The 47,692-nt window shown below is 73.2% G+C and carries 47 protein-coding genes and 1 pseudogene; 31 read left to right on the plus strand and 17 right to left on the minus strand.

What is annotated here, in order from left to right:
* Positions 1-117: 117 nt before the first annotated feature.
* The 8 genes from mshD to pstB all read left to right on the plus strand — a co-directional run bounded on the left by mshD (position 118) and on the right by pstB (position 9,811).
* Entirely contained in the window at positions 118-1,113 is a 996-nt protein-coding gene (mshD, locus tag ABT238_RS33540) for a mycothiol synthase (RefSeq protein WP_350803085.1), read from the plus strand.
* Between the two features lie 336 nt (positions 1,114-1,449).
* Positions 1,450-3,627: an RNA degradosome polyphosphate kinase gene (locus ABT238_RS33545; RefSeq protein ID WP_350803238.1), complete on the plus strand. Its 2,178-nt coding sequence runs from the start codon at positions 1,450-1,452 to the stop codon at positions 3,625-3,627.
* Positions 3,628-3,867: 240 nt separating this feature from the next.
* Complete coding sequence (locus ABT238_RS33550; protein ID WP_350570089.1) at positions 3,868-4,953, plus strand: CHAD domain-containing protein; 1,086 nt, start codon at positions 3,868-3,870, stop codon at positions 4,951-4,953.
* Position 4,954: 1 nt separating this feature from the next.
* On the plus strand, positions 4,955-5,413 hold the full coding sequence (locus ABT238_RS33555) for an NUDIX hydrolase (RefSeq protein WP_350570088.1): 459 nt from the start codon (positions 4,955-4,957) through the stop codon (positions 5,411-5,413).
* A 245-nt stretch (positions 5,414-5,658) separates the two neighbouring features.
* The gene (gene pstS / locus ABT238_RS33560) at positions 5,659-6,792 is read left to right on the plus strand and encodes a phosphate ABC transporter substrate-binding protein PstS (RefSeq protein WP_350570087.1); all 1,134 of its coding nucleotides are present in this window, start codon (positions 5,659-5,661) and stop codon (positions 6,790-6,792) included.
* Between the two features lie 149 nt (positions 6,793-6,941).
* Complete coding sequence (gene pstC / locus ABT238_RS33565; protein WP_350570086.1) at positions 6,942-7,919, plus strand: phosphate ABC transporter permease subunit PstC; 978 nt, start codon at positions 6,942-6,944, stop codon at positions 7,917-7,919.
* Positions 7,916-8,989, plus strand: coding sequence for a phosphate ABC transporter permease PstA (gene pstA / locus ABT238_RS33570; protein ID WP_350570085.1), 1,074 nt, complete (start codon positions 7,916-7,918; stop codon positions 8,987-8,989). The genes pstC and pstA overlap by 4 nt, the downstream gene beginning before the upstream one ends.
* Positions 8,990-9,034: 45 nt before the next feature.
* Entirely contained in the window at positions 9,035-9,811 is a 777-nt protein-coding gene (pstB, locus tag ABT238_RS33575; protein ID WP_350570084.1) for a phosphate ABC transporter ATP-binding protein PstB, read from the plus strand.
* A 166-nt stretch (positions 9,812-9,977) separates the two neighbouring features.
* Here the strand turns inward: pstB and ABT238_RS33580 are convergent, their stop codons facing one another.
* Both ABT238_RS33580 and ABT238_RS33585 read right to left on the minus strand, forming a co-directional pair.
* A complete protein-coding gene (locus tag ABT238_RS33580; protein ID WP_350570083.1) occupies positions 9,978-10,976 on the minus strand; it encodes an inorganic phosphate transporter in 999 nt (332 codons plus the stop codon).
* A 5-nt stretch (positions 10,977-10,981) separates the two neighbouring features.
* Complete coding sequence (locus tag ABT238_RS33585; protein ID WP_350570082.1) at positions 10,982-11,602, minus strand: DUF47 domain-containing protein; 621 nt, start codon at positions 11,600-11,602, stop codon at positions 10,982-10,984.
* 346 nt (positions 11,603-11,948) lie between these two features.
* Between ABT238_RS33585 and ABT238_RS33590 the strand changes: the two genes are divergently transcribed.
* Positions 11,949-12,338 carry a metal-sensitive transcriptional regulator gene (locus ABT238_RS33590; protein ID WP_350570081.1) on the plus strand — a complete coding sequence of 130 codons (390 nt, stop codon included), beginning with the start codon at positions 11,949-11,951 and terminating at the stop codon, positions 12,336-12,338.
* Positions 12,339-12,363: 25 nt separating this feature from the next.
* Here ABT238_RS33590 and ABT238_RS33595 read toward each other — a convergent pair whose 3' ends face one another.
* Both ABT238_RS33595 and ABT238_RS33600 read right to left on the minus strand, forming a co-directional pair.
* Positions 12,364-12,603 (minus strand): hypothetical protein, encoded by a 240-nt coding sequence (locus tag ABT238_RS33595; RefSeq protein ID WP_502891487.1) that lies wholly within the window; start codon positions 12,601-12,603, stop codon positions 12,364-12,366.
* Between the two features lie 203 nt (positions 12,604-12,806).
* On the minus strand, positions 12,807-13,742 hold the full coding sequence (locus ABT238_RS33600; protein ID WP_350570080.1) for an SCO4651 family lipoprotein: 936 nt from the start codon (positions 13,740-13,742) through the stop codon (positions 12,807-12,809).
* Between the two features lie 173 nt (positions 13,743-13,915).
* Here ABT238_RS33600 and ABT238_RS33605 point away from each other — a divergent pair, with 173 nt between their 5' ends.
* Positions 13,916-14,119, plus strand: coding sequence for a hypothetical protein (locus ABT238_RS33605; protein ID WP_350803267.1), 204 nt, complete (start codon positions 13,916-13,918; stop codon positions 14,117-14,119).
* A 56-nt stretch (positions 14,120-14,175) separates the two neighbouring features.
* On the opposite strand, the gene ABT238_RS33610 is transcribed toward ABT238_RS33605, so the two are convergent.
* Entirely contained in the window at positions 14,176-14,901 is a 726-nt protein-coding gene (locus ABT238_RS33610; RefSeq protein WP_350570078.1) for a phosphatase PAP2 family protein, read from the minus strand.
* 397 nt (positions 14,902-15,298) lie between these two features.
* Positions 15,299-16,306: pseudogene (locus ABT238_RS33615) on the minus strand (C40 family peptidase); the annotation flags it as partial.
* Positions 16,307-16,554: 248 nt separating this feature from the next.
* Here ABT238_RS33615 and ABT238_RS33620 point away from each other — a divergent pair.
* Both ABT238_RS33620 and ABT238_RS33625 read left to right on the plus strand, forming a co-directional pair.
* Positions 16,555-16,905 (plus strand): DUF8827 family protein, encoded by a 351-nt coding sequence (locus tag ABT238_RS33620; RefSeq protein WP_344344345.1) that lies wholly within the window; start codon positions 16,555-16,557, stop codon positions 16,903-16,905.
* Between the two features lie 292 nt (positions 16,906-17,197).
* Positions 17,198-18,025: a DUF8175 domain-containg protein gene (locus tag ABT238_RS33625; protein ID WP_350803142.1), complete on the plus strand. Its 828-nt coding sequence runs from the start codon at positions 17,198-17,200 to the stop codon at positions 18,023-18,025.
* Between the two features lie 186 nt (positions 18,026-18,211).
* Here the strand turns inward: ABT238_RS33625 and ABT238_RS38860 are convergent, their stop codons facing one another.
* Entirely contained in the window at positions 18,212-18,376 is a 165-nt protein-coding gene (locus ABT238_RS38860) for a hypothetical protein (protein WP_502891488.1), read from the minus strand.
* Between ABT238_RS38860 and ABT238_RS33630 the strand changes: the two genes are divergently transcribed.
* The 4 genes from ABT238_RS33630 (at position 18,366) to ABT238_RS33645 (ending at position 24,307) form a co-directional block, all read left to right on the plus strand.
* Entirely contained in the window at positions 18,366-19,310 is a 945-nt protein-coding gene (locus tag ABT238_RS33630; RefSeq protein WP_502891489.1) for a hypothetical protein, read from the plus strand. The two genes, ABT238_RS38860 and ABT238_RS33630, sit on opposite strands and share 11 nt — an antisense overlap.
* 7 nt (positions 19,311-19,317) lie before the next feature.
* Positions 19,318-20,889, plus strand: a complete 1,572-nt coding sequence (locus tag ABT238_RS33635; protein WP_350570075.1) for an SCO6880 family protein — start codon at positions 19,318-19,320, stop codon at positions 20,887-20,889.
* Positions 20,890-20,926: 37 nt separating this feature from the next.
* Complete coding sequence (locus tag ABT238_RS33640) at positions 20,927-22,276, plus strand: ATP-binding protein (RefSeq protein WP_350570074.1); 1,350 nt, start codon at positions 20,927-20,929, stop codon at positions 22,274-22,276.
* Between the two features lie 237 nt (positions 22,277-22,513).
* A complete protein-coding gene (locus ABT238_RS33645) occupies positions 22,514-24,307 on the plus strand; it encodes a bifunctional metallophosphatase/5'-nucleotidase (RefSeq protein WP_350803160.1) in 1,794 nt (597 codons plus the stop codon).
* Between the two features lie 70 nt (positions 24,308-24,377).
* Here the strand turns inward: ABT238_RS33645 and ABT238_RS33650 are convergent, their stop codons facing one another.
* From ABT238_RS33650 to ABT238_RS33670, 5 genes are all read right to left on the minus strand, one after another.
* On the minus strand, positions 24,378-25,871 hold the full coding sequence (locus tag ABT238_RS33650; protein WP_502891490.1) for a sensor histidine kinase: 1,494 nt from the start codon (positions 25,869-25,871) through the stop codon (positions 24,378-24,380).
* Positions 25,868-26,644: a response regulator transcription factor gene (locus ABT238_RS33655; protein ID WP_350570069.1), complete on the minus strand. Its 777-nt coding sequence runs from the start codon at positions 26,642-26,644 to the stop codon at positions 25,868-25,870. Before ABT238_RS33655 ends, ABT238_RS33650 begins: the two co-directional genes overlap by 4 nt.
* A gap of 57 nt (positions 26,645-26,701) precedes the next feature.
* The gene (locus tag ABT238_RS33660) at positions 26,702-27,886 is read right to left on the minus strand and encodes a S1C family serine protease (protein WP_350803167.1); all 1,185 of its coding nucleotides are present in this window, start codon (positions 27,884-27,886) and stop codon (positions 26,702-26,704) included.
* 94 nt (positions 27,887-27,980) lie between these two features.
* Positions 27,981-29,027, minus strand: a complete 1,047-nt coding sequence (locus tag ABT238_RS33665) for a LacI family DNA-binding transcriptional regulator (RefSeq protein WP_350803176.1) — start codon at positions 29,025-29,027, stop codon at positions 27,981-27,983.
* 145 nt (positions 29,028-29,172) lie between these two features.
* Positions 29,173-29,916: a response regulator transcription factor gene (locus tag ABT238_RS33670; RefSeq protein ID WP_350570063.1), complete on the minus strand. Its 744-nt coding sequence runs from the start codon at positions 29,914-29,916 to the stop codon at positions 29,173-29,175.
* Between the two features lie 680 nt (positions 29,917-30,596).
* On the opposite strand from ABT238_RS33670, the gene ABT238_RS33675 reads away from it, so the two are divergent.
* The 7 genes from ABT238_RS33675 (at position 30,597) to ABT238_RS33705 (ending at position 35,436) form a co-directional block, all read left to right on the plus strand.
* The gene (locus ABT238_RS33675; RefSeq protein ID WP_350803184.1) at positions 30,597-30,896 is read left to right on the plus strand and encodes a MoaD/ThiS family protein; all 300 of its coding nucleotides are present in this window, start codon (positions 30,597-30,599) and stop codon (positions 30,894-30,896) included.
* A gap of 5 nt (positions 30,897-30,901) precedes the next feature.
* Positions 30,902-32,494: a hypothetical protein gene (locus tag ABT238_RS33680; RefSeq protein WP_350570059.1), complete on the plus strand. Its 1,593-nt coding sequence runs from the start codon at positions 30,902-30,904 to the stop codon at positions 32,492-32,494.
* Between the two features lie 166 nt (positions 32,495-32,660).
* Positions 32,661-33,377 carry an LmeA family phospholipid-binding protein gene (locus ABT238_RS33685; protein WP_350570057.1) on the plus strand — a complete coding sequence of 239 codons (717 nt, stop codon included), beginning with the start codon at positions 32,661-32,663 and terminating at the stop codon, positions 33,375-33,377.
* Between the two features lie 226 nt (positions 33,378-33,603).
* Complete coding sequence (locus ABT238_RS33690) at positions 33,604-33,684, plus strand: Ms5788A family Cys-rich leader peptide (RefSeq protein WP_350517234.1); 81 nt, start codon at positions 33,604-33,606, stop codon at positions 33,682-33,684.
* Positions 33,685-33,934: 250 nt separating this feature from the next.
* Positions 33,935-34,768 carry a sulfurtransferase gene (locus ABT238_RS33695; protein ID WP_350803195.1) on the plus strand — a complete coding sequence of 278 codons (834 nt, stop codon included), beginning with the start codon at positions 33,935-33,937 and terminating at the stop codon, positions 34,766-34,768.
* Positions 34,769-34,808: 40 nt separating this feature from the next.
* On the plus strand, positions 34,809-35,099 hold the full coding sequence (locus ABT238_RS33700) for a DUF1416 domain-containing protein (RefSeq protein WP_030397542.1): 291 nt from the start codon (positions 34,809-34,811) through the stop codon (positions 35,097-35,099).
* A 64-nt stretch (positions 35,100-35,163) separates the two neighbouring features.
* Complete coding sequence (locus ABT238_RS33705; protein ID WP_350570053.1) at positions 35,164-35,436, plus strand: DUF3099 domain-containing protein; 273 nt, start codon at positions 35,164-35,166, stop codon at positions 35,434-35,436.
* On the opposite strand, the gene ABT238_RS33710 is transcribed toward ABT238_RS33705, so the two are convergent.
* Positions 35,430-35,798, minus strand: coding sequence for a DsrE family protein (locus ABT238_RS33710; protein ID WP_350570051.1), 369 nt, complete (start codon positions 35,796-35,798; stop codon positions 35,430-35,432). The genes ABT238_RS33705 and ABT238_RS33710 overlap by 7 nt on opposite strands.
* A gap of 273 nt (positions 35,799-36,071) precedes the next feature.
* Between ABT238_RS33710 and ABT238_RS33715 the strand changes: the two genes are divergently transcribed.
* From ABT238_RS33715 to ygfZ, 3 genes are all read left to right on the plus strand, one after another.
* The gene (locus ABT238_RS33715) at positions 36,072-36,674 is read left to right on the plus strand and encodes a heme-binding beta-barrel domain-containing protein (RefSeq protein WP_350803206.1); all 603 of its coding nucleotides are present in this window, start codon (positions 36,072-36,074) and stop codon (positions 36,672-36,674) included.
* A 99-nt stretch (positions 36,675-36,773) separates the two neighbouring features.
* Positions 36,774-37,238, plus strand: a complete 465-nt coding sequence (locus tag ABT238_RS33720; protein ID WP_350570048.1) for a Fur family transcriptional regulator — start codon at positions 36,774-36,776, stop codon at positions 37,236-37,238.
* A 19-nt stretch (positions 37,239-37,257) separates the two neighbouring features.
* Positions 37,258-38,220: a CAF17-like 4Fe-4S cluster assembly/insertion protein YgfZ gene (ygfZ, locus tag ABT238_RS33725; RefSeq protein WP_350570093.1), complete on the plus strand. Its 963-nt coding sequence runs from the start codon at positions 37,258-37,260 to the stop codon at positions 38,218-38,220.
* Between the two features lie 12 nt (positions 38,221-38,232).
* Here ygfZ and dtd read toward each other — a convergent pair whose 3' ends face one another.
* Positions 38,233-38,673 (minus strand): D-aminoacyl-tRNA deacylase, encoded by a 441-nt coding sequence (gene dtd, locus ABT238_RS33730; RefSeq protein WP_350570046.1) that lies wholly within the window; start codon positions 38,671-38,673, stop codon positions 38,233-38,235.
* Positions 38,674-39,195: 522 nt separating this feature from the next.
* Between dtd and ABT238_RS33735 the strand changes: the two genes are divergently transcribed.
* The 3 genes from ABT238_RS33735 (at position 39,196) to ABT238_RS33745 (ending at position 41,187) form a co-directional block, all read left to right on the plus strand.
* Positions 39,196-39,810 (plus strand): RsiG family protein, encoded by a 615-nt coding sequence (locus ABT238_RS33735; RefSeq protein WP_350803215.1) that lies wholly within the window; start codon positions 39,196-39,198, stop codon positions 39,808-39,810.
* Between the two features lie 76 nt (positions 39,811-39,886).
* Positions 39,887-40,846, plus strand: a complete 960-nt coding sequence (locus ABT238_RS33740; protein WP_350570043.1) for an asparaginase — start codon at positions 39,887-39,889, stop codon at positions 40,844-40,846.
* A gap of 125 nt (positions 40,847-40,971) precedes the next feature.
* On the plus strand, positions 40,972-41,187 hold the full coding sequence (locus tag ABT238_RS33745; RefSeq protein WP_350570042.1) for a dodecin: 216 nt from the start codon (positions 40,972-40,974) through the stop codon (positions 41,185-41,187).
* A gap of 1 nt (position 41,188) precedes the next feature.
* On the opposite strand, the gene ABT238_RS33750 is transcribed toward ABT238_RS33745, so the two are convergent.
* From ABT238_RS33750 to ABT238_RS33760, 3 genes are read right to left on the minus strand one after another with little or no spacing between them, the layout of a single operon-like run.
* A complete protein-coding gene (locus ABT238_RS33750) occupies positions 41,189-42,016 on the minus strand; it encodes a heme ABC transporter ATP-binding protein (protein ID WP_350570040.1) in 828 nt (275 codons plus the stop codon).
* Positions 42,013-43,083 (minus strand): FecCD family ABC transporter permease, encoded by a 1,071-nt coding sequence (locus ABT238_RS33755; protein WP_502884351.1) that lies wholly within the window; start codon positions 43,081-43,083, stop codon positions 42,013-42,015. The genes ABT238_RS33750 and ABT238_RS33755 overlap by 4 nt, the downstream gene beginning before the upstream one ends.
* Positions 43,080-44,105: a heme/hemin ABC transporter substrate-binding protein gene (locus ABT238_RS33760; RefSeq protein WP_350570038.1), complete on the minus strand. Its 1,026-nt coding sequence runs from the start codon at positions 44,103-44,105 to the stop codon at positions 43,080-43,082. Before ABT238_RS33760 ends, ABT238_RS33755 begins: the two co-directional genes overlap by 4 nt.
* A 162-nt stretch (positions 44,106-44,267) precedes the next feature.
* Here ABT238_RS33760 and ABT238_RS33765 point away from each other — a divergent pair, with 162 nt between their 5' ends.
* Positions 44,268-45,791, plus strand: coding sequence for an HtaA domain-containing protein (locus ABT238_RS33765; RefSeq protein WP_350570037.1), 1,524 nt, complete (start codon positions 44,268-44,270; stop codon positions 45,789-45,791).
* Between the two features lie 45 nt (positions 45,792-45,836).
* On the plus strand, positions 45,837-47,459 hold the full coding sequence (locus ABT238_RS33770; RefSeq protein WP_350803234.1) for an HtaA domain-containing protein: 1,623 nt from the start codon (positions 45,837-45,839) through the stop codon (positions 47,457-47,459).
* Positions 47,460-47,692: the final 233 nt, after the last annotated feature.

The raw sequence follows: 47,692 nt of genomic DNA on the forward strand, positions 1-47,692 counted from the left end.
GGTACTGCAGGGGGGACCCTGTGGGAGAGTAGGACGCCGCCGAACAAATTGTGAGAGAACCCCCGCCGGTATTCCGGCGGGGGTTCTCTGCGTTCACCGTTGACGTATCGTCAGTGCATGGACGATGGAACGGCAACACCGGGCGACGCGATCACGGTCCTCGCCTCCGACGTACTGCGGCCGGCCCAGCGGGACGCGGCCCTGCGGATCCTCGCGGAGGCCCAGGGCGCGGACGGCCGGGAGGCCGTGTCCGAACAGGGGCGTCTGCGTCTTCGCTCCTCGGAGACGGCGCGGACCGGAGTGACCCACTTCCTCGAAGCGGATCCCGGCACCGCCGGGACCGTCGGCTACGGCCAATTGGAGGTCCCCGAGAACGGCAGCGCCAACCCGGCCGCCGAGCTCGTCGTGGCGCCGGCCGCCCGCGGACGGGGCTTCGGCCGGCCCCTGGTGGACGCGGTGCTCGCCCAGGCCGCCCGGGCGGGCCGCGGGTACGTGGACTTCTGGGTGCACGGCGGACACCCGGCGGCCCGGCACCTGGCCGAGCGCTACGGCGCCGAGCTGGTCCGCGAGCTGCGGCAGATGCGCCGCACCGGTCCGCAGACCGAGGCGGTCCCGCTCCCGGACGGGATCGAGCTGCGGACCTTCCGGCCCGGTGAGGACGACACCGAGTGGCTCCGCCTGAACGCCCTGGCCTTCGCCCACCACCCGGAGCAGGGCTCCTGGACCGAGCGCGACCTGGCCGACCGGCTGGCCGAGCCGTGGTTCGACCCGGCGGGCTTCTTCCTCGCCACCCGGGACGGCAAGCCGGTCGGCTTCCACTGGACGAAGGTGCACCCGGCCACCGCGACCGAACCCGCGCTCGGCGAGGTGTACGTGGTGGGCGTCGACCCGGCGGAGCAGGGCAGCGGCCTCGGCCGGGCGCTGACCGCGGCCGGCCTGCGCCACCTGACAGGCGGTGACGAGTCGGTCGGCGAGCGTGGCCTGGAGACGGTGCTGCTGTACGTCGACGCGGACAATCCGGCGGCGGTCCGGGTCTACGAAAGGCTCGGATTCACTGTCCACGAAGTCGATCTGATGTATCGGGCCGGGGTCGTGCGGCCGAATTCCCGGTGACCGCGTTCCGGTAACCGAAAGTGATCGCCGGATCCGGGCGATCCGGCCTCGCCTAGCGGAGAGAACGGGGCCGCGGCAACGGGTGTGCGCTCGTCGCCGCAGCCCCGACCGCCTCAGCTTTCCTCCTGGCCATGCGGTGTTTACCGTGGATTCAATTAATGCCGCGAAGATCACAGGATGAAGTCCGTAGTGTCTCGCTCGTGCAGCATCGGTCGGCACACGTCGACCGGTCCTGTGACGACCGCGCCGGGTGGTTGGGTGCTGGTGATGGGCGAGGGCGACGGCCCGAAAAGCATTTCGTGTCCGGACGCCGTCCTGCTGGAGGAGCTGGAGCTCATGAGCATCCCCCGCCCCGTCCCTGCCCCGCTGTCCCCACCCGCGCGGATGTCCAGCGCGCTCGGGATACCGCCGGAACTGACGGTCACCGACGAGCAGGACCTCGAGGAGCTGCCGCAGGGCCGGTTCCTGGACCGTGAGCGCAGCTGGCTCGCGTTCAACGAACGCGTGCTGGAACTGGCGGAGGATCCGGGGATCCCGTTGCTGGAGCGCACCAAGTTCCTGGCGATCTTCGCCAGCAACCTCGACGAGTTCTTCATGGTCCGGGTGGCCGGCCTCAAGCGCCGGATCGCCACCGGCGTCGCCCAGCGCAGCGCCTCCGGGCTCCAGCCGCGCGAGGTGCTGGACCTCATCTGGACCCGCTCGCGCGAGCTGATGGCCCGCCACGCCGCCGCGTTCCAGCAGGAGGTGCTGCCGGACCTCGCCGCCGAGGGGATCGAGGTGGTCCGCTGGTCCGAGCTGGCGGAGAAGGAGCAGGCGCGGCTGCACACGCTGTTCCGGCAGAAGATCTTCCCGGTGCTCACCCCGCTGGCGGTGGACCCGGCGCACCCCTTCCCCTACATATCGGGGCTCTCCCTCAACCTGGCGGTCGTCGTGCGCAACCCGGTCTCCGGGCACAAGCACTTCGCCCGGGTGAAGGTGCCGCAGTCGCTCGCCCGCTTCCTGGAGGCCTCCCCGCAGCGGTACGTGCCGCTGGAGGACGTCATGGGAGCGCACCTGGAGGAGCTCTTCCCGGGGATGGAGGTGCTCGCCCACCACGCCTTCCGGGTCACCCGCAACGAGGACCTGGAGGTGGAGGAGGACGACACCGAGAACATCCTCAAGGCCCTGGAGAAGGAGCTGATGCGGCGGCGCTTCGGCCCGCCGGTGCGGCTGGAGGTCGAGGAGTCGATCGACCCGTACATCCTGGACCTGCTGGTGCGGGAGCTGAACATCACCGAGGCGGAGGTCTTCCCGCTGCCCGGCCCGCTGGACCTGACCGGGCTGTTCGGCATCGCCGGGCTGGACCGGCCGGAGCTGAACTACCCGAAGTTCGTGGCGGGCACCGCGCGCGGCCTGACCGATGTCGAGTCGGCCTCGCAGCCGGACATCTTCGCCGCGATGCGCGAGCGGGACGTGCTGCTGCACCACCCGTACGACAGCTTCTCCACCTCGGTGCAGGCCTTCCTGGAGCAGGCCGCGGCCGACCCGGACGTGCTGGCGATCAAGCAGACGCTGTACCGGACCTCGGGCGACTCGCCGATCGTCGACGCGCTGATCGACGCGGCGGAGTCCGGCAAGCAGGTGCTGGTGCTGGTCGAGATCAAGGCGCGCTTCGACGAGCAGGCCAACATCAAGTGGGCCCGCAAGCTGGAGGAGGCCGGCTGCCACGTGGTCTACGGCCTGGTCGGGCTGAAGACGCACTGCAAGCTGTCGCTGGTGGTCCGCCAGGAGGGCGACACCCTGCGCCGGTACTCGCACGTCGGCACCGGCAACTACCACCCGAAGACCGCCCGGCTGTACGAGGACCTCGGTCTGCTGACCTCGGACCCGCAGGTCGGCGCGGACCTCTCGGACCTCTTCAACCGGCTCTCCGGCTACTCGCGCCGCGAGTCGTACCGCCGGCTGCTGACCGCCCCGCGCGGGCTGCGCGACGGTCTGGTGGCGCGGATCCACAACGAGATCGCCAACCACCGGGCCGGCCGCCCGGCGCACGTGAAGCTCAAGGTCAACTCGATCGTCGACGAGGCCCTGATCGACGCGCTGTACCGGGCCTCGCAGGCCGGGGTGCCGGTGGACGTGTGGGTGCGCGGCATCTGCGCGATCCGGCCGGGCGTGCCGGGGCTGAGCGAGAACGTCCGGGTGCGCAGCATCCTGGGGCGCTTCCTGGAGCACTCGCGGATCTTCGTCTTCGGCAACAACGGCGATCCGGAAGTGTGGATCGGCAGCGCCGACATGATGCACCGCAACCTGGACCGCCGGATCGAGGCGCTGCTGCGGATCACCGACCCGGCGCACCGGGCCGAGCTGTCCGGGCTGCTGGACCTCGGCATGTCGGACGAGACGGAGTCCTGGCACCTGGGGGCGGACGGGGCCTGGACCCGGCACGCCGACGACGGTGACGGCAAGCCGCTGCGACACGTCCAGGACCTGCTCATCGACTCGCGTCAGCGTCGCCGGGCCGCCACCACCCGATGACCGCCGGTCGCCGCCACGACCCCGCTGACGCCAGACGTGACGACGTGAGCCGCGACGCCGCGAGGCGTGGCCCGCACCGCACCGCGCGGTGCCGGCCGCGCCTGCGGGGACACGACGGCACGAGACTCGACGACGCGACCGCGCGACCCACCGACGCGAGCCGCTGAGCGGCAGGGACCCGCTGAGCGGTCGGCCACCAGCCCCGGGGACGGCCCCGGGGGAACGGGGATCTACCTAGCCATGACCGATGCGCCGATGACGGCCCAGGCGGCCTCCACCGCGACCGCCGGGGACATCCTCTCCAGCCATCTCACCGCCCTGGCGGGCGCGTTCCTGCGCGCCCTGCCGCTGGCGGTGGGCGAGGTCGGTGCGAGACCGGGTGCGTCCGTCGTCCCGTCGGAGGGCACGGCGGGCCTGCTGCGGGCGGTGCGGCGGATCAGCGGGCTGCTGACCACCTTCTCCGCGTCCTTCGAGCCGCTCTGGGCACAGGAGGCGCGCGGTGAGCTGGCGTGGCTGCTGAACCTGCTGGCGCTGGAGCCGGGCTACGTGCGGCGGTCGGCCCGGCTGCTGGGCGCGCTGGACGGGCTGAGCGGCAGCGAGGCGGAGGGGCCGGGCATGCTGGCCGGTCACGCGGGGGCGCCGAAGGCGCGGGCGCTGCTGGACCGGCAGCTGACGCTGGCCCGGACCAGGGCGCACTCCACGGTGCTGCAGGAGCTGCGCTCGGCGCGGCTGCACGCGCTGGCGGACCGGATGACGCTGCTGGTGGCGGACGCGCCGCTGGCGGAGGCGGCGAACGGCCGGGCGGCGGCGGTGCTGGTGCCGCAGGCGGCGGCGGCGTTCGGGGCCCTGGCGGCGAGCGCCCAGCAGCTGCCGTTGCAGCGGGCGGCGACGCCGTACGGCGGGGACGGGCTGCGCCGGCTGGGGTCGGTGCCGAGCGCGCGGGGCGCGCTGGACGCGGACGCGGCGCTCGCGGCGGACGACGCGCCCTGGCACCGTACGCGGGTGCTGGTGAAGCGGGCCCGGTACGCGCTGGAGGTGTGCGGGCGGCCGTCGGCGGTGCTGGACGAGCTGGACCGGGTGTTGCTGCGGCACCAGGAGGCCTCGGAGGCGGCGGTGACGGCGGCGACGGCGGCGCGCACGCCGCGGATCACCCCGGCGACGGCGTACGTGCTGGGTGTGGTCCACGCCGACCAGCGGCTGGAGGTGGAGGCGGCCCGGTACGCCTTCGGGCGGCGGTGGCCGGAGCTGCCGCCGGGCGCGGAGGCGTGGCTGGAGCTGCCTCCGGCCGAGGGCCGGGGACCGGTGGCGGAATCGCGGACGGCCTGAGGTGGCCGACGGGCCGGTGGTGCTGGCGGCGGGGGCGGTGCTCTGGCTGCCGGGCCGCCCGAAGAAGAGCGGCCGGCTCGGCCGGCCGCGGATCGCGGTGATCCACCGGCCGAAGTACGACGACTGGAGCCTGCCGAAGGGGAAGCTGCACCCGGGTGAGGGCGTGGTCGAGGCGGCGCTGCGCGAGGTGCGGGAGGAGACGGGCTTCTGCTGTCTGCTGGGGGCGGAGCTGCCGACCCAGCACTATCTGGCGCAGGGCCGGCCGAAGGAGGTCCGGTACTGGGCGGCGGTGCCGACGGCGGGGGAGTTCCGGCCGAGCCGGGAGGTGGACCGTCTGGAGTGGCTGCCGGCGGGCAAGGCGCGGGAGCGGTTGAGCCGGGAGCAGGACCGGCGGCTGGTGGACGCGCTGCTGGAGCTGCTGGGGGCCAGACCGGTCGGATCGCGGGCCCGGGAGACGTGAAGGAACAGTGGAAGTGATCTTCCCGCGCTCTCGCCGTGACGCAACCGTTACTACCTGACGTAGTTTCCTGTCATCCGTTCGAGGTTCACTCTCCGTTCACTTACGACCGGCTGACGCGTCACCTACCCGGCCTAACTTCGGTGTCACCGGAGGGCCGAACGGGCCCCGGACCTCAGCAAAACCCGCGCTCCGCCCCGTTTTCGCGGGGCCTGCGCGCCGGGCAATGCCACAGAAAGGGACACCCTGTGAAGCTCCAGCGGAACGGCCGCTCCAAGGCCCTCGCGATCGGTGCCATGGCGCTCGTCAGCTCGCTGTCGCTCGCCGCGTGCGGTTCGGACGAGAACAACACCAACGCGTCCGGTGGCGCCAGCGGCTCCGCCTCCGCCGCCGCGATCGAGTGTGGTCCGAAGCCGGCCCCGCTGGTGGCCGCGGGCTCCACCGCCCAGGGCAACGCGATCGACATCCTGAAGAACAACTTCGGTGCGGCCTGCAAGGAAGCCACCATCAACTACGGTGGCGGCGGCTCGGGTGCCGGTGTCCAGCAGTTCAACCAGGGCAAGATCCAGTTCGCCGGCTCGGACTCGGCGCTGAAGCCGGCCGAGGTCGACGCCAGCAAGGCCGTCTGCACCGGTGGCCAGGGCATCAACCTGCCGGTCGTCGCGGGCCTGATCTCGATCGTCTACAACGTCGAGGGCGTCGACAACCTCGTCCTGGACGGCCCGACCATCGCGAAGATCTTCGACTCGCAGATCACCAAGTGGAACGACCCGGCCATCGCCGCCCTGAACCCGGGCGCCAAGCTGCCGGACGCCGACATCCAGGCCTTCCACCGCACGGACGACTCCGGTACCACCGACAACCTGACCAAGTACCTGGCCAAGACCTCGGGCGGCGCCTGGGCGTACCCGCCCAGCAAGGCCTGGGCGGGCAAGGGCGGCCAGGGCGCCAAGGACTCGGCCGGTGTCTCGGCCCAGGTGAAGCAGGTCAAGAACTCGATCAGCTACGCCGAGCTGTCCTACGCCCAGACCAACAACCTGAAGAGCGCCTCCATCGCCACCGGCGCCTCCAAGCCGGTCGAGGCCAACGCCACCAACGCCGCCAACACCTTCGCCAAGGCGAAGATCGCCGGCACCGGCAGCGACCTGGCGCTGACCCTCGACTACGCGACCAAGGACGAGGGCTCCTACCCGCTGGTCCTGGTCACCTACGAGATCGTCTGCGACAAGGGCAACAAGGCCGACACGCTCGACTCCCTGAAGGCCTTCCTGACCTACGCCATCAGCGACGCGGGCCAGAAGGCGATCGGCGACGCGGGCTACGTCCCGCTGCCGAAGGAGCTGACCGGCAAGGTGGCCGAGGCCGTCAAGGGCCTCGCCTGATCCAGTAGGACCTCCGCTGGGGCGGCCCCGAGATCGAGGGGGGCCGGGGCCGCCCCAGCGGGAAGTACCGACGAGAACGCAACACGTCCGGGGCACCGCCGCCATGGTGCCGCCCCCTCGGGGCCGCACCACCAGACCGGAGTAGACCAATGACTGCAAACACCCCTGCCGCCCCGCCCGGCAGGGAACGCCGCCCGCGCGACAGCCGGGTCGGCGACAAGATCTTCATGAACCTGTCCCGCGGGTCGGGCATCCTGCTGCTGGCGGTCATGGCCGCCATCGCGGGCTTCCTGACCTGGCGCTCGGTCATCGCGCTGAGCAAGAACGAGGGCAACTTCCTCACCACCTTCGAGTGGACGCCGGACGCCCCGGAGCCGGTCTTCGGCATCGCCGTCCTGGTGTTCGGCACCATCGTCAGCGCGGCGATCGCGATGGCGATCGCCGTCCCGGTGGCCATCGGGATCGCGCTGTTCATCTCCCACTACGCGCCGCGCCGGATCGCCCAGCCGTTCGCCTACCTGGTGGACCTGCTGGCGGCCGTGCCCAGCATCATCTACGGCCTGTGGGGCGCGCTCTTCCTGGTGCCGCACCTGGAGGGCCTGACCAGCTGGATGGACCAGTACCTCGGCTGGACGTACATCTTCGACCAGTCCCGGGCGACCACCCCGCGCAACCTGTTCACCGTCGGCATCCTGCTGGCGATCATGATCCTCCCGATCATCACCGCGGTCAGCCGTGAGGTCTTCCGGCAGGTGCCCCGGATGCACGAGGAGGCCGCGCTCGCGCTCGGCGCGACCCGCTGGGAGATGATCCGCACCGCGGTGCTGCCGTTCGGCCGCCCCGGCATCATCTCGGCCTCGATGCTCGGCCTCGGCCGCGCGCTCGGCGAGACCATCGCGGTCGCCGTCGTGCTCTCCTCCAGCAACGTCCTCTCGCTGCACCTGCTCGACCCGGGCGGCGGCACCTTCGCGCAGAACATCGCGCTGAAGTTCAGTGAGGCCCAGCCCTTCGGCCGGGACGCGCTGATGGCCTCCGGACTTGTCCTGTTCGTGATCACCCTGCTGGTCAACGGTGCCGCGCGGCTGATCGTCGCCCGCCGCAAGGAGTACTCGGGGGCCAACGCATGAGTGCCGTCACCTCTGTCCCCTCGGACGCCCGCCCGGTCGGCCGGCCGCTGACCGCCAACCGGCTGCCCAAGTGGGCCCCGGCCGGCGTGGCCGCCGGTTCCGTCGTCCTCGGCTGCGGCATCGGCGTGGTCGGCGGCCTGGAGAGCAAGCTCCAGTGGGGCCTGATCTCCGCGATCCTCTTCGTCGTCATCAGCTACGTGCTCTCGGCGCAGGTCGAGGGCCGCCGTCAGGCCAAGGACCGGCTCGCCACCTCGGTGGTCTGGGTCGCCTTCATCCTGGCCGTCGTCCCGCTGCTCGCGCTGACCGTCTACACCGTCCAGCAGGGCGCCTCGGTGGTGGACGGGAACTTCCTGTCCCACTCCATGCGGGGCGTGCGGCAGTCCGGCCCCGGCGGTGGCATCTACCACGCGCTGATCGGAACCCTGCAGCAGGTCGGCCTGGCCACCCTGATGGCCGCGCCGGTCGGTCTGCTGACCGCCGTCTACCTGGTCGAGTACGGCCGGGGCAAGCTCGCCAAGGCGGTCACCTTCTTCGTCGACGTCATGACGGGTGTCCCGTCGATCGTCGCCGGTCTGTTCATCCTGTCCGTCTGGAACCTCGCCCTCGGCTTCAACTACTCCGGCTTCTCGGGCAGCCTCGCGCTGGCCATCCTGATGCTGCCGGTCGTGGTCCGCTCCACCGAGGAGATGCTCAAGCTGGTCCCGAACGAGCTGCGCGAGGCGTCGTACGCGCTCGGCGTGCCGAAGTGGAAGACGATCCTGCGGGTCGTCCTGCCCACCGCCATCGGCGGCATCACCACCGGCGTGATGCTCGCGGTCGCCCGCATCACGGGTGAGACCGCCCCGGTGATGCTGCTGGTCTTCGGCGCCGACTACATCAACAACAACCCGTTCGACGGGCCGCAGCAGTCGCTGCCGATGTACATCTGGCAGCAGTACTCCCAGGTGAACAACCAGTACGGCTACGCCCGCGCCTGGGGTGCCGCCCTCGTGCTGATCGCCTTCGTGATGGGGCTCAACCTCATCGCCCGGGGCATCGCCCGCTGGCGTTCGCCCAAGGCCGGGCACTGAGCGACCGACTGACGTACGACGAAGACTGAGAGAAGACGAACGATCATGGCCAAGCGCATCGACGTCAGCGGACTGTCCGCCTACTACGGCTCCACCAAGGCCATCGAGGACATCTCGATGGCGATCGAACCCCGCTCGGTGACGGCCTTCATCGGCCCCTCCGGCTGCGGCAAGTCCACCTTCCTGCGGACCCTCAACCGGATGCACGAGGTGATCCCCGGCGCCCGCGTCGAGGGCAAGGTGCTCCTGGACGACGAGAACCTGTACGGCGCCAGCGTCGACCCGGTCGCCGTCCGCCGCTCGGTCGGCATGGTCTTCCAGCGCCCGAACCCGTTCCCGACCATGTCGATCTACGACAACGTGGTCGCCGGGCTGAAGCTCGCGGGCGTGCGCAAGAAGTCCGTGCTGGACGGCGTGGTGGAGACGTCCCTCAAGGGCGCCAACCTGTGGAACGAGGTCAAGGACCGGCTGAACAAGCCGGGCGCCGGCCTCTCCGGCGGTCAGCAGCAGCGCCTGTGCATCGCCCGCGCCATCGCGGTCGAGCCGCAGGTCCTGCTGATGGACGAGCCCTGCTCGGCCCTCGACCCGATCTCCACCCTGGCCATCGAGGACCTGATCGGCGAGCTGAAGTCCCAGTTCACCATCGTCATCGTGACGCACAACATGCAGCAGGCGGCCCGCGTCAGCGACCGCACCGCCTTCTTCAACCTGGCCGGCGTCGGCCAGCCGGGCAAGCTGATCGAGCTGGACGACACCCAGCGGATCTTCTCCAACCCGTCCGTGCAGGCGACCGAGGACTACATCTCCGGCCGCTTCGGCTGATCGGTTCCGCCCGACCGCCCGGGCGGCGTTCCACAGGCTGCTTCGCGGTGCTGCATGGCGGTGCCGCCGCGGAGCATGAAAGGGCCCGCCCCCCGAGATGTGGGGGGCGGGCCCTGTCGCGTCCGCACATGTCCCGCCCCGGAGTGCCGGGGGGCGTCCGGCGGCGTCAGCCCCAGAACAGGTGGACGAACCAGAACATCAGCGCCGCGACGAGGGCGGCCGCCGGCATGGTGATGAACCAGCCGAGCACGATGTTCTTGGCGACGCCCCAGCGCACCGCGCGGAGCCGCTTGGTGGCCCCGGCACCCATGATCGCCGAGGTGATCACGTGGGTGGTGGAGATCGGCGCCTTGAAGACGAACGAGGTGATGTACATGACCGTCGAGGCGGTGGCCTCGGCGGCGAAGCCCTGCGGCGGGTCCAGCTCGATGATCTTCCGGCCCAGGGTCCGCATGATCCGCCAGCCGCCGGCGTAGGTGCCCAGCGAGAGCATGGTGGCGCAGGAGATCTTCACCCAGACCGGGATCGGGTCGCCCTGGTCCTGGTGGCCCGAGATGACCAGGGCCATCACCACGATGCCCATGGTCTTCTGCGCGTCCTGCAGACCGTGCGCGAGCGCCATCGCGGCGGCCGAGGCCGTCTGGGCGACCCGGAAGTTGCGCTTGGCCCGGTGCGGGTTGGCCCGCCGGAAGATCCACAGGATCGCCAGCATCACCAGGAAACCGCCGACCAGGCCGACCACGGGCGAGACGATCATCGGGATGACGATCTTGTCGATGACGCCGCTCCAGATCACCTCGGTGCCACCGGCCAGCGCCGCGCCCACCATGCCGCCGAACAGCGCGTGCGAGGAGGAGGACGGCAGGCCGAAGTACCAGGTGACCAGGTTCCAGGCGATGGCGCCGACCAGCGCGGCGAACAGGATCGCCATGCCGGTGTCGCCGGTCGGGGTCTCGATGATGCCCTGCGAGACAGTGTGCGCCACCCCGCTGCCCAGGAAGGCGCCCGCCAGGTTCATCACCGCGGCCATCGCCAGGGCCGCCCGGGGCGTCAGCGCCCGGGTGGAGACCGAGGTCGCGATCGCGTTGGCCGAGTCGTGGAAGCCGTTGGTGTAGGTGAAGAAGAACGCGACGCCGACGACGGCGATCAGTGCTGCCATGTCCACGGGGGTCAGGACTCCTTGACCGCGATGGTCTCCACCGTGTTGGCGACGTGCTCGAACGCGTCCGCGGCCTCTTCGAGGACATCCACGACCTGCTTCAGCTTGAGCACCTCGATGGCCTCGTACTGGCCGGAGAAGAGGTGGGCGAGCAGCTTGCGGTGGATCTGGTCGGCCTGGTTCTCCAGCCGGTTGACCTCGATCCAGTACTCGGTCAGGTTGGACATGCTCCGCAGGTTCGGCATCGCCTCGGCGGTCAGCTCGGCGGCGCGGGCCAGGACCTCGATCTGCTGCTCGATGCCCTTCGGCAGGGTCTGGATGTCGTAGAGGACGACCAGGTCGACGGCCTCCTCCATGAAGTCCATGATGTCGTCCAGCGACGAGGCGAGGGTGTAGATGTCCTCGCGGTCGAAGGGCGTGATGAAGGACGAGTTCAGCTGGTGGAAGATCGCATGGGTGGTGTCGTCTCCGGCGTGCTCGGCGGCGCGCATGCGCTCGACGATCTCCGCGCGGGCCGACACGTCTGATCCCAGCAGTTCCAGCAGGAGCTTCGAGCCGACGACGAGGTTCTCCGCGGCTGCGGCGAACATGTCGTAGAAGCTCGTCTCCTTCGGGGTCAGGCTAAAACGCACGGAAATCTCCGATGTGCGGGGTAGGGGACTGAACGATGCTAGGTGCAACCGAGCGCCATCACGCAAATGGGGTGCTCGAAGAGGAGTCGGAACCTCCCCTTCCGTTCGGCTGCCGCAATGGTGGACACGTCCGCACCACAGGTGCGGGCACGAGCCCCCAGTCTGACGGAACCTCGCCCGGATTGCCCCTGCCGTGCGGCGGGAAGAGCGGGGTGTTCCCCGGACGGGGGAACCGTGCCGCGGGCCCCGGCGGCGGCCGGCCGTGCCGGAGGAACACCACGACGGGCCCGGGTGTTGGACACTGGAGGCCGACGCAGCCAGCAGGCACTCAGACGAAGGCGGGCCGATGACCACCACGCAAGCGCGCACCGAGCCGGAGCAGGCGCCCGGGGCGGAACCGCACGGCGAGCACGTTGCGCTCCAGAAGACGCCGGACGCCCACGCCGCCCACGGCCCGCACGGGTACAGCGCCCAGAAGGACGCGCACCTCAAGCGGCTGCGCCGGATCGAGGGCCAGATCCGCGGTCTCCAGCGGATGGTCGACGAGGACGTCTACTGCATCGACGTGCTCACCCAGGTCTCCGCCAGCACCAAGGCCCTGCAGTCCTTCGCGCTCTCGCTGCTGGAGGAGCACCTGCGGCACTGCGTCGCGGCCGCCGCCGAGGAGGGCGGCACCGAGCTGGACGCCAAGGTCGCCGAGGCCACCGCCGCGATCGGCCGGCTGCTGCGCAGCTGACCCCGCCGCCCTCCGGCCCCGGACGCTAACCGGCCGGACGCCGGCCCTCCCGGGGGGCCCGGGCCTCCCGGCCCTGCGGGTCCCGGGCCGGCCCGGCGGCCGGACCGCCGTCGGGCCGGTCGAGCAGCACCTCGTCGATCCGCTCGGTCGGCAGCCGGTCGTCGCTGCTGGCCGTGGCGGCGATCATCAGCTCACCGGCCAGCTCGATCTCGTCGAGGGCCGCGTCGTCGTGGCCGCCGCTGCGGCCGCCCGTGGACGACATCACCTGCACCACCCCTTCAGCGCCTCGCCAGCCCGGGCGGCAGCCACCCGACGTCCAGCCTAGGCACTTCGGAGCCCGTCCACATGGCACGGACGGGCCATCTCGGCGCCGCCGAAACGGGTGGGCCCGGGGGCTTCCGGGCCCACCCGGACCGGCGGCGTCCCCGCGCGCCTGCGCCCTCGGCGCCCGCGCCGCCCCCCAGTGCGCTACTTCGGACTCTCGGTGGGCTTCATCGCGTAGATGTCCGCGGCCGGCGGCTCGGCCGCCTCGACCGGCGCGCCGAAGTCGCTCAGCGTGGTGGTCGAGACCACCTTCACCTGGTCCTTGGCCTCCTTGGAACCGGCCACCCCGGCGAAGGTGAAGACCTCGACCACCTTGTGCAGCCGGCCCTGGTCGTCGAGCCAGACGTCGTAGGGGACCTCCTTCACGGTGAAGGTCTGCGCCCCCATCCGCAGGCCGTCCCCGCCGCGCCCGCCGGTGGCGTCGGCCGCCTTGGCGAGGTCCAGGGTGCCGCGGAAGTGCTTCAGGGCCACCCCGCCCAGCGGCTCGGTGCCGACCAGCTCGGCCTTCTGGGCGCCGCGCAGCGCGCCCGCGGCGGACGACGGGTCGGTGGCGCCGCCGCTGACCAGGTTGCCGTCCGGCAGCTGGCGGACGTCCAGCTTGACCCACTTGCCCTCCGGCACCTTGGCGCCGCTGTTCTGCAGGTAGACCGTGCCGGGCAGGAGCACCTCGACGATCTTGCCGGTGGTCGCGGCGCCCGGCGGCACCTGCACTTCCAGCCGCCCGATCCGCTTCACGTAGTCGTAGCCGCCGGCGCCGGTGAAGACCGCCTTCTTCTCCGCCGACTCGGTCACCAGCTCGGTGGCGGCGTGCGCGGAGCCCGAGCGGCCGGTGATGTCGGCGGCGGCGCGGACCGCCTCCAGCGGATCGGCGGCGAGCCGGTCGGCGGAGATCCGGCCGGGGTCGCCGCTCGCCTGCTGCTCGGCGGAGGCGGCGCTCGCGCCGTCCGCACCGTCCGGCGAGCAGCCGGCCAGGGCGGACGCCCCGGCCAGCACGGCGGCGAGCAGGACGGCACCCGCCGCCGGACGCACCCGCCGCCCGGCGCGGCCGCCCGCCCGGCCGCTGTGCTGCTGGTCGGTCATCTTCATCCTCGCGACAACCCCCTCGGGCCCGACTGCCCCGCCGGCCACCACCAGCGGGTGGGCAGAGCTCTTTCCGTGCAAACGAGTTGGGACGCGAGAGGTTACGGGGCCGGGTGCGTCGGGTGTGCCGCGGGCGTCGCGCGGCGGTGGTCCGGCGCGTTACGGTGAAGCACGTGCACAGTGAGCTGTCGGCCGTTCCCGGCACCACCCGGATGCCCGAACACCGCGTCGAGATCAGCGAACGCGGTTCCTTCTGCCACGCGACCTGCAGCTGCGGCTGGTACTCCCCGGCCCGGCGCTCGCGTGACCTCACCCGGCGCGAGGCGGATGCCCACCTCTCCACCGCCGGGGCCGCCCCGGGGACGGGACCGGGGTAGGGCCGGAGCGGGCCCGGGGCCGTCGTCGGGGGGCGTCGTCCGGTCTCTCGTCCGGCTCACGCGGCCAGGTCGGACTCCCGCGACTGTTCCTCGGTGCGCAGCGCGCCCCGGGCGCCGCCGCGCCGTCCCCGCGCACCCGGACGGCCCCCGCCCCGCTCGGCGCCCCGTCCGGCGCGGATCAGCGGGGCGAGCGGCGTGCGGGCGAGCGCGTGGCAGAGCGGCACCAGCACGGCCATCGCGATCGGCGCCAGCAGCAGCACCACCGCGGCGGCGAGCGCGAAGCCGCCGATCACGTCGGTCGGGTAGTGGACGCCCATGTACATCCGGCAGAAGCCCTGCAGCAGGGCCAGGCCGCCGGCGATCCAGCCGAGCCGTCGGTTCACCAGGAAGAGCGCCACCGCGATGCCCATCGACATCGTGGAGTGGTCGCTGACGAAGGAGTGGGTGCCGGCCTTGCCGTCGACCAGCACCTCCAGACCGGAGTGGTCCACGAAGGGCCGGGGGCGGTCCACGATCGCCGAGATCGGCAGGTTGGCCAGTTCGGCGAGGGCGACCGAGAGCGGGGCCCACAGCAGCCCGGCGACCGCCACCGGGGCGTCGGGGCGCCGCCGGGCCTGCAGCCAGCCCACCAGGCCCAGCAGGGCGAGGCCGAGCAGGATGCCGTACTCGCCGATCCAGGAGACCAGGCGGTCCACGGAGGCCGGGGCGTGTCTGGCCAGGCCGTTGACGGCGTAGAGCAGGCCGAGGTCGGGGTTGGTCGTGTCGGCAAGCGGCGTCGACACGCCGCACCTCCTTCTGGGTCCGCTGCACCTGGTCCTTGCTCCGTGGCCCACGCCACCGCCCGGCTCGGGGCGGTTGACGGTGGACCAACGGACACAACGTCATCACCGGCGTACAGCGTTCCACGGAAACGCGCAGTTATGGAAACTTGACTCAGCGTCCACACCGCGCGCACACCCGGCGGGTGGGCGGGAATCAGTTCTTTGCGGGGAGTTGACCTGGACCTGCCGTTCCGCTGCCGCTGCCGCTGCCGCTGCCGGTGGCGACGGCGCCGGCGGCCCGGCCGGGCGGGGCGGCCTGGACGGCCGCCTGCGCCGCCGGGGTGGTCGGGGCGGGGGTGGGCGTGGTGGGGGCCGGGTCGCCGGGGCGGCTTGGGGCGATCACCTGGCCGTCGTCGTCGTTGCGGTTCGGCAGGGCCTGGGCGCCGTCCGAGGTGACCCGGGTGGCGCCGATGTACTCCCGGGTGTCGATCTTGTCGTAGCGGATCACCGCGCCGGTGTGCGGCGCGTCGATCATGTATCCGCCGCCCACGTAGATCCCGACGTGGTGGATGCTCCGCGGATCGGTCAGATCGGTCGCCCAGAACACCAGGTCCCCCGGGCGCAGCTGGTCGCGCGACGGGTGCGGCCCGGCGTACCACTGGTCGTTGGCGACCCGGGGGAGGATGATGCCCACGCTCTCGAACGCGGCCCTGGTGAGCCCGGAGCAGTCGAACCGTCCCTGCTGCCACGGCTTGCCGTCGCCGCCCCACAGGTACGGGGTGCCGAGCTTGGTCTGGGCGAAGTAGATCGCGCCCGCCGACTGCGCCGAGACCTCCACCGGGGCGGCCGGGTCGGCCGGGGCGGCGAAGCTGCGGGCCGTCGCCAGGATGTTCCGCACGTACCCCTGGGTCTCCCGGTACGGCGGCACGCCCCGGTACTTCGTCACCGCGCCCGGCCCGGCGTTGTAGGCGGCCAGCATGTTGGACTGGCGGTCGCCCGGGATCTTGGCCACGTCCCTGGCGAGCGCGCAGTCGAAGGTGGCCGCCGAGGCGATGGCGTCCAGCGGGTCCCAGGGGTCCCTGCGGCCGTCGTTGTTCCCGTCCGTGCCGTACGACGCCCAGGTGCCCGGCATGAACTGCGCCAGGCCCTCCGCCCCGACGCCGGAGCGGGCCCGCGGGTTGAAGCCGCTTTCCTGGTACAACTGCGCCGCGAGCAACGGGGGGGAGAGATCGGGGCAGAGCCGGCCCCACTGCTCGATCGGCCCCTGGTACGCGGCCGGAACGGTTCCCGGGGAGAGGCCCGCGGCATTGCCCTGTTGCTGTGGCGTCCCGCTCGCCGCATACGTCCCGAGCGTCACCAGGCCGACGAAGCCGGCGAGGACAACTCCCGCAGCAGCGGCGGCCGTACCGCCCTTCCGGAGTACCATCAGCACCATCCCGACGAATCGTCAGTCGAAGTGTCCCGGAAGGCGTTGCTCACCGCAATCATCAGAGATACAAAGAGTGAGCGCTATCCTTCGTACGGTGGACATCCTCGCGTACGTGTCCGATGCCTCACGACCAATCCGCGAGAAGTAGCCAAGTCGACATCAGATCTGGCCAAGAATAGGTACCGACCCTTCGCGCGGGCGGGGTCTGGGCCCTTGAATTTGCCTGATCGGGCGGTGAGATGGAAATGAACCAGAGCAGCGTGCACAGCATCGCGATCGGCCACCTGGCCGAGGACCCTCCTAAGAAGCCGAATATCGACACCATCATCGGCGGCATCGCCCCGGACTGGGGCCCGTTCGCGAGCCTCGGGTCGGAGGCCCGGGTGATGATCGAGGTCGTCATGGCCGTGGCCATCCTGGGCTGCCTCGGCATCGCCATCTGGGGTGCGGCCAAGCAGCGGATCGGTGCCACCGCGATGCGTGACAGCTTCGGTGCCGAACAGGGCAAGGGGCTGATCATCGCCGGGCTGACCGGCGTGTTCATCATTGGATCACTCGGCACTCTGTTCACCATTGTGTACGGCATGGCGATCTGACGATCAGGCAGATCTGACGGATCGGGCAGATCGGACAGTCGGGGCGGATCCGGCGGTTCGGGCGCTCCGGACTCCCCGGGCCGCCGTGACCGGGCGGTGGACGGCGCGGCCCCCGGGCCCGCCGACCGGTCCGATCGTCTGACCCTCCGACCAGTCCGACGTCACGTCCGGGTATCCGTGAATGCTCGGAGTCCCGCCGGGAATCCATCCACCACCCCTTCCCTCCGCGCCCGCCCACGGCCGGAGGGGCCCCCGGAGCCGCCAGCCGGCTCCCCGCACCAGGAGGGCCGCCGTGCCGTTGTCCGACGACCAGCCGCACACCCGGACGCGGCTGCCGGTCGGCGAACAGCCCTCCCTCCAGCCGAACGGCCGTCAGCCCAGGCCGCTGCGCACGCTGCTGACGATCGTCCTGGTCGTCGCGCTGCTCGTGCTGGCCATCTCGATCGCCAACCGGGGCAAACCCGACCCCGGCCGCGGCGGCGCCGACGCCGGCCGCTCCGCCGACCGGGCCGCCGCCACCGCGGCCCCCGGCGCGGGCCCCGGGCCCAGCGGCGAGCAGCCCGTCGGCACGACCGTCAACGGCATCGCCTCCGGCTTCCCGCACACCGACCAGGGCGCCCAGTCCGCCGCCGCCAACTACGCGGTGGCCATCGGCTCCGCCGACATGTTCCGCACCGACACCCGCCACACCATCATCACCACCATCGCCGACCCCGCGGCCGCTCCGGCCCTCCAGTCCCGTCTGGACCAGGGGTTCTCGCCCGAGACGGCGGCCAGGTTCGGGGTGGACGCGCAGGGACGCGCGCCGAAGGGGATGACCTTTGTCAGCCGGACCGTTCCGGTGGGGACGAAGAGCAGCGCTTACACGGCCGAGAGCGTGAAGGTTGAGGTCTGGTGCACGGGCCTCTACGGGATCGCGGGCGAGCGCTCGGTTCGCCCTGTCTCGGAGGAGTGGTTCACGCTCACCCTCAACCTGCGATGGGTGGGCGAGGACTGGAAACTCGCCGACTACAGCCGGGCATCGGGCCCGGCACCTGTACCGCCGGACCAGCAGGCCGCGACCGCCGAGGAGATCACAGGTGCCGTCGAGCAGTTCGGAGGCTTCCGCTATGCGCGCTGACGGCGGCCGGACGACGATTCCGCGCGTTCTGGCGAGGCTTTCCGGAGGAGCGGCCCTGGGCCTGCTGACGGTCGTTCTGACAGCGCGGCAAGCCCTTGCCGAACCCTCTCCCACGGCGACCCCGACCCCGACTCCCAGTACCCCGAACTCGAACTGCCCGGGGATCCCCCTTCCGGGCAACGACGTCTACTGCGCCCCCGGTGGTGGTGGGGCGTCGCTGCCGGGGAGCGGGACGGTCGGGACGGTGACGGATCCGCTGGGGTCGTTGGCGAAGGGGTGTGCGCAGGCGGCGGCGTGGGTGGTGCGGAAGCTGTCGGGGGCGATCGACGGGACGACGGAGGTGGACTTCACCAACGCGTCGTTCCTGCAGCAGTACGCGGTGGTGTTCGCCGCGTCGACGATCGTCACGCTGGTGCTCTGGCTGCTCGCGGTGACCAAGCGGGCGGTGCGCGGGGCGCCGTTGGCGACGGCGATCTCGGAGGCGATCGGGTTCCTGTGGCTGACGGTGGTCGCGTCGGCGTTCACGCCGTTGATCCTGTACACGGTGGTGAGCGCGACCGACGGGCTGACCAAGGCGATCGCGGTGGGGACGAAGTCGGACACCGGGACGTACCTGGGCGGGTTCGCGGACACCCTGGAGAAGGGTGACATGGGCGGCGGGCCGCTGATCCTGATCATCACCTCGCTGGTGGCCGTGCTGGCGGCGGCGGTGCTCTGGATCGAGCTGCTGATCCGGGCGGCGATGCTGTACGTGGGCGCGCTGCTGGGGACGGCGGTGTACGCGGGTCTGGTGGACAAGCAGTTGTGGAAGCACGTGCGCCGCTGGGCGGGGGTGATGGTGGCGGTGGACCTGGCGAAGCCGATCATCGTGATCATCCTCGGGCTGGCCGGGGCGGTGTCGGCCGGGGCGGGGGCGAGCGACGACTTCGCCCGGGTGCTCTCGGGGCTGGCGATCCTCTTCCTGTCGATCTTCGCGAGCGCCGCCGTGTACCGGTTCGTTCCGGGCTTCGGCGACGAGATCATGAGCATGCGCAGCGCCCGGGCGAGCGCGGTCTCGGCGGGATCGGCGATGATCAACGGGACGGCGAACTTCATGCGGCAGGGCATCAGCACGCACGGCGACCGCGGCCCGCAACCGGGCGGCGGGGGCGGCGGCGGTGCGGGCGGCGGCTCGGTCGCCCCGGGCATCGCCGCCCACGCGGCGCGCACGCCGCCGCCGCAGGCCGGGCCGCCGGCCCAGGCCTCGGCTCCGAGCCGCGACAGCAATCCAGCGAAGGGAGGGTGACGGGTAAGTGAGCGAACCACTCGGCCAGTACGGCGCCCAGTACGCCCAGCCGTATGTGCACCAGCGCCGTACCTACCTGATCGGCAAGGCCCGCCCGAACGCGCCGATCGGCCGGAACCGGGAGTCCGGCGAGATCGTGCTGATCATCTTCGGGGCCTTCCTCGGCATGGTCTGGGGCCTGATGATGCCGATCCTGCCGTTGCGCATCGCGGGCCTGGTGGGTCTGCCCGCGATGGCGATCGCGGCGGTGTACGTGCCGTACCGGCGCCGGACGTTCTACAAGTGGGTGGAGATCAACCGCACCTTCCGCCGGACGGTCCGCAGCGGCCGGGCGGTGTGGAAGTCGGACGCGATGGACGCCGGGACGCGGCTGGACGGCCGCGAGGTGGAGATCGGGCCGCCGCCGGGGGTGGGGCGGCTGCGCTGGCTGTCGGCTCCGTTCGGGCCGGACGAGGTCGGGGTGCTGATGCACCTGGAGCGGCGCACGGTGACGGCGGCGATCGAGATCGAGGGCCCGGGTGTCGGGCTGCGCGACTCGGAGGACCAGGAGGCGCTGGTCGACCGCTTCGGGACGCTGCTGAAGCACGTCGCGAACGGGGACGGCTTCGTGACCCGGCTGCAGATCCTGGCCCGCACCCTGCCGGCCGACCCGGACGCGCACGCCAAGGACGTGGAGCGGCGGGGCGACCCGGACGCGCCGCGCTGGCTGATGGACTCGTACGACCAGCTGCAGTCGATGGTGTCGACCTCCTCGGAGCAGCACCGGGCGTACCTGGTGGCGTGCATGCACTACACCCGGGACCTCGCCGCCGAGGCGCACGCGATGGGCCGTACCGCGACCGGGCGGCGGGCCCGGGACGACGAGGGCCTGGCCGCGGTGATGGCCCGTGAGCTGACCGACATCTGCGCGCGGCTGGCGGAGGCGGACATCCGGGTGCGCCAGCCGCTGGGCCAGGCCCGGCTCTCCTCGCTGCTGCACTCGATGTACGACCCGGACCACCCGATCGACCACATCCAGGCGATGTCGAAGCGCAACGCCTGGCCGGCCGAGCTGGACGCCACCCACCCGCAGTACCTGGAGGCGAAGACCCGCGAGTCGGCGACCCGGGCGCCCTGGTGCCACGCCACCGCGTGGATCAAGGAGTGGCCGCTGACCCCGGTCGGCGTCAACTTCCTGGCGCCGCTGCTGGTGCACACCCCGGACGTGATCCGGACGGTGGCGGTGACCATGGACCTGGAGCCCACCGACGTCGCCATCGAGCGGATGCTCACCGAGAAGACCAACGACGAGGCGGAGGCCAGCCGCGCCGCCAAGATGAACCGCACGGTCGACCCGCGCGACCTGGCCCACAGCGGCCGGGTGGACCAGCGCGGTGACGACCTGGCGTCCGGCGCGGCCGGCGTCAACCTGGTCGGGTACATCACGGTCTCCTCGCGCAACCCCGACGCGCTGGCCCGGGACAAGCGGACGATCCGGGCCTCGGCGGGCAAGAGCTACCTGAAGCTGGAGTGGTGCGACCGCGAGCACCACCGCGCGTTCGTCAACACCCTGCCGTTCGCCACCGGAATCCGCCGCTGAGCGGGCACCGGCCGAGCGACTGATCTGGAGGCCCCGTATGGCGATCGGCAACCTCACCGACGCGTTCACCAGCCTGATGTTCGGCAAGGTGGAGACCACCCGGCTGCCGGTGCGCACGTCCACCGGGCAGGCGCAGGCGGTGTACCTGCCGACCGCCGCGCCGGGGCTCGGCGACTCCGGGGTGATCATCGGCCGGGAGGTGTACAGCGGAAAGGGCTACGTGTACGACCCGTTCCAGCTGTACGGCCAGCAGCTGCCGGCCCCGCACTGGCTGGTGCTGGGCGAGTCCGGCAACGGCAAGTCGGCGCTGGAGAAGACCTACGTGCTGCGCCAGCTGCGGTTCCGGGACCGGCAGGTGGTGGTGCTGGACGCGCAGGGCGAGGACGGGGTCGGCGAGTGGAACCTGATCGCCAACGCGCTGGGCATAAAGTCGATCCGGCTGGACCCGATGGCGGCCCGGGACGGCGGGGTGAAGCTCAACCCGCTGGACCCGGCGATCACCCAGACCGGGCAGCTGTCGCTGCTGCGCACCATCGTCGAGGTGGCGATGGGGCGCGGTCTGGAGGAGCGGGCCGGATTCGCGCTGAAGGCCGCGCACGCGCACGTGGTGGCGACGGTCCGGGACCGTCAGCCGGTGCTGGACGACATCATCGACACCCTGCGCAACCCCGAGCTGTCGTCGGTGGAGTCGCTGGGCGTGGCGGTGGACGAGGTGCAGTCCTGGGGCCTGGACGTCGCCCTGGTGCTGGACCGGCTGGTCGACGGTGACCTGCGGGGCATGTTCGACGGGTCGACCACCGACGGCATCGACCTGGACGCGCCGCTGATCGTCTTCGACCTGTCGCACATCGACCGCAACTCGATCGCGATGCCGATCCTGATGGCCATCGTCGGGGTCTGGCTGGAGCACACCTGGATCAGGCCGGACCGCAAGAAGCGGATCTTCCTGGTCGAGGAGGCCTGGCACATCATCAACAGCCCCTTCGTGGCCCAGCTGTTCCAGCGGCTGCTGAAGTTCGGCCGCCGGCTGGGCCTGTCCTTCGTCGCCGTGGTCCACCACCTCTCCGACGTGGTGGACGGGGCGGCGGCCAAGGAGGCCTCGGCGATCCTCAAGATGGCCTCCACCCGGACCATCTACATGCAGAAGGCCGAGGAGGCGAGAGCCACCGGACGGGTGCTCGGCCTGCCGCGCTGGGCGGTGGAGATCATCCCCACACTTTCGCCCGGTATCGCGGTCTGGGACGTCAACGGCAACGTCCAGGTGGTGAAGCACATCATCACCGAGGCGGAGCGTCCACTGGTCTACACCGACCGCGCGATGACCGAGGACGCGGTGGCCGAACGGGTGCGGGCCGAGCGGCAGTTGGCGGCCGAGCCGGGGGTGTGACGACGGCTCCGGCGGCGCCCCGGCCGGGGCGTGGCGGCCGGCGGTCCGTCGCGGTGCCCGGGCGGCGCGGCGGGGAGAGTCCGATGACGATTCGTCCGCAGGTAACCCTGTCGTTACGTCGGGGGGCCTGACAGCTACGCGCGTTGACCCTAGGCTGCACTCGCGCAACGACACTCGTCTCGCGCGCCCGGGCCTGTCCACAGCTGGGCGCTCTCACAGGTGCAGGGGACCCCCTACATGCTCTCCGTCAGAACCCGACGGTCCGCGCTGGCCGTCGTCGCCGCGGCCGGCCTCGTCGGCACGGTGGCCATGCCGTCCGCGGCCCAGGCCGCGACCGCCAAGAAGCCCAAGACCGTCAACCTCCAGTTGCTGGCCATCAACGACCTGCACGGCAACCTGGAGCCCCCGGCCGGCTCGTCCGGCACCATCCGGGAGATCGACCCGGCCACCGGCCAGCCGGTCAGCACCCCGGCCGGCGGCATCGAGTACCTCGCCACCGCGCTGCGCCAGGCCCGGATCCCCGCCGACGACTCGATCACCGTCGCCGCCGGCGACCTGGTCGGCGCGTCCCCGCTGACCTCGGCGCTCTTCCACGACGAGCCCACCGTCGAGGCGCTGGACAAGCTCGGCCTGGACGTCACCTCGGTCGGCAACCACGAGTTCGACGAGGGCTCGGCCGAACTGCTGCGCCTGCAGAACGGCGGCTGCCACCCGACCGACGGCTGCTACGAGGAGGGGCGCACGTTCAAGGGCGCCAACTTCAACTACCTGTCGGCCAACGTCACCAACGAGAAGACCGGCAAGCCGCTGCTGGCCCCGTACTGGGTGACCAAGTCCCAGGGCGTCAAGGTCGGCTTCATCGGTGTCACCCTGGAGGGCACGCCGAACATCGTGACCGCCGAGGGCGTCAAGGGCCTCAAGTTCGCGGGCGAGGTCGCCACGATCAACAAGTACGCCGCCGAGCTGAAGGCCAAGGGCGTCAACTCGATCGTCGCGCTGATCCACGAGGGCGGTCTGCCGGCCAGCAGCACCTACAACTACGACTGCGGCGCGGCCGGCCAGGGCATCTCCGGCCCGATCGTCGACATCGCCAAGCAGGTCGACCCGGCCGTCGGCGCCATCGTCACCGGCCACACCCACAACGCGTACGCCTGCACCATCCCCGACCCGCAGGGCGTGCCGCGCTCGGTGACCAGCGCCGCCTCCTTCGGCCGGCTGTACACCGAGATCGACCTGAAGCTCGACAAGGCCAGCGGCACCATCGTGCGCCCGTCGGTCAAGGCCGAGAACCACATCGTGCGCCGGACGGTCGAGAAGGCCCCGGACATGACGGAGCTGATCGGCCGCTACTCCAAGCTGGCCGCGCCGATCGCCAACCGCCCGATCGGCTACATCGCCTCGGACATCAACGGCCGCGGCAACAGCGACCCGGAGAAGCCGCTGGGCGACGTCATCGCCGACGCCCAGCAGGTCGGCCTGGCGCCCGCCGACAAGGGCGGCGCGCAGGTCGCCTTCATGAACCCGGGCGGCATCCGCTCCGACCTCGTCTACAAGGCGAGCGGCGGCGAGGGTGACGGCGTGGTGACCTACGGCGAGGCGTTCACCGTCCAGCCGTTCACCAACATGATGCAGGTCAAGACGCTGACCGGGGCCCAGCTGGTCCAGCTGCTGCAGCAGCAGGTCAGCGGCTCCAACGAGGCCTCGCCGAAGATCCTCCAGCCGTCCAAGAGCCTCGGCTACACGCTGGACATGCGCAACAAGGGCGCGGACCGGATCGTCGTCGACTCGATCCGCCTCAACGGCGCGCCGATCGACCCGGCCGCCAAGTACCGGGTCGCGGCCAACGAGTTCCTGGCCGGCGGCGGCGACGGCTTCCCGGCCTTCGCGGCCGGCACCGACAAGCTCGTCGGCGCCTCCGACCTGGACGTCTTCGCCGCCTACCTCGGCGCCAACAGCTCGGCCGCCGCGCCGCTGAAGGCCCCGGCGCAGGACCGGATCAAGGTCATCGGCCCGGGCGGCACCGCCGGCTGAGCCGGTTGGTGCCGGCCGTGAGCCGGTCGGGGCGGGGCGCTGTCGGGGCGCCCCGCCCCTCTTCTCGTTCCTAGCCGGGGGCCGGACCGCCGGGCAGGCGGACGGCGGCGAGGGTGCCGGGGCCGCCGTCCCGGGCCGGGCCGAGCGAGACCTCGCCGCCGGCCTCCCGGACGCTCTGCGCGACGATCGACAACCCGAGGCCGGAGCCCGGGAGCTGGCGCGAGGACGGGGAGCGCCAGAACCGGTCGAAGACGTACGGGAGCTCGTCCGGGGGGATGCCCGGACCGTGGTCGCGGACGGTCAGCACGCCCCCGTCGAGGCGGACCTCGATAGTGCCGCCGGGCGGGCTGTACTTCACCGCGTTGTCGAGCAGGTTGATCACCGCGCGTTCCAGGGCGGCGGCGTCGGCGTGCACGTACCAGGGGGTGGTGGCGGTCTCGAAGACCAGCCCGGGGCCGCGCAGCTTGGCGCGTTCCAAGGCCCGGTCGGCGATCTCGTGCAGGGCTACCACGGCGAGCGTGCGGACCGGCTTGGGGGAGTCGGGGCGGGAGAGCTGGAGGAGGTCGCCGATCAGCACGGTGAGCTCCTGCATCTGGGCCTTCATGTTGCCGAGCAGCTTGGTGCGGGTGGCGGGCGGCAGGGGGCGGCCGGTGTCGTCGCTGCGGATCAGCAGGTCGACGTTGGTGCGCAGGGAGGTGAGCGGGGTGCGCAGCTCGTGCCCGGCGTCGGCGATCAGCCGGGTCTGCCGCTCGCGGGAGTTGGCGAGCGCGGTGCTCATGGAGTTGAAGGAGGTGGAGAGGCGGGCGATCTCGTCCTCGCCCTGGACGGGGATGGTGGTGCCGACCTCCTCGGTGCGGGCGATGTGCTCGACGGCGTCGGTGAGCTGGTCGACGGGCTTGAGCGCCGAGCGGGCGACCAGCCGCCCGGCGACGGCGGCGAGGATGACGCCGCCGAGGGCGACGCCGCCGAGGAGGAAGGCGAGCTGGCGCAGGGAGTCCTCGACGGCCTTGGTCGAGGTGGCGACCATGATCAGCGCGGGCTGGCCGGTTGATTCCAGCTGACCTCTGTCGATCCGGATCATGGCAGGCTCGCCATCGGTGTAATGCCCGTCCCGAATCAGGAACTGCTTCGGATTGAGGTTCAGAGCCCGAAGGTCTTCGGGTTCGATGACCATGGCCTTGGTGGCGGCCGGGGGCAGACAGACGAGGGACGGCTGGTTGAGGACGAACTGGGTGTCACGGGGGGCGGGCCCGCCCGGTGAGACCTGGGGGGAGTCCTGGGCGTTCTTCAGCGCCGCCTGAGGGGTCGTGGCGCAGTTCACCAGGGCCAGCGGCGGCAGGCGGCGCTGCAGGTTTTCCAGGTCGCTGCGGACCACGCCGTACATCCGTTCCTCGACGATGAACCAGCAGGCCAGCGCCGACAGCGCGATCGCCACCGCCACCGCCGCAGCCGTCAGGAACGTCAGGCGGCTGCGCAGGGAGCGGGCGCGGTACCAGGTGGTGAGGCGGCCGCGGCGGGGGATGCGGGGCGGGGCGAGCGGGGGCGGCGGGACGGTGGGGCTCACGCGCTGGTGCCGGCGGCCGGGCGGAGCGCGTAGCCGACCCCGCGGACGGTCTGGATGAGCCGGGGTAGTCCGCCCTGCTCGGTCTTGCGGCGCAGGTACATCACGTAGACGTCCAGCGAGTTGGACGAGGGTTCGAAGTCGAAGCCCCAGACCGCCTTGAGGATCTGCTCGCGGGTGAGCACCTGGCGGGGGTGGGCGAGGAACATCTCCAGCAGCATGAACTCGGTGCGGGTCAGCTCCACCGGCAGGCCGGCCCGGGTGACCTCGCGGGTGGCGGTGTTCATCCGCAGGTCGGCGAAGGCGAGGACGTCGGTCTCCTCCTCGACGGCGGCCGCCCGGGCGGCGGCCTCGGCGGCGAGCGCGTTGCGCCGCAGCAGGGCCCGCACCCGGGCGAGCAGCTCGTCGAGTTCGAAGGGCTTGGCGAGGTAGTCGTCGGCGCCGACGTCGAGGCCGGTGACCCGGTCGCCGACGGCGTCCCGGGCGGTGAGCATCAGCACCGGGACGGTGTCGCCGCGCGAGCGCATCCGGCGCACGGCGGTCAGGCCGTCCATCCGGGGCATCATGATGTCGAGCAGGACGAGGTCAGGCCGGTCGCGTTCGACGGACTCAAGGGCCTCGTAGCCGTCGGTGGCGGTGGCGACCTCGTAGCCCTCGAAGGCGAGGCTGCTCTCCAGGGCGTCCCGGAGGGCGGGTTCGTCGTCGACCACGAGGAGCCGGGCGGTGGTCTGCTGCCCGGGCTCGGCGGCAGTGCGGTCGTCGGCGGACGGGGTCATCGGCGGTTGCCCTTTCTGGTGGCGGGAGGGCCTGCTCGGGTCAATTGTCGGACGTGGTCAGACGTTCTGGCCGGACTGCAGCTTCGGCAGCACCTGCTTGATGTCGTCGATCGGGATGGCGAAGCCGAGGCCGACGCTGCCGGCCCCGCTGCCGCCGGCCGTGGCGCTGGAGCCGCTCGGCGAGTACATGGCCGAGTTGATGGCGATGACCTGCCCCTCGGCATTGATGAGCGGGCCGCCGGAGTTGCCGGGGTTGAGCGCGGCGTCGGTCTGGAAGGCCTGGTAGGTGGCGGTCTCGCCGCCGCTCTGCGGGGTGGTGCCGCGAAGTCCGGGCAGCTGGGGGAAGCCGAAGCCGCCGTTGCCGCTGGTGGTGCCCTCGTCGAGCTGGACGGTGACCTCGCGGTGCTCGGCGCTGATGATGCCGGAGGTGACGGTGCCGGTGAGGCCCTCGGGGTTGCCGATGGCGACGACGGGGTCGCCGACCTCGACGGCCGAGGAGTCGCCGAGGACGGCGGGGGCGAGGTCCTTGGCGCCGCTCGCGGTGATCACGGCGGCGTCCAGGGCCTTGTCGGTGCCGGTGAGGGAGGCCTTGGCGGTGGAGCCGTCGTGGAAGGTGACGGTGATCCGGCCGCCGCCGGCCGCACCGGAGACCACGTGGTAGTTGGTGAGGATCTGGCCGTTCTCGCCGAGCACCACGCCGGTGCCGGTGGCGGTGCCGTTCGCGGTCTGCACGGTGATCTGGACGACGCTGGGCGAGACGGCGGCCGCCACGGCGGCGACGTCGGCGCTGCCGTCGGAGCGGGCGGCGATCGGGCCGGCGAGGGTGCGGCCGCGGGCCTCGGAGTCGTGTCCCTGGGCGGCGACCACGCCGCCGGTGACCCCGCCGAGGACGGCGGCGATCGCCGCGACGGCGGTGACCAGGGCCAGCCGGCCGCGCAGCACGGTGCGCCGGGCGCGGTGGCCGGGGCCACCGGAGCCGCCGGGGGCGGCCGACCGGCCCGCCTCGGGCGGGAACGGCGGGGCCGGGGGAGGGGGCGGGGTGCCGGCGGCGGGGTGGGCGGCGCTGCCGTACCCGGTGCCGTCGTACCCTGTGCCGTCGTACCCGGCGCCGTCCTGCGCCGTGCCGTCGAACGTGGCGCTGTCGAGGACGGTGCCCGGGATGACCCGGGGCCGCGGGTGCCCGTACGGGCCGTCGTACTGCTCGCCGCCGGTGCGCTGCTGCCACTGCTGGTGATCGCTCATGGCGACCAACGTCCGCCCGGCGGATGAGAATCCGGTGAGAGATCGCTCAGAAGGCCCCGAGAAGCCCGTTGACTTCTCATAAAGCCTGGTCAGGCTATGACCGGGCGCCGTCCGGCGAGCATCCGCAGGAACGCCGCACGACCAGGCGCGACGGGAAGGTGCGGACCCGTTCGGTGTCCGAGCCGGGCACCATCAGCGAGTCGTCCAGCACCAGGTCCACCGCGGCCCGGGCCATCGCGTCGCGGTCGGAGGCGACGGTGGTCAGCGGCGGGTCGGCGAGCGCGGCCTCCGGCACGTCGTCGAAGCCGGCCACCGCGAGGTCCTCCGGGATCCGCAGGCCCAGCTCGCGGGCGGCCCGCAGCACGCCGATGGCCTGGTCGTCGGTGGAGCAGAAGATCGCCGGCGGGCGGTCCTCGGAGCCCAGCACGCGCAGCGCGACGTCGTAGGCGCCGTAGCGGTGGAAGGGCGCGTCGATGAGGTGCGGCTGGGTGGGCAGGCCGTGCGCGTCCATGGCGCGCTGCCAGCCCTCGACGTGGTCGATGACCGGGTCGCCGGGCGCGGGGGACTCGACCGGGCCGCCGAAGCACGCCACGTACGGGTGCCCGTGCACCTCCAGCAGGTGGCGCACGATCGTCTCGGCGCCGGCCACGTCGTCGGTGACCACCGCGACGTCGTCGATCGCCTCGGGGCGGCGGTGCAGCAGCACCACCTTGGCGCCCTCCATCGCGGCGAACTCCTCGGCGGCCCGCTGCGAGGGGCCCTGGCTGACCAGGATCAGGCCGGAGACCCGCATGCCGAGGAAGGCGCGGACGTAGTGGACCTCGCGGTCGTCGACGTAGTCGGAGTTGCCGATCAGCACGAGCTTGCCGCGCTCGGAGGCGGCCCGTTCCACGGCGTGCGCCATCTCGGCGAAGAACGGCTGGCGGGCGTCCGGGACGACCATGCCGATCAGGTTGGTGCGGCGGGAGGCCATCGCCTGCGCGACGCTGTTCGGCCGGTAGCCGAGCTGCTCGATCGCGGCGAGCACCTTCTCGCGGGTGGCGGGCGCGACCGGGCGCGGCCCGTTGTTGATCACGTAGCTGACGACCGCGGTCGAGGTACCAGCCAGTCGGGCTACGTCGTCGCGCGTCACTTTGGCCACGGGAGGAGTCTACGCGTGTGGCATGGGGCCGGGCAGTGGGGGACCCGCCCCGGGCGGGCGCAGCGCGCGGCGGCCCGGGGCAGGGTGGGGCGAATCCGGACAGGCCGGGCGGGGCGCCGGGGCGCGGGCCCGCCCGGCCGGCCGGTCAGGCGTCCAGGGCGGCCGGGGAGCGCCGGGGGGCCGGCTCGGCGCGTTCGGCGCGCTCGCCCTTGTCCCCCTTCTCCGGGACGACGAAGCGGTAGCCGACGTTGCGCACGGTGCCGATCAGGCCCTCGTGCTCGACGCCGAGCTTGGCGCGCAGCCGGCGGACGTGCACGTCGACCGTGCGGGTGCCGCCGAAGTAGTCGTAGCCCCAGACCTCCTGCAGCAGCTGCGCCCGGGTGAAGACCCGGCCGGGGTGCTGGGCGAGGTACTTGAGCAGTTCGAACTCCTTGAAGGTGAGGTCGAGCACCCGGCCCTTGAGCTTGGCCGAGTAGGTGGCCTCGTCCACCGAGAGGTCGCCGTTGCGGATCTCCATCGGGCTGTCGTCGGTGGTCACCTGGAGCCGGCCCAGGGCGAGCCGCAGCCGGGCCTCGACCTCGGCGGGGCCCGCGGTGTCGAGCAGCACGTCGTCGATGCCCCAGTCGGCGGTGACGGCGGCCAGGCCGCCCTCGGTCACCACCAGGATCAGCGGGCAGCCGATGCCGGTGGAGCGCAGCAGCTGGCAGAGGCTGCGGATCTGCGGCAGGTCGCGCCTGCCGTCCACCAGGATGACGTCGGCGCTGGGGGTGTCGACCAGGGCGGCTCCCTCGGCGGGGGCCACCCGGACGCTGTGCAGCAGCAGGCCGAGCGCGGGCAGCACCTCCGCGGAGGGTTGAAGCGCGTTAGTGAGGAGGAGCAGAGAACTCATACCCGGTAGTCCCCTTTCCGGGTCGTCGCGGTCGCGGTCCGGCTGCCGCCACAGCCGGAGGGCGCACGTGCTGGTGAGGGGGAAGGGACGGACGTCCGGGGGGAGGCGGGGGACGCGGCGGCGCGCGCGGCCGAACGGGGCACGCTCCGGGGGTCCCGCAACCCCCGCTGCACCGTTTCTGCTCTGCCCATCCGCGAACCTTCCGGTCCTGGCCCGGTCCGGGCGGCGGCCCGGAGCCGGGGTTGTCCGACGCCCCGGCCCGGTCCCGGCACGTCGTTGTGCCGGTGCGGCGGGGCGGTCCCTGCGGCACGCCGGGGGTGGGCCGACGATTCGCACGGACGTCCGTACTGGTGTCCTGAAAGCACAAAAGGATCCGGGGGCGACTCTGCCCGGATCCCTCAGGGATCGAGGATAGCCGACCGGCCCCCCGCGCCGGGAGGGCTCGAATCCGGCGGTTCGGCCTTTTCGGGCGCGCCCCGGGTGAGCCCGGCCACAGCTTCGCGACGGCGCCGCCGGGGGCCGGGCCAGGGCGATTGCCGCTCGCGAGGGCGAACACGCCATCATGGGGGACACATCGGCGGCACCGTATGCGTACCCCTTTCGGGGGAGGCACGGGCGCCCCGGTGGTGGACCCGGCCGGGACACCCGGGCCCGGGCGAGGACGACGAGAAGGGGTTGCCATGGGCGCGACCACCGGGCACGACCCGGCGGCCGCCGTTCGGGTGAGCGGCACGATCCGCTACTGGGCGGCGGCGAAGTCGGAGGCCGGGCTGGCGGAGGAGCCGTACCTGGCGGTGACCCTGGCCGAGGCGCTGGCGCAGGCCGGGGAGCGGCACGCGGACCGGCCGAAGCTGCTCCGGCTGCTCGGCCACTGCTCCTACCTGGTGGACGGCTCGCCGGTGGGCGGCCGCGACCACGCGGCCGTCGCCCTCACCGAGGGCGGGACGGTCGAGGTCCTTCCGCCGTTCGCGGGCGGGTGAGCGGCATGACCGGGATGAACGGAACCCCCGAGGGGCAGCCGCAGCAGCCGCACCCCCAGCAGCCCCACCCCCAGCATCCGCAGGCGCCGTACCAGCCGCAGTACCCGTACGGGCAGCCGCAACCGCAGCAGCAGGCGCCGCAGGGCTACCAGCCCGGGCAGGCGCCTTATCCCTATGCCCCGCAGCAGGCGTACGCGCCGGATCCCTATGCGCAGCAGGGGCACGCGGCCCAGCCGCACGCCCCCGGCGCGGGACACGCGCCGTACGGGCAGCAGGCCTACGGGCAGCCGCCGTACGGGGCCGGGCCGGGCGTGGACGACGCCGCCACGGCGCTGCTCCCGCCGGTGCCGCCGCTGGACGACGCGGCGGCGACCGCGCTGCTGCCGCCGGTGCCGCCGCTGGAGGACGCCGCCGCGACCGCGCTGCTGCCGCCCGTGGTGGTGTCCGGTCCGCTGCCGCCGGCCGCGCCGGGGCAGCAGCCGGGCGGGCCGCCGGTCCGGGCGCCGGGTCAGCCGTCGGCCCAGGGACCGGCGCGGCCCTACACCGAGGCCCCGCCCGGGCGCGGGCGCCGCCGGGCGGCACCGCCCGCGCCGACGCCCGCCCCCGCGCCCGTCCAGGCCCAGGCCCCCGTGCCGGCCCCCGCCCAGGGGCAGGACCTGGACCAGCCGACCATGACGCTGAAGCGCCCCGAGCCCCCGGCTCCCGTGCTGACCGACCCGGCCGCGGCCCGCGCCGCGCGGGCCGCCCGGGCCGCCCACGGCGCCCACGGCGCGCCCGCCCGTCCGGCCGCGCCGTTCCCCGGCCCGGCCCCGTCGCTGGGCGGGCAGCCGTTCCCGGCCGCTGCCCCGGCACCAGCCGCAGCCCCGGCCCCGGCCCCGGCCGCGCCCGCCCGGACCGGTTCGCCGATCAACGACCCGGGCCTCCAGCCCGCCCTGATCACCGCCGGTACTGCCGCCCTGCTGGCCGGCGGCGCGGCGATCGGCCTGCCGGCGCTGGCGCTGGTGCTCGTCCTGCTCCAGGGTCTGACGGCGGCCGGCTGGTTCCGGCTGAACGGCATGTGGCCGGCCCGCCAGGGCATCGCGCTGGCCGCGCTGGCCGGTGTGGTGGCCGACGTGGCGGTGCTGCTGGCCGGCGCGGACGGCGGCACGGCCGCCGTGGTCGGCACGCTCGGCGGGTTCTTCCTGCTGGTCCTGGTGCTGCAGACGTTCCGCCCGGCCGATCCGAAGGAGCGGTTCTACGCGCTCACCGTGCTCGGTTCCGCCACCGTGGTGACGGTGCTCTGCACCGCGCTGCTGCTGGCCGACTGGGTGCCGGCGGCGGTCGGCGGCGTCGCGCTGGCGACCCTGCTGGCGGCCGCGCCGCTGCCCCTGCCGCGCTGGGCGGGCCCGCTGCTGGGCCTGCTCGCGGCGGTCGGCCTGGGCTTCGCGGTCGGCGCGCCGCCGTTCCTGGGCGTGGCGGCCGGCCTCGGCGCGCTGATCGGCCGCCGGGTGGCCGGGTACGACTTCCCCTCCCGGTTCGTGCACATGACGGCGGGCGTGGCCCTGCCGCTCGCGGTGTCGGCGCCGCTGGTCTGGATCGCCACCGCGCTGCTCGGCTGACCGCCCGGACCCGCCCGACGTCCCGCCCCGGAACCATGCTCCGGGGCGGGACGTCGTACGGTCGTGCGGGAGCAGGCCGCACCGGAGCGGCCCGGTCCGCCGCGGGGACGGCTCCGCGCCGCCGGCCACGGCGGACGACAGCGACCGGCGACGACGGGGGAGAGCGATGCGCGGCTGGCTGAAGGCGACGATCGGCGTGGTGGTGCTCTCGGGCGTGCTGGTGGGCGCCGACCGGATCGCCGTCGGGGTCGCCGAGGACGAGGCGGCCGAGCAGATCCTGAAGAGCGGCCGGATGAGCCAGAAGCCGGACGTCTCGATCGAGGGTTTCCCCTTCCTCACCCAGGTCGTCTCGCAGAAGCTGGACGACGTGCGGATCTCCTCGGACGGCCTGACCGTCGGCGAGGGCAAGGACGAGGTGGCCCTGCACGCGTTCCAGGCCCGGCTGTCCGGCGTCGAGGTGAGCGGCAACATGAGCAGTGCCACCGTGGAGAGCGGGAGCGGCTCCGGGCTGATCACCTACGCGGACCTGGCCCGGCTGCTGCCGCCGGCCTCGGAGCTGGTGCCGAACGTGGGCCGGCTCTCGCTCGGCGGCGGCACCCGGCTGAGCCTCTCCTACGGCGGTCCGGGCAAGGTCAAGGCCTCGCTGGGGCCGTTCCCGGTCGGCGACGCCGCGGTGCACAGCCAGGGCGACACGGTCACGGTGGACGGCTTCAAGCTGAGCGCGATGGCCTCGCTGCTGGCCGGGGTGTCCGACCAGAGCCTCGCCCCGATCAGCTTCACCCTCTCCACGCTGCCCGCCGGTCTGAACCTGGCGTCGGTCACACCGCGGGAGGACGGCCTCCAGCTGGCCTTCGAGGGCAAGGACCTCAAGCTCATCGGCTGATCCCCGCCGCCTCTTCCACCGTTCCGCTCCGCGAGACGCGCTGTCCAGCACCGGCCGCGGAGCGGTGCCGTGCCCGGCTCCGGACCGGCCTCCGCGCGCCCGCCGCCCGGGCCCCGGCCGGATCCCGACGCCCATGAAATGGTCAAATCCCACGATGTGAGTCATCTGGTCTCGCTATTCGATACGCTGATGACAGCGGGCATCCGGTGTCCCTAGCATCGTCCGCATGAAGCGACAGACGGACCTCACCAAGCGGCGGGCGGTAGACCTGTGCCGCGTGGCCGCCTGTCTGTGTCGAATGCGCTAACTCGGCGCCCAGGCAGGGCAGTTGCCCCCACCGCCGATTTCCTCCGGTGACCGCCGCCGGCCCCTCTGGCCGGGCGTCCCCGCCGTACTCCGCCACATCCCGCCCGGTCGCGCCGCGCACCGTCTCCCGTCCCAGTATTCGGACAGGAATTCGGACCGGTGGCCGACGGGCGACCCGCACCACCGCTGAGCAGCAGCACCCGAAGCAGCGAGCACCTTCCGCCAACCGCCCCCGGATGGAGAACATCACCATGAGCCGCAGCGACGTCCTGGTCGACGCCGACTGGGTCCAGGCCCACCTGGACGACCCGAAGGTCGTCATCGTCGAGGTCGACGAGGACACCTCCGCCTACGAGAAGAACCACATCCGCAACGCGGTCCGGATCGACTGGAAGAGCGACCTCCAGGACCCGGTCCGCCGCGACTTCATCGACCAGGCCGGCTTCGAGGCGCTGCTCAGCGCCAAGGGCATCGCCAACGACGACACCGTCGTGCTCTACGGTGGCAACAACAACTGGTTCGCCTCCTACGCCTACTGGTACTTCAAGCTGTACGGCCACGGCGACGTCCGCCTGCTCGACGGCGGCCGCAAGAAGTGGGAGCTGGACTCCCGCGACCTGGTCGCCGAGGTCCCGCAGCGCGCCGCGACCGAGTACAAGGCGCAGGCCGCCGACTCCTCGATCCGCGCCTTCCGCGACGACGTGATCGCCGCCATCGGCACCCTCAACCTGGTCGACGTCCGCTCGCCCGACGAGTTCTCCGGCAAGCTGCTCGCCCCGGCCCACCTCCCGCAGGAGCAGTCGCAGCGCCCCGGCCACGTGCCGACCGCGCGCAACGTCCCGTGGGCCAAGAACGCCAACGACGACGGCACCTTCAAGAGCGACGAGGAGCTCAAGGCCCTGTACGAGGCCGAGGGCGTCGACCTGGCGACCGACACCATCGCCTACTGCCGCATCGGCGAGCGCTCCGCGCTCACCTGGTTCGTGCTGCACGAGCTGCTCGGCCAGGAGAACGTGAAGAACTACGACGGTTCCTGGACCGAGTACGGCAGCCTCGTCGGCGTGCCGATCGAGCTCGGCAACTGAGCCACCGGCTCCACCCGTAAGGCAGAAGGGAAACAAGACAATGTGCGGTGCGAAGGCCGGCGGCCCGGACCTGGCAGGAGTTGACGTGGCGAACGAGACGATCATCCAGGGTTCGGTGACCCGCGACGGAGAGCCGGTCAACGGCTATGTCCGACTGCTCGACGAGGGCGGCGAGTTCACGGCCGAGGTGCCCACCTCGGCGACCGGCCAGTTCCGGTTCTTCGCCCGCCCGGGCAAGTGGACGCTGCGCGCGCTCATCCCGGGCCAGACCGTGGACCGCCAGGTGGTCGCCTCCCAGGGCAACCTGACCGAGGTCGCGATCGCGGTCTGATCGGCGCGACGGCGTGACCTGAGGGCCCCTGCCGTGCGGGGGCCCTCAGGCCTACCGTGGAAGGGTGCAGTCCCGCCGGCGCCGCCGCTACTACTACGCCATGATGGGCGTCTGCCTGGGCGTCTTCGTCCTGGCCTGGGGAGTCGTGCGGTTCTTCTCCGTCCCGGCGGCGATCGGCATGTGCCTGTTCGCGATGGTCATCCCGCCGGCCGCGGCCGTGTTCGCCAACAAGCGGGACCCCGAGGACGACTGGTGGGACGACCCGCGCTGGGAGGACCCGAAGTGGGACGACCCCGGCCACGACCGGGACCGCCCCGACCACGAACCCCGTCAGTAGACGAGCGCCTGCACGCCCTCGGCCATGATCTCGCTGACGAAGACCTGCGCGCCCGCGATCCGGACACCGTCGAGGGTGTCCTGCTGCTCGATCCCGCGCCGCGCCGCGCACTGGGTGCACAGCGTCAGCGTGCCGCCGGCCAGCACCGACTCCAGCAGGTCCGGCAGCGGGGCCGCGTGCGGCAGCTCGAACTCCGCCGCCCGCCCCGGCAGGGCGAACCACGCCGACTCGCCGGTCAGCCAGAGCGAGACCTCGACGCCGCTGGCGACGGCCACCGCCGCCACCGTGAACGCCTGCGAGCACCGTTCGGGGGCGTCCGCCCCGGCGGTGACCTTGATGACGAGCTTCTTCTTCTGGGACATGCCGACACCCTAGATCGGCGAGGTGGTGGGGCTCACCGAGACCCGTCCCCACCCGCCGGATAGAGTGAGCGGCAGCAAAATCCACCACACTGTCGCCGCAATGGGAGCCCCCCGTGTCCGGTCTGGAAATCTTCTTCGACGGTCTGCTGGCCCTCATGGCCGTGCTGATCACCTGGTTCGCCATCTTCTCGGTGATGAAGCTCTACCAGGGCCAGCGCTGAGCCACTGCCGTACGGTTGAAGTACTCCCGCACCGACGACAGCGACCAGGAACATGATCGAGATCCCCTCTGACCTCCACAAGGACGTCGTCCCGCTCGCCTTCCTCCTCGGCACCTGGGAGGGCGCGGGCGTCTACGCCCCTCTGCCGGGTGAAGGGGGCCCGGGCACCGAGAAGTGCAACTTCGGCCAGGAGATCGTCATCCGCCACGACGGACGGCCCTTCCTGGAGTTCCGCTCCCGCACCTGGGTGCTGAACGGCGAGGGCGAGAAGGTCCGCCCGCTGGAGAACGAGCACGCCTTCTGGCGCATCACCAGCAACCAGCACGGCACCAGCGGCGCCCGCGGGATCGAGATCTCGTCCGTCCGCGACGACGGCACGGTGGAGATCTGGTACGGCGAGCTGGCCGACGGCAAGCCGCAGATCGACGTCTCCACCGACGCGGTGGCCCGGATCGAGGGCTCGCCGGAGTACTCGGGCGGCAAGCGGCTCTACGGCTTCGTCAACGAGGAACTGCTCTGGGTGGGCGAGAAGGCCGCCCCGAACGTCCCGCTGCGCCCGTACATGTCCGCCCAGCTGAGGAAGGTGCTCTCGCCGGCCCAGCTGATCAAGGACATCAACGACCTGCCGGACGACGGCATCGCCTTCTTCAAGTAGGCACGGGCGCTGGCAGCGGCGCGCACGAGTGTGGGGACCGGCCCCGGGCCGGTCCCTACACTTGGTCCAGGACCCCCGACGTTTGGCAGGGACAGGACCGTGGCGGACACCGGCACCACCGACTGGCAGCTCTCCGGCGACTGGAAGGCCGACCTGCGCGAACGCGGGTACCGGCTCACCCCCCAGCGGCAGCTCGTGCTGGAGGCGGTCGACGCGCTCGACCACGCCACCCCGGACGACATCCTCTGCCACGTCCGGCAGACCGCCAGCGGCGTCAACATCTCCACCGTCTACCGGACCCTGGAGCTGCTGGAGGAGCTGGGCCTGGTCTCGCACGCCCACCTCGGCCACGGCGCACCGACCTACCACCTGGCCGGCCGTCACCACCACCTCCACCTGGTCTGCCGGGACTGCGAGAAGGTCACCGAGACCGGCACCGAGATCGCCCAGCCGCTGATCGACAGCCTCCGCGCCCAGCACGGCTTCGACACCGACCTCAAGCATTTCGCCATCTTCGGCCGCTGCGCCGACTGCACCGCCGAGCGCGCCGCGGGGCGGTCGTAAGCTTGCCGGTATGACCGGTCTGAAGAGTCCGCTGCTTGCGCTGCCCGGAGCCGTCCCCGCCGAGGGAACCGACGAGGGCGTCGCCGCCCACTACGGCGACCTCTTCCGCGAGCAACGGAGCCTCGCCCGAGGCGCCGGGTTCGTCGACCTCTCGCACCGCGGCGTGCTCACCGTCACCGGCGAGGACCGGCTGAGCTGGCTGCACCTGCTGGTCACCCAGCACGTCAGCGCGCTGCCGCCGCAGCAGGCCACCGAGGCGCTGGTGCTCTCCCCGAACGGGCACGTCGAGCACGCCCTCTACCTGGTCGACGACGGCACCACCACCTGGGCGCACGTCGAGCCGGGCACCCAGCAGGCGCTGGTCGGCTACCTGGAGAGCATGAAGTTCTTCTACCGGGTCGAGGTCGCCGACGCGACCGCCGACTACGCGGTGGTCCACCTGCCGGCCGGCTCCACCGCCTCCGCCGAGGGCGCGGCGGCCGTCCGCGAGCTGTCGTACGGGCGGGACCTCTTCCTGCCGCGCGCCGAGCTGGCGCAGCGGACGGCGGGCTACGGCCCGGCGGCCGGCGTCTGGGCGTACGAGGCGCTGCGGATCGAGGGCCACCGGCCGCGGCTCGGCTTCGAGACCGACCACCGGACCATCCCGCACGAGGTGGACTGGCTGGACACCGCCGTCCACCTGCAGAAGGGCTGCTACCGGGGCCAGGAGACGGTGGCCCGGGTGCACAACCTGGGGCGGCCCCCGCGCCGGCTGGTCTTCCTGCACCTGGACGGCACCGAGGAGGTGCTGCCCCCGCACGGGACGCAGGTGCGGCTCGCCTCGGACCCGGAGGGGCGGGCGCTCGGCTTCGTCACCTCCTCGGCGCGCCACCACGAGCTGGGGCCGATCGCGCTGGCCATCGTGAAGCGGAACGTCCCGGTGGACGCGGTGCTGCTGGCCGGCACGGTGCCGGGCACGCAGGACGTGATCGTCCCGCAGTAGGGCGGACGGACCCTAGACCTCGACGAGGACGGTGAACGGGCCGTCGTTCACCAGGGCGACCTTCATGTCGGCGCCGAAACGGCCGGTCTCGACCTTGGCGCCGAGTGCGCGCAGCCGGGCGACCACCTCGTCCACCAGCGGCTCGGCGACCGGGCCCGGCGCGGCGGCGTTCCAGGTGGGGCGGCGCCCCTTGCGGGCGTCGCCGTAGAGCGTGAACTGGCTGATGACCAGCAGGGGCGCTCCGATGTCGGAACAGGACTGTTCGACACCCTCGTCGTTCGCGGGCAGCAGCCGCAGGGTCCAGAGCTTGCGGGCCAGCTGGGCCGCCTTGGCGGGGGTGTCGTCGTGGGTGACGCCGACCAGGACGCAGAGCCCGGGCTCCTCGATCGCGCCGACGGTCTCGCCGGCCACCGTCACCCGGGCCTCGGCCACTCGCTGCACCACTGCTCGCATGCGGCCATTCTGCCGGAGTCGCAGGGGGGCGTGAGCAGGCCCCTGGGGCGCTCTGTCCCTGGGCGCGCGCCGGGTAGCGTGCGCCTGCGTGCGCCATGGCGGCGTTCTCCCTGCGAAAAGCTTCGGTCGTATCAGCCACCCCTCTTCGCCAGGGGGCCGTTCGGGTGCACGGGCGGTGCGGCGGCGCCGGGCGGGGTGGCACGCTGGGGGACCGTACGAGGGCGGGCCCGCCGCTCCGCCGCACCAGGCGGGGGCGGTCGGACGCGCCCGGGGTCCGGGGCGCCGAGGTCCGCCGCGCCGGGCCCGGTCCGGCCGGGCGGCCGGGCCCATGGGTCAGGCGTTCTGGTCGTGTCGCCCCGCGGGGTGGCCGCGGCCGGGGGCGGGAACCTTCGTGGGCGTCCGGGCGTGCCTCCGGACGGGAACGCGCCACCGGCGCGCGCGGCGGTTGACGGGCCGGACCTGCGGCAGGCGACGGGGCGCCGCGAGCGGGTGGGATCGGGACGACGGCAGGTGGGTTGGTTGATGGACGCGATCAGCGCGGCGCAGGACCGGTACGGGCGGCTGCCCGAGGGGCCCGGGGCCGGCCCCGGGCCGGACCTCGGAGGACTGGGCCTGGACCAGCTGCGGACCCTGCGCCGGGAGACCCTGGAGCAGGAGGCCGACCTCTCCTACCTGCGACGGCTGCTGCACGGCCGGATGGACATCCTGCTGGCCGAGCTGGACCGGCGGCCCGTGGCCGGAGGCGGGGCCGCCGCCGGTGCCGCCAGGCCGGTGGGTCCGGCGGACGCGGCGGAGCCGGCCGGCGCCCTGCTGGCGCGGCTGCCGGCCATCCTGACGGACGCGCCGTCCACCGTCCGCCGCTCGGCCCGGCACGTCACGCTGGGGCCGCCGCGCGGGGAGCAGTCCCAGCTGGAGGCGGACGCGCTGATGGGCGACGTCCAGCTGGCCGACCTGGCGGCGCACCCGGCCGAGGAGCTGCTGGCGGCGCTGGAACGGCTGCGGGCGCACGAGCGGGAGGTGTCCGGACGGCGGCAGCGGCTGCTGAGGACGGCGGACGGCTGCAACGCCGAAATCACCCGCAGGTACCGTGATGGGGAAGCACGGGTCGACGACCTGCTCGCAGGCGGCCCGCTCTGACAGGTGCGGGGCCGCCCGGGGCGGGGGCGGGGCCCGGCTCGCCCCCGGCTCACCCTCACCCCGGAAGGCTTTCGCCATGTCCAATTCCGCCGCCCTGCCCGTGCTCGCCGAAGTCGTCCGCTCGGGCTTCGTCGAGGGCCGGCACCACGGTTCGCTGGTGCTGCTGGGCACCGACGGCTCGGTCGAGTTCGCGCTGGGCGCGCCGGACGCGCCGGTCTTCCCGCGGTCCTGCGCCAAGCCGTTCCAGGCCGTGGCCACGCTGCGGGCCGGGCTGGCGATCGAGGGCGAGCTGCTGGCGCTGGCCGCCTCCAGCCACTCCGCAGAATCGTTTCACCTCGATGGTGTACGGCGGATCCTCGCCGGTGCGGGGCTGGACGAGTCCGCCCTGCGCACCCCGGCCGACCTCCCGCTCGACGACCTGGAGGCGGAGCTGCACCTGCGCTGGGGCGGCGACCGCGAGCCGATTTTGATGGACTGCTCCGGCAAGCACGCCGGCTGGCTGGCCGCCTGCGCGGCCAACGGCTGGCCCACCGACGGCTACCTCGACCCGGCCCACCCGGTCCAGCGGCTGGCCCGCGAGGCCCTGGAGGAGTCCGTCGGCGAGCCGGCCGCACACGCCGGGGTGGACGGCTGCGGCGCGCCGCTGCTGGCCGTCAGCCTGACCGGCCTGGCCCGCGCCTACCGCGCGCTGGTGCTGGCCGAGCCCGGCACCCCGCAGCGCCGGGTCGCCGACGCGATGCGGGCGCACCCCGAGTACGTGGCCGGCACCCGCCGGGCCGACACCCGGCTGATGCGGGCGGTGCCCGGCGCGCTCGCCAAGATGGGCGCGGAGGCCGTCCAGGCGGTGGCGCTGCCGGACGGGCGGGCGCTCGCCTTCAAGATCGACGACGGCGCCGAGCGGGCCCGCGGCCCGGTCCTGGCCGCCGCGCTGCGCCGCCTCGGGGTGACCACCGCGGACGGCACCCTGGACCGCATCGCCGCCTCCCCCCTGCACGGCGGCGGCACCCGGGTCGGCGAGGTCCGCGCCACCCTGTGATCCGCCCGCTCGCCTCCGGCGTGCGGCGCGGGGCGGGGGTCGTCCGCCCGGTCGGCTCCGCGTGCGGACGGACGGCCCCCGGTGCACCGTGGACCGGGGGCCGTCGCACAGCTGAGGAGTCCGCCATGAGCGAGCACGTGTACCGGGTGACCGAGATCGTCGGGTCCTCGACGGAGAGCGTCGACGCCGCGATCCGCAACGGCATCGATCGCGCCTCCCGGACGCTGCGCCACCTCGACTGGTTCGAGGTCTCGCAGGTCCGGGGTCACCTCGCCGACGGGCGGATCAAGCACTACCAGGTGTGCATGAAGGTCGGCTTCCGGCTGGAGGACGAGGGCTGAGTCACCCGCGTTCCGGCAGCACCAGCGGCAGTCCCGTGCGCGGGTGCGGCAGTACCTCGACCGGGTGTCCGTACACCTCGCTGAGCAGCGGGGCGCGCAGCACCTCGGCCACCGGCCCGTCGGCGACCGTCGCGCCGCCGGTCAGCAGCACCACCCGGTCCGCGTAGGCCGCCGCCAGCGACAGGTCGTGCAGCACGACGACCACGCCGTCCCCGGCGGCGGCCCGGGTGCGGGCCAGGCGCAGCACCAGTTCCTGGTGGCGCAGGTCGAGCGCGGCGGTGGGCTCGTCGAGCAGCAGCAGGGCGGTGCGCTGGGCGAGCACCCGGGCCAGCGCGACGCGGGCCCGTTCACCGCCGGACAGGGCGGTGAACGGCCGCCCGGCGAAGGCGGCGGACTCGGTCGCGGCCATCGCCTCGGCGACCACCCGTTCGTCCTCGGCGGCGGCCGCGGTGCCGGCCCAGGGGGCGCGGCCCATCCGGACCACCTCGTCGGCCGGGAACGGGAAGGACAGCGCGGCCGCCTGCGGCAGCAGCGCGCGGCGCCGGGCGAGGTCGGCGGGCCGGTAGCCGGCCAGCGGGCGGCCGTCCAGCCGGACCTCGCCGGCGGTCGGCACGAGGTCCCCGGCGAGCACGGAGAGCAGGGTGGACTTGCCCGCGCCGTTCGGCCCGAGCAGGGCGACCACCTCGCCGGCGGTGACCCGGACGTCCGCGCCGGCCAGCAGGTCGCGCCCGCCGACGGTCAGCCGGACCGCCTCGGCGGTGAGCAGTTCGCTGCCCGGGGCGGGCCGTTCGGGCACCTCGGGGCGGGTGCGCAGGGTACCGATCCTCATGCCCAGCCTCCCTGCTTGGTCCTGGTGCGGCGCAGCAGCCAGAAGAAGAACGGGCTGCCGATCAGCGCGGTGAGCACGCCGAGCGGGAGCTCGGCCGGCTCGGCCAGGGTGCGCGCGGCGAGGTCGGCGGCGACCAGCACGAGCGCGCCGCCGAGCGCGGAGGCGGGCAGCAGGAAGCGGTGGCCGGGCCCGGCGACCATCCGCAGCAGGTGCGGGACGACCAGGCCGACGAAGCCGATGATGCCGCTGACCGCGACGGCGGCGGCGGTGAGCAGGGCGACGAGGGTGATCAGCACCAGCCGCATCCGCTCGACGTCCACGCCGAGGTGGCGGGCGGGCCGCTCGCCGAGGGCGAGCAGGTCCAGCGAGCGGGCGTAGCGGGGTGCGGCGGCGAGGCCGGCGAGCGCGAACGGGAGGACGGCGAGCACCTTGCCCCAGGTGGCCTGGGAGAGCGAGCCGAGCTGCCAGAAGGTGACCTGGCTGATCGCCGCGGAGTCGGCGGTGAACAGGAACAGGCCGATCAGCGCGCCGCAGAAGGCGTTCACCGCGACGCCGGTGAGGATCAGCGTGACCACCTCGGTGCGGCCGCCGGAGCGGGACATCGCGTAGACCGCGAAGACCGTCAGCAGGCCGGTGGCGAAGGCGGAGGCGGTCACCGTCCAGGTGCCGAGTGCGTCCAGGCCGAGCACGATGCAGCCGACCGCGCCGACCGCGCCGCCGGAGGAGACGCCGATGACGGCCGGTTCGGCGAGCGGGTTGCCGAACACGCCCTGCATCAGCGCGCCGGCGCAGCCGAGCGAGGCGCCGACCAGCAGGGCGAGCACCACCCGGGGCAGCCGGACGTTCCAGAGCACCGACTCGGGGACGCGGTCGAGGGCGTGGCCGCCGAGGCCGAGCCGGTGGCCGAAGGAGGCGAGGATGTCGCCGAGCGGGATGCGGTAGGCGCCGATGCCGGCCGCGAGCAGGGCGCAGAGCACCAGGGCGGCGGCGAGGCCGGCGGTGAGCAGGGCGGTGCGGCTGGTGCGCTTGGCCACCGGGAGGCTCTTGCCGGTGACGGCGGCGGTCACTCGGCGGCCTTCGGGTAGAGCTGCTCGGCGATCCCGCGGATCACCTGCGGGGTGCGCGGGCCGTAGCTGAGCAGTTGGCCGTCCTCGACGGAGACGATCCGGCGGTCGAGCCCGGCCGGGGTCTGGGCGACGCCGGGCAGCTTGAGCAGGCCGTCGACGCCGCCGACGGAGTCGAGGCCCTTGCTCATCACCAGGATCGCGTCGGGGGCGGCCTTGACCAGGGCCTCGCTGGTGAGCGGGGTGAAGTCGCCGCTCAGTCCGGCGGCGGTGCCGGCGTCCTCGCCGCCGACCGCCTCGATCAGCGAGCCGGCGCCGGAGGCCGGGCCGCCGAGCAGGTAGACCGAGGCGCTGCCGCGCAGGTAGAGGAAGGCGACCTTGGGGCGGCGCTCGACGGCGGGCAGGGCGGCCCTGGCCTCGGTGATCCGCTGTTCGGTGCGCTCCTTCAACTGCCGCCCGGCGTCGGGGACTCCGAGGGCGGCGGCGACGGCGTCGATGCGCGGGCCGACGTCCTCCAGCCGCTTGGCGTCGTCCAGGACGAGCAGCGGGACGCCGGCCGCGCGGATCTGCGCGACGGCCTCGGCCGGGCCGGTGGAGCGGTCGGCGAGCACGACGGTCGGGTGGAGGGAGAGCACGCCCTCGGCGGAGACGTCGTGGGCCTGGGTGATCACGGGCAGGGCGGCGGCCTGCTCGAAGGTGGTGGAGACGTCCCGGGCGACGACCTTGGGGCCGAGGCCGAGGCTGAAGACGATCTCGGCCAGGCTGCCGTTGAGCGGGATGATCCGTTCGGCGCTGGTGACGGTGGTCGTCCGGCCGTCGGCGGAGGCCGCGGTGGCGGGGAGCCGCGGGGTCGGTGCGCCGGGCAGCGGCTCGACCCTGTCCGGGGCGCGCGAGCCCGTTCCGGCGGCCGCGCCGGCGGCACCGGTGGCCGAGCCGCAGGCGGTCAGGGCGAGCAGCAGGCCGAGGAGGAGCAGCAGGATCGCGGGGCCGCGGGCGGCCCGATGTCGGGTGGTACTGCTGCTCAACGTCGTTCCCTTCGTCGGGAGTTGTCGCCGCCGGTGGGTGGGGTGCGGGGGTGCCCGGCGGGGCTCTTGACTCATATATTAGGTTAGCCTTACCTAAATCTCGCAAGGGGGTCGGTGGTGTGCCGACCCCGTTTTCCCCTGTCACGCCGAGGAGTGATCCGCGTGCCTCTGCCCCATCGGCTCCGCCGTCCGACCGCCGGACTGGTGGCCGCCCTGGCGGCCCTGTTGACGGTCGCCCTGCTGCCCGGCCAGGCGGTGGCGGCCGAGGGGCGGGTGTCCGGCGGGCGGCTCGACTGGGGGATCAAGCAGTCCTTCCTGACGTACGTCACCGGGCCCATCGCGCAGGGGAACTGGTCGCTCACCGGCGGCGCGGCCACGGTGGCCGGCAGCGGCTTCCGGTTCCACTCCGCCACCGGCGCCTACGACCCGGCGAGCGGCGCGCTGAGCGCCGCGTTCTCCGGCGGGGTCCGGTTCACCGGGCACCAGGAGAACGGCGCCAACGCGCTGGACCTGAGCATCGGGAGGCTCACCTTCCGGGCCGCCGCGGGCGGCGCGGCCGGGCTGTACGCGGACGTCAGCAGCAAGTCCCGGGAGACCGGCCAGGTCAGCAGCGCGAGCCAGGCCAAGCTGGCGGAGCTCTCGCTGGCCGGCGTCGACCTGCGCGGCGCGGCCGGCACCCTGACGCTCAGCAACGTCCCGGCGACGCTGACCGACGCGGGCGCCAGGGCCTTCGGCGGGTTCTACACCGCCGGGACGGCGCTCGACCCGGTCAGTCTGTCGGTCAACCTCCCGGCGGCGCAGCCGACCCAGACCCAGACCCAGACCCCGGCCGCACCGAGCGCCACGGCGACGCCGACCGCCGCGCCGAGCGCGACCGCGACTGCGGCGCCGAGCGCCGCGCCGTCGTCGACCGCCCCGGCGGCTCCGGCCGAAACCCCGGCCCCGGCCACCGCTGAGGCCGCCGCCGCCACCGAGTTCGGCAACGGCGCGCTCGACTGGGGCGTGCGCCGGACCTTCCGCGACTACGTCACCGGCTCGATCGCCCAGGGCCGGTGGGAGCCCGCCGGCGGTGCGGCGGACGGCGGCGCGTTCTTCCGCTGGACGCCCGCCAGGGGCAGCTACGACCCGGCGAGCGGCGCGCTGAGCGCCGCCTTCTCCGGCAGCGTCCGCTTCACCGGTCTGAAGAGCGGCGACGCCTACGGTCTGGACCTCACCCTGGCGAACCCGGGCGTCACCGTCGCCGACGGCAAGGGCCTGCTGCGCGCCGACGTCTCCGGCCGCACGCCGGACGGCGCCACGCAGCAGCTCACCGGCGTCGAGCTGGCGACCTTCGACCCGGCCGGACTCGCCGCCGAGGGCGGGCTGCTCAAGGCCGTCGAGCTGCCGCTCACGCTCACCGAGCCGGGCGGCAAGGCCCTCGGTGGCCTCTACCCGGCGGGCACCGCGATGGACCCGCTGAGCTTCGCCGTCGCGCTCGACCCGGCCGCCGCCCTCCCGCCGCTGCCGGACATCGGCAGCGCCCCGGCGGTCGCTCCGGCGAGCCCGTCCGCCGCGCCGGTCGCCGCCGCCACCGGCGCCGGGGGCCCGGACGGCGTCCCGACGGCGGCCGTGGTGGCCGGCGGTCTGCTCACCGCCGCATTGCTCGCGGGCGGAGGCCTGTTCCTCGTCCGCCGCCGTCGCGCCTGACCCCCTCCACACCCGCTTCCCCCGCTCATCGATCGGAGTTCCCCCATGTCCCGCAACCGCACCCGGCTGGCCGCCCTGGCCGCCGTCACCGCCGGCCTCGGCCTGACCGCCTTCGGTGCCCCGGCCCTGGCCTTCGGCGCCGGCGCGCCGGGCAGCGTCACGTACGACACCGGCGCGCTGGACTGGGGGGTGAAGGCCGGCTTCCGCAACTACGTCACCGGCCCGGTCGGCCAGGGCGCGGTGGAGCTGAGCGGCGGCGCGACCACCAACGCCGACGGGACCTTCCACTTCGGGCTGGCGAGCGCGCGCTACGACCTGGGGACGCACGTCCTGACCTCGGCCTTCACCGGCGGGGTGCGGTTCACCGCCCACCACGGCGCGCTGGACGTCGCGCTGAGCGATCTGAAGATCACCACGGCGGGGACGGCCGGCACGCTGACCGCCGACACCGCCTCCAAGGAGTCGACGGGCGCGACGGAGGTCACCAAGCGGGACGACGTGCCGCTGGTGACCTTCACCGTCGGCCGGGACACCACGACGGGCGTGCCGACGGCGGCGAAGCTGACGGAGGAGGGGGCCAAGGCGTTCGCGGGCTTCTACCAGGCCGGGGCGGACATGGATCCGCTGGCGCTGCTGCTCAAGCAGAGCCCGGCCACCCCGTCCCCGACGGCCACCCCCACCGCTACGGCCACGCCTACGGCCACTCCGACGGCGACGGCGACGGCCACTCCGACCGCCGAGCCCACCGCGACCGCCTCGCCGACGGCCACCGCCACGCCGTCCGCCACGCAGTCCCCGACGGCCACCTCCTCGCCGTCCGTGACCTCGTCCCCGTCCACCGCTCCCGGCGGCAACGGTGAACTCGCCGTCGTCAACGGGACTCTGGACTGGCAGGTCAAGGAGAGCTTCCGCAAGTACCTGCAGAGCCCGGTGGCCAACGGCAAGGTCGAGTTCGGCGGCGGCGCGGCCGACTACCGCTTCGGCGGCGCCAGCGGCAGCTACAACACCAAGAGCCACGCGCTGTCGGCGGGCTTCGCCGGCTCGGTGCGCTTCCTGGGACACCCGGCCGCCGGTGGCGGATACCAGCTCGACACCGCCCTCTCCAAGCTCGGCCTGAGCATCTCCAAGGACGGCGCCTACCTGACGGCCGACGTCACCGCCAAGTCCCTGGACGGGAAGACGACTTCGCTGTCCGGCGCCCGGATCGCGAAGCTCGACCTCTCCAGGGCGAACCTCGCCCCGGTCAACGGCGTGGTGACGCTCGACGCCGTCCCGGCCACCCTGACCGCCGAGGGCGTTCCGGCCTTCGCCAACTACAAGGCGGGCGAGGCCCTCGACCCGGTCACCGTCTCGCTGGCCTTCGACAAGAACGCCCAGCTGCCCACCACCCAGCCCACCGGCGGCACGGCGGGCGGCACCACGACCGGTGCGACCGGTGCGACCGGCACGACCGGCTCCACCGGGGGCGCCGGCGGCAGCGGCACCGGCACGGTCGGCGGCGCCTCCCTGACCACCACGGGAGGCACGACGGCCGGTGCCCCCGGCTCGCTCGCCGCCACCGGCTCCTCCACCCCGGTGGCCCCCCTCCTGGCCACCGCCGCCGGTCTGCTCCTGCTCGGCGGCGGTGCCACCGCCCTGGCCCGCCACCGCAAGTCCACCAGCGCCTGATCCGAAGGTCCGGAGTGGGAAGTCGGCGGGTCCGACTTCCTGCTCCGGCAGGCGGGTTGCCCACCCGCCGGACAGCTTCCGGTGGGCCTCGCCCGGCCTGAGCGAGGCCCACCGGGCTCGGGGGGGGGGGGGGGCCCCGGGGCGTGCCGCGCGCGGGGCGGGGGCGGGGGGGGCCCAGGGGGCCGGGGGGGGGGGGCCGGGGGGTGGGGGGGGCGGGGGGTTTGGTTGGGGTG

It is taken from the genome of Kitasatospora sp. NPDC001527 (genome assembly GCF_040298605.1).
Taxonomy (GTDB): domain Bacteria; phylum Actinomycetota; class Actinomycetes; order Streptomycetales; family Streptomycetaceae; genus Kitasatospora.

What these genes read in the sequence shown, in the direction of transcription:
- mshD (WP_350803085.1), top strand. Translation starts at nt 118, where the DNA reads ATGGACGATGGAACGGCAACACCGGGCGACGCGATCACGGTCCTCGCC.
- ABT238_RS33600 (WP_350570080.1), bottom strand. Translation starts at nt 13,742, where the DNA reads ATGACCGACCAGCAGCACAGCGGCCGGGCGGGCGGCCGCGCCGGGCGG.
- ABT238_RS33660 (WP_350803167.1), bottom strand. Translation starts at nt 27,886, where the DNA reads ATGAGCGATCACCAGCAGTGGCAGCAGCGCACCGGCGGCGAGCAGTAC.
- ABT238_RS33750 (WP_350570040.1), bottom strand. Translation starts at nt 42,016, where the DNA reads ATGAGGATCGGTACCCTGCGCACCCGCCCCGAGGTGCCCGAACGGCCC.
- ABT238_RS33735 (WP_350803215.1), top strand. Translation starts at nt 39,196, where the DNA reads ATGGACGCGATCAGCGCGGCGCAGGACCGGTACGGGCGGCTGCCCGAG.
- ABT238_RS33690 (WP_350517234.1), top strand. Translation starts at nt 33,604, where the DNA reads ATGAAGCGACAGACGGACCTCACCAAGCGGCGGGCGGTAGACCTGTGC.
- pstC (WP_350570086.1), top strand. Translation starts at nt 6,942, where the DNA reads ATGACTGCAAACACCCCTGCCGCCCCGCCCGGCAGGGAACGCCGCCCG.
- ABT238_RS33740 (WP_350570043.1), top strand. Translation starts at nt 39,887, where the DNA reads ATGTCCAATTCCGCCGCCCTGCCCGTGCTCGCCGAAGTCGTCCGCTCG.
- ABT238_RS33655 (WP_350570069.1), bottom strand. Translation starts at nt 26,644, where the DNA reads ATGACCCCGTCCGCCGACGACCGCACTGCCGCCGAGCCCGGGCAGCAG.
- ABT238_RS33710 (WP_350570051.1), bottom strand. Translation starts at nt 35,798, where the DNA reads ATGTCCCAGAAGAAGAAGCTCGTCATCAAGGTCACCGCCGGGGCGGAC.
- ABT238_RS33550 (WP_350570089.1), top strand. Translation starts at nt 3,868, where the DNA reads ATGACCGATGCGCCGATGACGGCCCAGGCGGCCTCCACCGCGACCGCC.
- ABT238_RS33670 (WP_350570063.1), bottom strand. Translation starts at nt 29,916, where the DNA reads ATGAGTTCTCTGCTCCTCCTCACTAACGCGCTTCAACCCTCCGCGGAG.
- pstA (WP_350570085.1), top strand. Translation starts at nt 7,916, where the DNA reads ATGAGTGCCGTCACCTCTGTCCCCTCGGACGCCCGCCCGGTCGGCCGG.
- ABT238_RS33620 (WP_344344345.1), top strand. Translation starts at nt 16,555, where the DNA reads ATGAACCAGAGCAGCGTGCACAGCATCGCGATCGGCCACCTGGCCGAG.
- ABT238_RS33640 (WP_350570074.1), top strand. Translation starts at nt 20,927, where the DNA reads ATGGCGATCGGCAACCTCACCGACGCGTTCACCAGCCTGATGTTCGGC.
- ABT238_RS33590 (WP_350570081.1), top strand. Translation starts at nt 11,949, where the DNA reads ATGACCACCACGCAAGCGCGCACCGAGCCGGAGCAGGCGCCCGGGGCG.
- ABT238_RS33770 (WP_350803234.1), top strand. Translation starts at nt 45,837, where the DNA reads ATGTCCCGCAACCGCACCCGGCTGGCCGCCCTGGCCGCCGTCACCGCC.
- ABT238_RS33685 (WP_350570057.1), top strand. Translation starts at nt 32,661, where the DNA reads ATGCGCGGCTGGCTGAAGGCGACGATCGGCGTGGTGGTGCTCTCGGGC.
- ABT238_RS33545 (WP_350803238.1), top strand. Translation starts at nt 1,450, where the DNA reads ATGAGCATCCCCCGCCCCGTCCCTGCCCCGCTGTCCCCACCCGCGCGG.
- ABT238_RS33645 (WP_350803160.1), top strand. Translation starts at nt 22,514, where the DNA reads ATGCTCTCCGTCAGAACCCGACGGTCCGCGCTGGCCGTCGTCGCCGCG.
- ABT238_RS33745 (WP_350570042.1), top strand. Translation starts at nt 40,972, where the DNA reads ATGAGCGAGCACGTGTACCGGGTGACCGAGATCGTCGGGTCCTCGACG.
- ABT238_RS33680 (WP_350570059.1), top strand. Translation starts at nt 30,902, where the DNA reads ATGACCGGGATGAACGGAACCCCCGAGGGGCAGCCGCAGCAGCCGCAC.
- ABT238_RS33695 (WP_350803195.1), top strand. Translation starts at nt 33,935, where the DNA reads ATGAGCCGCAGCGACGTCCTGGTCGACGCCGACTGGGTCCAGGCCCAC.
- ABT238_RS33700 (WP_030397542.1), top strand. Translation starts at nt 34,809, where the DNA reads ATGTGCGGTGCGAAGGCCGGCGGCCCGGACCTGGCAGGAGTTGACGTG.
- ABT238_RS33675 (WP_350803184.1), top strand. Translation starts at nt 30,597, where the DNA reads ATGGGCGCGACCACCGGGCACGACCCGGCGGCCGCCGTTCGGGTGAGC.
- dtd (WP_350570046.1), bottom strand. Translation starts at nt 38,673, where the DNA reads ATGCGAGCAGTGGTGCAGCGAGTGGCCGAGGCCCGGGTGACGGTGGCC.
- pstB (WP_350570084.1), top strand. Translation starts at nt 9,035, where the DNA reads ATGGCCAAGCGCATCGACGTCAGCGGACTGTCCGCCTACTACGGCTCC.
- ABT238_RS33715 (WP_350803206.1), top strand. Translation starts at nt 36,072, where the DNA reads ATGATCGAGATCCCCTCTGACCTCCACAAGGACGTCGTCCCGCTCGCC.